Source organism: Pseudomonas benzopyrenica, assembly GCF_036884265.1.
GTDB lineage: Bacteria > Pseudomonadota > Gammaproteobacteria > Pseudomonadales > Pseudomonadaceae > Chryseomonas > Chryseomonas benzopyrenica.
Map to the genome: position 1 here is coordinate 1981606 of NZ_CP145723.1, position 56437 is coordinate 2038042.

The window sequence follows — 56437 nt, forward strand, 5'->3', positions numbered from 1 at the left end:
ATGTCGGCGCCAGCAACCTGCTCAATCGCTATTACTCCGGCGGCCGCGAGAACCTGCACGCCTATACCCTGGACAATCTGGTCCAGGCGGACTTCGACTGGGCCGGCAGTCGGCACACCCTGCTCGCCGGGCTGGACTACCAGCGTCGCTGGACCCATGTGGATTGGCCCAGTGGCACGGCGGATCCGCTGGACGCCTTCGAGCCCAGCTACGGCGGTCAGGTGACCCTCTCCCCCGGCAGCGAATACCGCCGCGAGCTGGCGCAGACCGGCGTCTACCTGCAGGATCTCATCGAGCTGGATCGCTGGCGCTTTTCCCTGGGTCTACGCCAGGACTGGGTGGAGATCGGCATCGAGGATCGTCTGGCGGGTTCGCGCAGCAGCGCGCGCCGCGGCCAGGCCAGCGGGCGGGCCGGGGCACTCTATCTGTTCGACAATGGCCTGGCGCCCTACCTGAGCTATTCCACCTCCTTCAATCCCAATGCCTACAACGATGCGGCGGGCAATCCGCTGGAGCCCACCGAGGGCAAGCAGTGGGAGCTGGGCCTGAAGTACCAGCCGCCGGGCAGCGCCAGCTTCTACACCGCCTCGCTGTTCCATATCACCCAGGAAAACGTGGCGACCAAGCTGCCGCAGGAAGACTTCTATTCCTCGGTAGGCGAGATCCGCTCCCGTGGCCTGGAGCTGGAAGGCCATCTGCAGCTGGCTGAGCGCCTCAAGCTGCTGGGCAGCTACACCTTCACCGACATCGAGTACACCCAGGCGCTGGACGGCACCCAGGGCAATACGCCGAACCAGGCGCCGCGGCACCAGGCCTCGCTGTGGGGGCAATACGAGCTGGCGGGGCCCCTGGCGGGCTTCAGCGTCGGCGCCGGCGCGCGCTACGTGGGCACCAGTTGGGCGGACAAGGCCAACACCCGCAAGGTACCGGCCTACACCCTGGTGGACGCCATGCTGGCCTATGACTTCACCCGGCTGGGGATGCCGGGGCTCACGGCGCGGGTCAATGCCAACAACCTGATGGGCAAGGACTATGTGGCGTCCTGCTACAGCCTGGACTTCTGCTATTTCGGGGAGGAGCGCAACGTGACCGCGACGGTCAGCTACAGCTTCTAGCGGGGCTGGGCGCCTGCCGCTGGCTGAGCGGCAGGCGCAAGCGGCTCAGCCTTCCAGCTGGCCGCCCGCGAGGGCGCAGAGGCGGGCGGAGTCGAGGATGCGTACTTCCTTGCCTTCAGCCGCCAGCACGCCGCTCTGCTGGAAGCGGGTGAAGACCCGCGACACGGTTTCTACCGCCAGGCCGAGGAAGTTGCCGATCTCGTTGCGCGACATGCTCAGGCGGAATTGCTGGGCGGAAAAGCCCCGAGCATGGAAGCGCGCCGAGAGATTGACCAGGAAGGTGGCAATGCGCTCGTCGGCGCTCTTCTTGGACAGCAGCACCATCATCTGCTGGTCGTCGCGGATCTCCCGGCTCATCACCCGCAACAGCTGGCGGCGCAGTTGCGGCAGCTGCTCGGAGAGTTCATCCAGGCGCTCGAAGGGGATCTCGCAGACGGTGGTGGTCTCCAACGCCCGGGCCGAGACCGGATAGCGCTCGGTGTCCATGCCCGACAGCCCGACCAGTTCGCTGGGCAGGTGGAAACCAGTGATCTGCTCCTCGCCGGCATCGCTCAGGCTGCTGGTGCGCAGGGCGCCGGAGCGCACCGCATAGACCGAGCCGAAGGTATCGCCCTGGCGGAACAGGTGGTCGCCCTTGGCCAGCGGCCGGCCGCGCTTGACGATCTGGTCGAGGGCGTCCAGGTCTTTCAGATCGAGCGACAGCGGCAGGCACAGCGAGGCGAGGCTGCAATCCTTGCAATGGGCCTGGGCGGTGCGCAGCTTGAGGGGCTCGGTCATGGGGGAAGATCGCTTCTCGTCTGGTTCCAAAAGTCTAACTTTAGCAGTCGTGGCAGGCATGGGTCATATCACCCGGGAAAAACGCTGATTGTCGTCGCCCGGTAGATAGCGGTCGAACAGCATGCACAGGGCGCGAATCAGCAGGCGGCCGGGCGCCAGCACCTGCAGGCCGCGCGCATCGAGGCGGATCAGGCCGTCGGCGGCCATGGCCTCGAGGTGCGGCCAGGCGTCGGCGAAGTACTGGCGGAAATCCAGCTCGCAGCTGCGCTCAATGGCGGCGAAATCCAGCTGGAAGTGGCAGATCAGCTGGGCGATCACCGCGCCGCGGATGCGGTCGTCCCGCGAACGGCGCAGGCCGCGGGCCACCGCCAGTTCGCTCTGGCCCAGGCGCTCCTGGTAGCGGGCGAGATCGGGGGTGTTCTGGCAGAGCACCTCGCCGACCTGGCTGATGGCGGAGACGCCCAGGCCGAGCAGGTCGCAGTGGCCGTGGGTGGTGTAGCCCTGGAAATTGCGCTGCAGGGTGCCGTCTTCCTGGGCGATGGCCAGGTCGTCGTCGGGCAGGGCGAAGTGGTCCATGCCGATGTAGCGATAACCCGCGGCCAGCAGCTGTTCCACGGTGCGCTGCAGCATCTCCAGCTTGGCCGCGGGGTCTGGCAGTTCGCTGGCTTCGATGCGCCGCTGCGGCGGAAAGCGCTGCGGCAGATGGGCGTAGTTGAACACCGACAGGCGATGGGGCTGCAACTCCAGCACCCGCTCCACGGTGTGGGCGAAGCTGGCCGGGGTCTGCCGCGGCAGGCCGTAGATGAGGTCCAGGTTGATGGAGCGATAGTCGAGGGCGCGGGCGGCCTCCACCAGGGTGCGGGTGTCGTCGAAGGGCTGCAGGCGATTGATCGCCAGTTGCACCTGCAAGTCCAGGTCCTGGACGCCAAAGCTGACGCGGTTGAAGCCCAGTTCGCGGAGCAGACCCATGGTGCTCCAATCGGCTTCGCGCGGATCGATCTCGATGGAGTAGTCGCCCCGGTCGCCGTCGGCCAGGGTGAAGTGCCGGCGCAGATCGGCCATCAGCTCGCGCAGCTGCATGGGATTGAGAAAGGTCGGGGTGCCACCACCGAGGTGCAGCTGTTCCACCCGCTGCCCGCCGTCCAGGTGCCGGCTGGTGAGGATCATCTCCTGGCGCAGGGCGTCGAGGTAGGCGGCGCTGCGGCTGCGGTCCTTGGTGATGACCTTGTTGCAGGCGCAGTAGTAGCAGATGTTGGCGCAGAAGGGCACGTGCAGGTAGAGCGACAGCGGGCGTCCGGCCTGGCGACTCAGGCGCAGGGCGCCGAGCAGGTCGAAGGGGCCGATGCCGTCGTGGAATTGCACGGCAGTGGGGTAGGAGGTGTAGCGGGGGCCGGCGCGATCGTAGCGGGCGATGAGGTCGGCGTCCCAGGCGAGGGCGGCTGTCATGCCGGGCTCCAATGGTTTCGAGGTGTCCAGTGTGAGGGGCACGGCCTGCGCTTTATTGATCCAGATCAATGGATAGCCGGTTAAGCTCTGGCGTTTTGACGAGGAGTAGGCCATGGCAGACGAGTTGTACCTCGACAGCTTTCGCGAATGCCGACCCGCGGGGCCGCCGCTGGCGACCCTGTTGCTGGCCCATGGGGCGGGGGCGGGGATAGACAGCCCCTTCATGGAGCAGCTGGCTGAAGCACTGGCGCGGCGCGATATCCGGACCCTGAGATTCGACTTTCCCTACATGGCGCGGGCCCGCGCCGAGGGCAAGCGACGTCCGCCCAATCCGGCGCCGGTGCTGCTGGAGCACTGGCGGGAGACGGTCGCCACCTGGCGCGCGGCAGAACGCGGGCCACTGTGGCTGGCGGGCAAGTCCATGGGCGGGCGGATGGCCAGTCTGCTGGCCGACGAACTGGGTGCGGCGGGCCTCATCTGCCTCGGCTATCCCTTCCACCCGGCGGGCAAGCCCGAGCGGCTGCGCACCGAGCACCTGGCGACCCTGGCCACGCCGACCCTGATCGTCCAGGGCGAGCGCGATGCCCTGGGCACGCGGGAGGAGGTGGCGGGCTATGCCCTGGCGCCAAGCATCGAGCTGCAGTGGATCGCCACTGCCGACCACGATCTCAAGCCGCTCAAGAGCAGCGGCCTGAGCCATTCCCAGGCGCTGGTGGAGACGGCGGCCTGGGTGGCGGCCTTCGTGCGGACCAGCGGCTAGATGACCCGGAAGCCGCTGGTGCCATCCCGCCGCAACTGCTCGACCAGGCCGAACTCCCAGTCCAAGTAGGCCTGCATGGCCTCGCGTGGGGCGTCGGTGCCCTCGTAGGGGCGCCGGTAACGGTCACGCCGAGTCGACAAGAGCTGTGTCTCGCCGGCTTCCACCGGCAGGCCGGCGGCCAGCCAGGCCGAGGTGCCACCCTCCAGCAGCAGGACCGGCCGGTCGGTAGTGGCCTGGACATCGACGGCGGCGAAGGCGGCCAGTTGGCCACTGCCACAGGTGAAGACATAGCGCTCGGCTGGTGGCAGCGCTGCGGGCAGATCGGCGCGCAGCACCCAGGCGGCGCCCGGGATATGCCTTTGCACATAGTTGGCACTGGCGGTGACGTCCACTACCAGGGTGCCCGGCTCGGCCAGCAATTCCTGCAACCGCGTCACCGAGATGCGCTCCACCGGCCCCGGCGTGGGCGCCGGTGCCTGCCAGGGGCCAGTGGCGCTCAGGGCGCCGGTCGGGATGTCGTCGACCACCGCAACCGCCCAGCCCATCTGCGCCAGCCAGGAGGCGCTCATGTTGGCGCGCACGCCGTCGTCGTCCACCAGGGCCAGGCGCGCGCCACGCACCGGGGCGCTGTGATCGGTCTCCTGCACCAACTGGCCCCCCGGCGTCGACCGGGCGCCGGGCAGGTGGCCGGCGGCGTATTCCTCGGGAGTGCGCACATCGATCAGGTAATTGGTCCGCTGGGCGTCGCTGCGCCAGGTCTCCAGTTCGCTGAAGGGCAGGCGGGCGACGCCGGCGCGATCGGCGACCTGGCGGGCGCGGGCGGCGGCGGTCGCCCGGGTCGCCGGACTCACCGCACCGAAGCGGCGTTGCTGGCCGTGTTCCAGAGTCTGGCCGGCCAGGGTCCAGCCGATGGTGCCATTGCGCAGGGCGGCCACCGGATTGGGAATGCCAGCGTTGATCAGTGACTGGGCGCCGATCAGGCTGCGGGTACGGCCGGCGCAATTGACGATGACCCGGGTCCGCGGATCGGGTGCCAGCTCGGCCACCCGCAGCACCAGTTCGGCACCCGGCACGCTGACCCCACCAGGAATACTCATGGTCTGGTATTCCTCGAAACGGCGGGCGTCGAGGATCACCAGATCGGCGTCCTGCTCCAGCAGCGCCTGGACTTCTTCGGCGGGCAGCGAGGGGGTATGGCGCCGGGCTTCCACCAGCTCGCCAAAGGCCTTGCTCGGCACGTTGACGTCGATGAAGAGTTCGCCGCCGCTGGCGCGCCAGCCCGCCAGGCCACCTTCGAGCAGGGCCACGTCGGTGTAGCCCAGGGCGTGCAGGCGTTCGGCCGCGCGTTCCGCCAGGCCCTCGCCATTGTCATAGAGGGTGATGGCCACGTCGCGGCGCGGCAGTCGCGACCAGGCCTCCAGTTCCAGGCGCGACAACGGCAGATTGGCGGCCCACAACGGATGGCCGGCGGCGAAGGGGTCTTCCTCGCGGACGTCGAGCAGGGCGACTTCGGTGCCGGCGAGCAGGGCCTGGCGAATGTCCTCGGCGGTGCGGATGGCGGTCATGGTGTGGCGGTCTCCTGGGACAGGTCCCACAGGTTGGGCAGCTGGCGATTGGTGTAGCCGGAGATGAAGGGCTTTTCCTGGCCATCCGCGGCATAGACGGCGCGGCGCACGGCGCCGATGTTGCCGCCATAGACGTGGATGCTGATGGAGGTGCGGTCGGCATAGGCGTTGCTGACCTGGTGGATGTCGCCCACCCGCGGCGAGACCGCTTCCACCTGGCCCGGCTCCAGGCGCACGGGCGCGCCTTCCGGCAGCAGGCGGCCGGCGGGGTCGCGGGCGAAGCTCTGGGCGGTCTCGGCGCCGCGCAGCATGCCGATCAGGCCCCAGGTGCGGTGGTCATGCACCGGGGTGGCCTGGCCCGGCCCCCAGACGAAACTCACCACCGAGAAGCGCTGGCGGGCATCGGCATGCAGCAGGTACTGGCTGTAGCGCTCGGGGCGGGGCAGGGCGCAGTCCTCGGGCAGCCAGTCGTCATGGCGGACCAGTTCGCCGAGCAGGGCGGCGCCGCGCTGCAGCAGCTGCGGTTCGGCAGGGTGTTCGTCGACCAGGGTGGCGAGGTCATGCAGGAACAGGCGCAGGCGGTCGAGCCTAAGGGTCATGGAGGGCTCCACGGATGAGACGGGTGGGCGATGACGGCCATTAAAGCAAGGCTGGCGCCCAGCACCTTAGATCGATTGGTTCTGTGCTGAAAACCATAATTCGCATAATTTTATGTTTTGGTTATCCATTTTGTGCATCTTAGGTTATGCGCATTCGATATTTCCGTCTCGGCGACTCACAACGTTAGGTTCTAAGCAGACCAGGGCAACGCCCGTCGCTCTGGCGCCTCTTCTGCTTCTGGAGCCGCTGCATGACCGCCTTCGTTAACGCCCTCGTCAGCGTCCGCGCCCAGGTGTCCGCCGCCGAATGGGAGGCGCGGGTCAAGCTCGCCGCCGCCTATCGCCTGGCCGCCCGCGAACGCTGGACCGACCATATCTACACCCATTTCTCGCTACGGGTGCCGGGGCCGGACGCGCACTTCCTCATCAATCCCTTCGGCCAGACCTTCGACGAGATCACCGCCTCCTCGCTGGTGAAGGTGGACATCGACGGCGAGATCGTCCTCGACCCCACCGGGCTGGGCATCAACCCGGCCGGCTACGTGATCCACAGCGCCATCCATCGCGCCCAGCCGGACCTCCATGCGGTGCTGCACACCCATACCGCGGCAGGCATCGGCGTGTCCGCCCAGCGCGGCGGATTGCTGATGATTTCCCAGCACGCCATGAGATTCTTTGGCCGCCTGGCCTATCACGGCTACGAGGGCGTGGCCCTGGATCTGGACGAGCAGAGTCGACTGGTGGCTGACCTCGGGGCGCACCCGGCGATGATCCTCTGCAACCATGGGCTGCTCACCGTGGGCGCAAGTCTGGAAGAGGCCTTCTGGCACCTCTATTACCTGGAGCGTTCATGCGCGGCGCAACTGGCGGCCCAGAGCGGCGGTGCCGAACTGGTGATCGCCGCGGACGCCGTCGCCCAGAAGGTCAGCGAGCTCATCCCCGGCAATCTGGCGCGCGGCGCCCATATTCGTCACTGGGACGCGGCGGTGCGCCAGCTGGAGCGCCACGAGGGCCGGGAGTACGCGCAATGAAGCGACTGCTCGCCACGCTGGGCCTGACGCTGTTGCTGGGACAGGCCCAGGCGGCTCCGGATCTTTCCGGGGTGACCCTGGTACTGGGCGACCAGGCCCGGGGGCTGCGCGCCATGATGGAAGCCGCCGGGACCCTCGAAGGCGCGCCCTATAGCTATCGCTGGGCCAACTTCCAGGGCGCCGCGCCGCTGTTCGAGGCCCAACGCGTTGGCGCGGTGGACACCTCCTACGCCGGTGACCTGCCGGTGCTGATGGCCGCGTCCGGCGGCGTGCCGCTCAAGCTCATCGCCACCAATGTCGGCTATCCCCAGGCCAATGGGCTGCTGGTGCAGGCTGATTCACCGATCCGTTCGGTCAGAGACCTCAAGGGGCGCACCGTGGTGGTGTCCTCGGCCAAGGGCAGCATCTCCCAGCACCTGCTCTATGCCGCCCTGGAGGAGGCCGGACTCAAGCGTGAGGACGTGACGGTCAAGTTCGTGCTACCCACCGATGCCAGTGCCGCCTTCAACGCCGGGCAGATCGAGGTCTGGGCGACCTTCGATCCCTATCTGGGCATCGCCGAGCAGCACGGCGCCCGGCTGCTGCGCGACGGCCAGGGGCTGACCACTGCCCTGGGCTTTCTCACTGCCACGCCAGCGTCGCTGGAGGATCCAGCCAAGCGCGCCGCCATCGCCGATTTCGCCGGGCGCCTGGCCCAGGCACGGGCCTGGGCAGTCGCTCATCCGCAGGACTATGCCCGGGTCTACGCCGAATTGACGCGCCTGCCGGAAGGCGCCGCGGTGGCCATCTCCACCCGCACCTCCCGTGGCCTGCGCCCGGTGCGGCCGGCGGACCTTGTCGCGGTGCAGCAGGTGGCCGATCTCTTCAGCGAACTCCAGGTGCTGCCCAAGCCGGTCGACGTCGCCGCCCTGGCCGATGCCAGTGTCTTTACCCAGGAAGCCAAACCATGACTCTCATCCGCCGTACCCTGCTGGCGCTACCGCTGCTACTCGCCGCCAGCGTGGCCCTGGCCGCCGAGCCCCTGACCCTGCGCATCGCCGACCAGAAGGGCAATATGCGCGCCCAGCTGGAGGCCGCCGACGGCCTGCGCGACCTGCCGGGTTATCGCATTCAGTGGGCGGAATTTCCCGCCGCCGCGCCCCTGGCCGAGGCGCTCAATGCCGGCGCGGTGGATGCCGGCATCATCGGCGATGGTCCGCTGCTGTTCGCCCTGGCTGCCGGCGCGCCGGTCAAGGCCATCGCCGTGGACAAGTCCGATCCCTATGGTACGGCGGTGATCGTGCCACGCGACTCGCCGCTGCGTGGCGCGGCTGATCTCAAGGGCAAGCGCATCGCCACCGGGCGTGGCTCCATTGGCCATTACATCGCGCTCAAAGCGCTGGACTCGGTGGGCCTGACGACCAAGGACGTGAGCTTTCGCTTCCTCGGCCCGGTGGACGCCAAGATGGCCCTGGCCAATGGCTCGGTGGATGCCTGGGCGACCTGGGAGCCCTATACCGCCCAGGCCGAACAGGTCGACGGCGCCCGGGTGCTGGTCAACGGCCGTGGGCTCTGGGCGGGCAACAGCTTCCTGGCTGCCACCGACACGGCTCTGGCCGATCCGGCTCGGCGCGCGGCATTGCAGGACTACCTCAATCGTCTGGCCTCTGCCCAGCGCTGGGGCTACGCCCACCTCGACAGCTATGCCAAGACCCTGGCGCAGATCATCGGCTTTCCCGAGGCGGTGGCCCGGCTGCAATTCGAGCGCCGCCAGCTGCACTGGGAACCTATCGACCGCCAGGTGGTGGCCGATCAGCAGGCGGCGGCGGATTTCTACCACCGCAGTGGCCTGATTCCGCAGCGGTTGGATGCGCAGGCGACCTTCGCCGAGGGGTTCCAGGTAGCCAAGCCGGACCAGCCGCGGCAGGCGGCGCGGGAGTAGGGCGGTGGTTCAGGTGTCCCTGGCCCGTTGGGCTTCGCTTTGCTCAGCGCCAACCTAAGGACCAGGCGCCAGGTAGTGGGAGTGGTTCCATCGGAGCTCAGCGCCAACCTACGTACGCTAGCGCCCCCTCTCCCTTTGGGAGAGGGCTGGGGTGAGGGAAAAGCCACACCGCCACTCGGCCTATACATATAACCCGTTCTTATTTCAAAGACGCTGAACAACTTTATTAGGCTATAAGCCAATTCCATGGATGAGCGTGCCACGATGCCTTTACGTCTTCCCTTCACCCGTCGTCCCCTGGCTTTGGGACTCGCCGTCAGCCTGCTCACCGGGCTGATCGCCGCACCCCAGGCGGCCCAGGCCGAGGGTACCCTGCGCATCTCCGAACAATTCGGCGTGTCCTATGTGATCCTCCATGTGCTGCGTGACCAGCAGCTGATCGAGAAGCACGGCAAGCAGGAGGGCGTCGACATCAAGGTCGACTGGATAAAGCTGTCCGGTGGCGCGGCCGTCAACGAGGCGGTTCTGTCGGGGGCGGTGGACGTAGGCTCCGCCGGGCTCGGACCGCTGTTCACGCTCTGGGACCGCACCCATGGTCGGCAGAACGTCAAGGCCGTGGCCAGCCTGGGGGCCTTTCCCAACTATCTGGTCACCAACAACCCGCAGGTGAAGACCCTGGCTGACTTCACCGCCAAGGACCGCATCGCCGTACCGGCGGTCAACGTCTCGGTGCAATCGCGCTTCCTGCAGTACGCCGCCGCCCAGGCCTTCGGCGAGAAGAACTGGAATCGCCTGGATCCCCTGACCGTGGCGGTGCCGCATCCGGATGCCACCGCCGCGGTGATCTCCGGCGGTACCGAGATCAACAGCCACTTCGCCAATCCGCCGTTCCAGGAGCAGGAACTGGCCAGCGGCAAGGTGCATAAGGTGCTCAGTTCCTATGACGTGCTCGGTGGGGCCGTCTCGCCCAACCTGGTGTTCGTCACCGAGAAATTCCGCCGGGACAATCCCAAGACCTACAAGGCCTTCCGCGAGGCGCTGATCGAGGCCGGGCAGATCATCGAGAAGGACAAGGCCGCCGCCGCCCGTACCTACGTGAAGGTCGAGAATTCCCGTCTCGATCCGGCACTGATCCAGCAGATCATCGAAAGCCCCGAGGTCAACTTCGACACGGCGCCGCAGAACACCCTGAAGCTGGCGGAGTTCATGTACCGCATCGGCGCCATCCGCAACCAGCCCAGCAGCTGGCAGGACTATTTCTTCGTCGACGCGCCCGACCAGAAGGGCAGCTGATCCCTTTTCCCTTACGGGTTCCACCGGACCACCGGACGAGCCCTCGACATCTCGAGGTCTCCCATGGCTATTCCCCCGATTTTCCAGCGCCTTGGGCTGCTCCTGGCGAGCACGACCCTGGCGCTGTCCGCCCAGGCGGCCGAGCTGCAGAAGATTCGCCTCGGCATCAACGACAGTCCGCAGAACGCCGCTCTGGAGCGCGCCGCCGAGGTGGCGCGGGACAGGGGCGTGGCGGTGGAGATCGTCGCCTTCAGCGACTGGAACACGCCGAATCTGGCGCTCGCCCATGGCGACATCGACGTCAACTACTTCCAGCATCAACCCTTCCTGGAAAATGCCAATGCCCAGAACGGCTACGGCCTGGTGCCCATCGCCTACGGGGTGGAAAACAAGGTCGGCCTCTATTCCAAACGTGTGAAAAGCTTTGCCGAGGTGCCGGACGGCGCCACCGTGGCGGTGGCCGACGATCCGGTCAACCAGGGGCGCGGGCTGCACCTCTATGCCCGCGCCGGCCTGATCCAGCTCCGGCCCGACGCCGGACCCAAGGCCAGCCTGCAGGACATCGTCGCCAATCCCAAGCAACTGAAGTTCATCGAGCTGCCCGGGCCACAACTGGCGCGGGTGCTGGACGACGTGATCCTGGCGCAGAGCTATCCCTCGCACATCCTCGCGGCCGGCACGACGGATCCCAACAGCGCGCTGCTGTTCAGCGACGACGAGGCCAGCGGCCACCTCTATGCCCTGAGATTCGTGACCAAGCCGGAAAAGGCGGATGACCCGGCGATCCGTACCTTCATCCAGGTGTTCCAGAACGATCCGCGGGTGCGCGAGGCCATCGCCCAGGCCTATGGCAATCCACAGCTCTACAGCCTGGCCTGGCTGAATCGGCAGGAGGCCGCCCGATGAACACTGCCCTGCGTAAACCCGCCGCGGCGGCGCAGCCGCCCCTCGAACCCCAAGCCGCCTCCGCGCGCGAGCATCTGCGTCTGAGCGGGGTGCAGAAGGTCTACACCGGCGGTGCGCTACCGGTGACCGCCCTGGCGGACATCGACCTCAGCATCGCCCGCGGCGAGATCTTCGGCATCATCGGTCGCAGTGGCGCCGGCAAGTCCAGCCTGATCCGCACCCTCAATCGCCTGGAAGACGTCAGTGCCGGCCAGGTGCTGGTCGACGGCGTCGACATCGGCACCCTCAAGGGGGATCGCCTGGTGGCGCTGCGGCGGCGCATCGGCATGATCTTCCAGCACTTCAATCTGCTGGCCTCGCAGACGGTGCTGGAGAACCTGGCGCTGCCGCTCAAGGCCGCTGGCTTTCGCCGCGACGAGATCGAAGCCCGGGCCCGGGAATTGCTGGAACTGGTGGGCCTGCAGGGCAAGGAGCAGGTCTATCCCTCCCGTCTGTCCGGCGGCCAGAAGCAGCGGGTGGGCATCGCCCGTGCCCTGATGCTCAAGCCCGAGCTGCTGCTCTGCGACGAGGCCACCTCGGCGCTGGACCCGGAGACCACCCAGTCGATCCTGGCGCTGTTGCAGGACATCAATCGCCGCCTGGGGCTGACCATCGTGCTCATCACCCACGAGATGGCGGTGATTCGCCAGATCTGCGACCGGGTGGTGGTGCTGGAGCACGGGCGCATCGTCGAACAGGGACCGGTGTGGCAGCTGTTCGGCGCACCCCAGGCGGAGGCCACCCGGGCGCTGCTGGCACCGTTGGCGGCCCAGCTGCCGGCGGATCTGGCCAGGCGGCTCGCTGCCACCCGGCAGTCTGGTGCCCGGGCCGTGTTGGAGCTCCACTACGACGGCCAGGGCGCGGAGCCTGACTTCCAGGCGCTGGGCCAGGCCCTCGGCGCACCGGTTGAACTGCTGCATGGCGGTATCGACCGCATCCAGGGCCATGCCCTGGGCCGCCTGCTGGTAGCGACCGCGGCGCCGGAGCGACGGTTGGCCAGCTTCCTGACCCAGACCGGGTTGTTCGCCCGGGCGGAGGTGCTGGGCTATGTCTGACTTCATGCTCAAGGCGCTGTGGAAGGCCTTTCTCGATACCCTGACCATGGTCAGCGTGTCCGCGGCCATCGTCTGGTTCGTCGGCATCGCTCTGGCGGTGGTGCTGGTCACCACCGGACGTGGCGCCATCTTCGCCGCGCCGACCCTCAACCGGGTGCTGGGTACGGTCATCAACGCCTTTCGCGCCACGCCCTTCATCATCCTGCTGGTGGCCCTGATCCCGCTGACGCGGCTGATCACCGGTACCACCATCGGCGTCTGGGCGGCGGTGGTGCCCATCACCCTCAGCGCCACGCCGTTCTTCGCCCGCATCGCCGAGGTCAGCCTGCGCGAGGTCGGCGGCGGGGTGATCGAAGCGGCCCAGGCGCTGGGCTGCGAGCGGCGCCACATCGTCTTCAACGTGCTGCTGCCGGAGGCACTGCCCGGCATCATCGGCGGCTTCACCGTGACCCTGGTGGCCATGATCGGCGCCTCGGCCATGGCCGGCGCCATAGGCGCGGGCGGTCTCGGCGACCTGGCGATCCGCTACGGTTACCAGCGCTACGACACCCAGGTGATGGCAGTGGTAATCGCCATCCTGGTGGTGCTGGTGTGCGGCATCCAGTTCATCGGCGATCGCTACGTGCGGCACCTGCGGGCGCGTTAACTCCTCGTTCTTTCCCCTGCGACGCCCGGCGCGGCCCTTGGTCCTCCGGGCGTCGTCGTTTTCGATATTGGACAGTCATCAGGCAAAAGCCCAGGCCAGAGCCTCTGCCTGCTGTTGCGGAGGAGACAGGGACCCAACAGCTGCCTGGGTCGAAACAGCCTGTCGATGCCAATATTTTCTTTTAAATGATTGATTTATAGAGATTATTTTTGTTGGTCCGGTTCTTGATTAGTCCAGGGTAGCCATCATCTCGACCGCCCTCGACGGCGGCGTCACCTGGAGGAAACAACCGTGTCCCACGTCCCCGTCAAATTCGCCTATTGGGTCCCCAACGTCAGCGGCGGCCTGGTGGTCAGCACCATCGAGCAGCGCACCCACTGGGGCATCGACTACAACCGCAAGCTGGCCCAGCTCGCCGAGCAGGCCGGTTTCGACTATGCCCTGACGCAGATCCGTTTCACCGCCGGTTATGGCGCCGAGTACCAGCATGAATCGGTGGCCTTCAGCCATGCGTTGCTGGCCGCCACCGAGCGGCTCAAGGTGATCGCCGCCATCCTGCCCGGCCCATGGAATCCGGCGCTGGCGGCCAAGCAGCTGGCGACCATCGACCAGCTCACCAATGGCCGGGTCGCCATCAACTTGGTGTCCGGCTGGTTCAAAGGCGAATTCCACGGCATCGGCGAGCCCTGGCTCGACCACGACGAGCGCTACCGGCGCTCCGAGGAATTCATCCGCGCCCTCAAGGGCATCTGGACCCAGGACAGCTTCAGCTTCGCCGGCGACTTCTATCGCTTCCGCAACTACACCCTCAAACCCAAGCCGCTGCAGCAGCCGCACCCGGAGATCTTCCAGGGTGGCAGCTCCCGCGCCGCACGGGATATGGCGGCGCGGGTCTCCGACTGGTACTTCACCAACGGCAACACCCCCGAGGGTATCCGCGCCCAGGTCGAGGACCTGCGCGCCAAGGCCGCGGCGAACGGTCATTCGATCAAGGTCGGCGTCAATGCCTTCGTCATCGCCCGGGACACCGAGGCCGAGGCCCGCGCGGTGCTCGACGAGATCATCGCCAAGGCCAACCCGGAGGCGGTCCAGGCTTTCGGTCATGAGGCGCGCAATGCCGGCGCGGCCAGTCCGGAAGGCGAGGGCAACTGGGCCAAGTCCAGCTTCGAAGACCTGGTGCAGTACAACGACGGCTTCAAGACCAACCTGATCGGCACCCCCGAGCAGATCGCCGAGCGCATCGTCGCCCTCAAGGCAGTGGGTGTTGACTTGGTGCTGGCGGGTTTCCTGCACTTCCAGGAAGAAGTGGAGTACTTCGGCCGGCGGGTACTGCCGCTGGTGCGCGAACTCGAAGCCCGGGCCGCGGCCCAGGCGGCGGCCTAGACCATGGGCGCGAGCCTGGCCACGCGCCCGGTCCTTCTGGAGGTCAGCGACCTGGCGCTGGCCTTCGGCGGGGTCACGGCCTTCGCCGAGGTCGGCTTCCAGGTTCGCGAAGGCGAGATCTGCGCCCTGATCGGGCCCAATGGCGCCGGCAAGAGTTCGTTGCTCAACGTGATCAACGGCCTCTACCGACCGCAGCGGGGTAGCGTGCGGCTGGCCGGATCAAGCCGCGCGCTGCGTCGCCCGCAGGCCGCGGCCCACGCCGGAGTGGCGCGCACCTTCCAGAATCTGGCGCTGTTCAAGGGCATGAGCGTGCTCGACAACGTGCTCACCGGGCGCGGCCGCCATCGGCGGGCCTCCTGGCTGGAGCAAGCCCTGCGCCTGGGCCGCGCCCCGGCCGAAGAGCGGGCGCAACGGGCAGTGGCCGAGCGGGCACTGGATTTCCTGCAACTGGGGGCCTGGCGCGACACTGCCGTGGGCAGCCTGCCCTATGGCCTGCAGAAGCGCGTGGAGCTGGCCCGGGCGCTGGCGGCCGAGCCGCGGCTGTTGCTGCTGGACGAACCCATGGCCGGGATGAACGCCAAGGAGAAGCGCGAGCTGAGCGGCTACATCCAGGCCATCAACCGCGAGCACGGGGTCACCGTGGTGCTGATCGAGCACGACATCCAGGTGGTGATGCAGCTGGCGGATCACGTGGTGGTGCTGGACTACGGTCGCCTCATCGCCGACGGCGCACCCGCCGTGGTGCGCCGGGATCCGGCGGTGATCGCCGCCTATCTCGGGACCCCTCACTAGGACACTGGACGCCTCAGGGAGAAAATCATGGCGTTTTTCTTGGAAGTCTTGCTCGGCGGCCTGCTCGCCGGGGTGATGTATGCCCTGGTGGCCCTGGGCTTCGTGCTCATCTACCGGGCCTCGGGCGTGTTCAACTTCGCCCAGGGCGCCATGCTGCTGTTCGCCGCCCTGACCTACGTCAGCTTGGTGGAGCGCGGGCTGCCCGGCTGGCTGGCGCTGCTCAGCACCCTGGGCGTCATGGTGCTGCTGGCGGTGGCGGTGGAGCGCACGGTGCTGCGGCCGCTGGTGAATCGCTCGCCGCTGGTGCTGTTCATGGCCACCCTGGGTCTGGCCTATTTCCTCGAGGGCGCCGCCCAGGCGTTGTGGGGCGCCCAGGTGCATGGTCTGGACCTGGGTATCGAGGATACCCCGCTGGAGGTGGGCGATCTCTTGCTGTCGACCTTCGACCTGTTCGCCGCGGCGGTGGCGGCGGTGCTGGTGATCGGACTGTCGCTGCTGTTCGAGCGCACCCGCTTGGGCATCTCCCTGCGCGCCGTGGCCGACGATCCCTTGGCGGCCCAGGCAGTGGGCATTCGTCTGCCGCGCATCTGGGTGCTGGTGTGGGCGGTGGCCGGTTGCGTCGGCCTGGTGGCGGGCCTGCTCTGGGGCGCGCGGCTGGGAGTGCAGTTCTCGCTGTCGCTGATCGTGCTTAAGGCGCTGCCGGTGCTGATCATCGGCGGCTTCTCCTCGATCACCGGGGCCATCGTCGGCGGCCTGCTGATCGGCGCCAGCGAAAAACTCGCCGAGGTTTATCTCGGCCCCCTCATCGGCGGTGGCCTGGAGAACTGGTTTCCCTATGCCTTCGCCCTGGTATTCCTGCTGATTCGACCGGTCGGCCTGTTCGGCGAGCCTACGGTCGAGCGCGTCTAGAGGACTTCCCATGACCACCTCCCTCGACGCCCTGACGGCGCGTCCGCTGTCCCCCCTTGCCCCTGAGCTGCGACCCGCCCGCCTGGCGCTGGTCGCGCTCCTGGCCTTGGCCTGCGGGGTGGTGCCGTGGGTCGGCACCGACTACCTGTTCAATGCCCTGCTGATTCCCTTCCTGGTGCTGGCCCTGGCCGGGCTGGGGCTCAATCTGCTCACCGGCTATGCCGGCCAGCTGTCGCTGGGCTCGGCCGCCTTCATGGCGGTGGGCGCCTTCGCCACCTACAACCTGCAGGTGCGCCTGGGCTGGCCCCTGCCGCTGTGCCTGTTCGCCGGTGGCTTGCTGGCGGCCCTGGTGTCGCTGCTGTTCGGCCTGCCCAGCCTGAGGATTCGCGGCTTCTACCTGATCGTCTCCAGCCTGGCCGCGCAGTTTTCTATCCTCTGGGCCCTGACCCGCTTCGACTGGTTTTCCCATGGCAGTGCCTCGGGGGTGATCAGCGCGCCGCCGCTGGTGTTGCTGGGCCAGGACTTCAGCGGGCCGCTAGGGCGCTATCTGGCCACCCTGGTGGTGGTGCTGGCACTGTTCGCCTTCGCGGCGCGACTGGTGCACGGCGAACTCGGCCGGACCTGGATGGCGGTCCGTGACCGCGAGACGGCCGCCGCGGTGATGGGCCTGTCAGTGGTCCGGGCCAAGCTGCTGGCCTTCGCCCTGAGTGGCTTCTACCTGGGCATCGCCGGTGCGCTCTGGGCCTTCACCTACCTGGGCACCGTCGAGCCCCACGGCTTCGACCTGAGTCGCTCTTTCCAGATCCTCTTCATCGTCATCCTCGGTGGACTCGGCAGCCTGGCCGGCAGCCTCTATGGGGCCGCCTTCATGGTGCTGTTTCCGCTGCTGCTCTCCAACCTGGCCGGCTGGCTACCCGCTGACCTCATCGCCGCCGGCCAGCTGGAGAACCTGCAGAAGATGGCCTTCGGCGCCCTGATCATCCTGGTGCTGATCAAGGAACCCGAGGGCCTGACCCGCCTGGCCACCCGCGGCTGGCAGCGCCTGTGCCGCCGCTGACATCCCGTTTGCCGGCGAGAAGGCTCGCCGGTCCCACACCTTCACAAGGCCCACACCCCAACAAGGAAAGTCCCCATGTGCAAACGTCATCTGCTCGGCAGCCTCGTCCTGGCCCTGGGCCTCACCACCCTCGGCCCGGTCCAGGCCGCCGGCGAGCAATACTTCCCGCTGCAGAGCTATCGCGTCGGCCCCTATGCCGCCGGCGGCACCGGCTTCTTCGGTGGCTTCATCGACTACCTGAAGTACGTCAACGCCAACGGCGGGGTGAATGGCGTCAAGCTGGTGTGGAGCGAATGCGAGACCGAATACATCGTCGAGAAGGGCGTGGAGTGCTATGAGCGCCTGAAGAATGGGCGGAACGGCGCGCCCGCGGCCGCCACCAATCCGCTGTCGGTGGGCATCGCCTACGCCACCCTGGAAAGGTCCACCGCCGACCGGCTGCCGCTGATCACCATCAACCATGGCCGTACCGATTCCACGGACGGCAGCGTCTTTCCCTATGTCTTCCCGCTGCAGCTCAATCCCTATTCGGAGGTCTCGGCCATCCTCAACTGGATCGCCCTGCAGGGTGGCGGGGTCGATAGCCTCAAGGGCAAGAAGATCGTCACCCTCTACCACGGCTCGCCCTACGGCAAGGAAACCAACGAGGTGCTGCAGCAGCTGGCGGATCATTACGGCTTCGCGCTGACCCTGCTGGAGGTACCGCATCCGGGCAACGAGCAGCAATCCCAGTGGCTCAACATCCGCCGCATCAAGCCCGATTGGGTGATCCTGCGCGGCTGGGGGGTGATGAATCCGGTGGCGATCAAGACCGCGCAGAAAGTTGGTTATCCGGTCGACCACATCATCGGCAACATCTGGAGCAATTCCGAGGAAGACGTGCGGCCAGCTGGGGCGGCGGCCAAGGGCTTCCTGGCCATCACCACCCACCCCTCGGGCACCGACTTCCCGGTGCTGCAGGGCATCGCGCGCGACGTGGTGGCCAAGGGGCAGAGTGACCTCGCCGATCCCAAGCGCTTCGGCACCGTCTACTACAACCTCGGCGTGGTCAACGGCATCCTCAACGTCGAGGCGCTGCGCCTGGCCCAGGCCAAGTACGGTGACAAACCCCTCAGCGGCGAGCAGGTGCGCTGGGGTTTCGAGCACTTGAACCTGGACGATGCCCGCCTGCAGGCCCTGGGCGCCAAGGGCTTGGTGCAGCCGCTCAAGCTCTCCTGCGCCGACCACGAAGGCGGCGGCGCCATCCGCATCCAGCAGTGGGATGGCGAGAAATGGCAGCTGGTGAGCGACTGGGTGCAGGCCGATCGCGCCTTCCTGCGACCGATCATCGAGGCCTCGGCCAGGCAGTACGCCAAGGAAAAGGGCATCACGCCGCGTGACTGCAGCAAGGAGGGCTGAGACATGACGACCACCCCCTTGCTGGCGGTCGAGGCCATCGAAGTCCGTTACGACGGCGCCATCCTGGCCGTCGATGGCGTCAGTCTGCAGGTCGGCCAGGGCCAGGTCGTGGCCTTGCTCGGCGCGAATGGCGCCGGCAAGAGCACCACGCTCAAGGCCATCTCGGGGCTGCTCGGCGCCGCCCGCGGTAGCCTGGTCCGCGGTGCCATCCGCTATGCGGGGCAGGACCTCGCGGGCCAGTCGGCCGATGCCCGGGTCCGCGCCGGACTGGTCCAGGTGCTGGAGGGGCGCCACTGTTTCGGGCGACTCAGCGTGGAGGAAAATCTGCTCAGCGGCGGTTTCGTCCGCCGCCTAGGGCGCGCCGCGCAGCGGGAGGAGCTGGAGCGTATCTATGCCTGGTTTCCGCGCCTGGCTGGCAAGCGCCGACAGCTGGCGGGCCTGACCTCCGGTGGCGAGCAGCAGATGATCGCCCTGAGTCGCGCCCTCATGGCGCGGCCTCGCCTGCTGCTGCTGGACGAACCCTCCATGGGTCTGGCGCCGCTACTGGTGGAGGAGATCTTCGCCAGCGTCGCCCGGCTCAACCGGGAGGAGGGCCTGAGTGTGCTGATGGCCGAGCAGAACAGTGCCATCGCCCTGGACTATGCCCATCAGGCCTTCGTGCTGGAAAGCGGGCGGGTGGTGCAGTCCGGCGTGCCCGGTACGGGCCTGACGCGCGAGGCGGTGCAGGCGGCCTACCTGGGGGTGGGCTAAGCTCCCGTGACGACCAGGGAGCCCACGCCATGAACAAGACCTCCTACAACGCCATCGCCGATACCTTTCGCCAGGCCCGCGTCAGCCTCAGGGACGACGAGCGTCGCTACCTGGAGGTGCTCCTGGAAAAGCTCGAGCCCGGCGCCACCCTGCTCGATCTGGGCTGCGGCACCGGCACCCCGGTCGCCGCCGCCATCCTCGCCCAGGGGCATCGCGTGCTCGGGGTCGACCAGGCGGCCGCCATGCTGGCCCATGCGCGGCGGGAATTTCCCAAGCAGCGCTGGATCGAGGCGCGGTTGGAAACCTACGCCTGCGCCGAACCCTACCAGGGCGCACTGCTGTGGGATTCGCTGTTTCATCTGGAGCGCCGCTGGCACGCGACGCTCCTGGCGCGGGTGATCGCCAGGCTTCCGCAAGGGGGACGGCTGATGCTGACGGCGGGCGGCTCGGCGGCGGATGCCTTCGTCGATACCATGTTCGACCAGCCGTTCTTCTATGACTCCCACCCACCGGAAGAGCTGCGTGCCCTGCTCGTGGCGCAGGGCGTGCGCATCCTCATCGACGAATTCATGGACCTGCCCGATGGGGGGCGGAACCGGGGGCGCTGCGCCTTCGTCGTGGAAAAATTCTGAAGCGCCCCGGTGCTGTTCTCGCTAGGTGACCCAGGCGCGATCAGTCCTTCCAGCCTGGCTGGTAGAGGGTGCCATGGGCCTGGTCCAGGGCAGCGCGGACCTTGGGCGAGTGCTGGTAGACATCGATCAGCTTGGCCAGGCGTGGATCGTCCTTGTTGTCCGGGCGAGCGACGAACTGGATGACGTACTCGGGGTGGTCGAGGCCATCGAACAGCAGGGCCTGGTTGGGATCGATGGTCTTGGCCAGGCGCAGATAGTGGGGATAGCCCTGGGCCACGTCGACGTCGTCCAGGGAGCGGGCCAGCTGCACGGCTTCCAGCTCGACGATCTGGATATCGCGGGGATTGCCGGTGATGTCCGCCAGGGTGGCGTGGTAGCCGACGCCGGGCTTCAAGGTGATGAAGCCGGCCTTCTCCAGCAGCAACAGGCCACGGCCGCCATTGATGGCATCGTTGGCGATGGCCACCCGCGCCCCCTTGGGCACCTCGGCCAGGGTCCGGTACTTCTTCGAATAGAGCCCGACGTTGTTGATGATCCCCGGCGCCACCGCCACCAGGTCATAGCCGGCGGTGCGCTTGGCGTTCTCCAGAAAGGGGATGTGCTGGTAGTAGTTGGCGTCGATGTCGTGGTTGGCGAGACTGGTGTTGGGGGCGATCCAGTCGCTGAATTCGACGATCTCCACGTCCACGCCGGCAGCCTTGGCCTCCTGCACCGCCACTTCCAGGGGCGGGGCGAAGGCGGCGGTGGTACCGATCTTGAGGGGGGCAGCCAGGGCTGCGGTGCTGAAGAGGCCGAGGGCGAACAGCAGAGGTTTGAGGCGGGTCATGGGGCGTCCTTGAAGGGTCAGTCCTGTCGGAAACGACTGCCGAAGTGGCGGCTGTCGAGGTGGTCACCGCGGCCGAACAGCTTGTGTCTGAAGCTGCCCTCGGCGTAGGCGGTCTTGTAGCGTCCCCGGCTCTGCAACTCCGGGATCACCAGATCGATGAAGTCGCCGTAGCACTCCGGGGTGACGGTGCGGGCGAGGTTGAAGCCGTCCAGCCCGGTTTCGTCGATCCAGCCGAGCAGGGCATCGGCCACCTGCCCGGGATCGCCGACCAGGGCGGTGTAGCGGCCACCCAGGGCGTGCTGCTCCAGCAGCTTGCGGCGGGTCCAGCCGGTGTCCTTGGCCACCAGGCGCTGGAGCGCCGATTCGATGGCCTCGGTCCGTTGCGGGCGGATGGGTTCGTCGAGGCCATAGGCGGCCAGGTCGATGCCCACCGAGGCTGAGTGGTGGGCCACGCCGGCCTCGGCGCTGGCATAGCTCAGGTATTCGGCGTGCTTGTCGCGGGCCTCGGCGGCGGTGGGGGCGACGATCACCGTGAGGCCCATGAACAGCTTGACGTCATCCGCGCGCCGGCCGGCGGCCACTGCCGCGCCACGGACGCGCTCGACCTGGGCGCGGGTGGCGGCCTGGTCCTGCCCGGAGAGGAACACGCACTCGGCGTGGCGCCCGGCAAAGGCCAGGCCGCGATCCGAGGAGCCGGCCTGGAACAGCACCGGGGTGCGCTGCCGCGAGGGCTCGCAGAGGTGATAGCCCTCGACGTCGAAGAATTCGCCATGGTGTTCGACCTTGCGCACCCGCTCTGGACGCGCGTAGATCCGCTGGGCACGGTCACGGACCACCGCATCGTCTGCCCAGCTGCCTTCGAGCAGCTTGTAGAGCACTTCCAGGTATTCATCGGCCTGGTCGTAGCGGCGGTCGTGGGCGATCTGCCGGTCCAGGCCCATGGCGCGGGCGGCGCTGTCCAGGTAGCCGGTGACGATGTTCCAGCCGACGCGGCCTTCGCTCAGGTGATCCAGGGTCGAAAGACGGCGGGCGAAGGGGTAGGGCGGCTCATAGGTGAGGTTGGCGGTCAGGCCAAAGCTCAGGTGCCGGGTGCTGGCGGCCATGGCCGAGACCAGTAGGAGGGGGTCATTGACCGGCAACTGGATGGACTCGCGCAGGGTCAGGTCGACGTTGCCGCCATAGACGTCGTAGACACCGAGGATGTCGGCGATGAACAGGCCGTCGAACAACCCGCGCTCCAGCAGCTGGGCCAACTCGGTCCAGTAGCCCAGGGTGTGGTAGCGACTGGAGGTGTCCCGTGGATGGGTCCAGAGGCCATGATTGATGTGGCCCACGGTGTTCATATTGAAGGCGTTGAGCAGCACCTGCTTGGCGGGGGTGGTCATGGGGCGGGCGCCCCTGCGGGGAGAAAGGTCCGGAGCACAGCCATGGGATCCTCGGGGTAAAGGCGAAAGGAGAGATCCGGTGGTCCGGTGGTTATACGTTAGCTTCAAGATATGCCGAGCTTTAAATAGCCTTTCGGAATAACGTTAGGGCGGTCGCGGCAGGGCGCTCGCCTCTAACCAAATTCCAAATCGGTATTAATCTGACCTGTGCTTATTCCTTATCGTGGCGGCCATTCTTCCGCTGCTCGCTGAGGCATTCATGGCCGCTATCCGCTGTTCGTTTCGCGCAGGTCTCCGCCGGGGGATGCTCGCCCTGGGTCTGCTGGGCCTCGCCTGCGCCGCCCAGGCCGATACCAGTCTGCGTATCGGCTACCAGAAATCCTCCACCCTGCTGGTGCTGCTCAAGGAGCAGGGCACCCTGGAGCGGGATCTGGCGGCCAGGGGCATCACCGTCAGCTGGCATGAGTTCTCCAGCGGCCTGCCGCTGCTGGAATCCCTCAACGTGGGCAATGTGGATCTCTCCGCCGACGTCGCCGACACCGTGCCGGTGTTTGCCCAGGCGGCGGGTGCCAAGCTCACCTATTTCGCTCGGGAGACGCCATCGCCCCAGGCCCAGGCCATCCTGGTCCCGGAGGGCTCGCCGCTGCAGAGCCTCGCCGATCTCAAAGGCAAGCGCGTCGCCGTGACCAAGGCCGCCGGTAGCCACTATCTGCTGATCGCCGCTTTGCAGAAGGCCGGCCTGACCTTTGCCGACATCCAGCCCGCCTATCTCACCCCCGCCGACGGTCGCGCCGCCCTGGAGAACGGCAAGGTGGATGCCTGGGTGACCTGGGAGCCCTTCGTCGCCAGCGCCCAGCGTCAGCAGCAGGTACGCATCCTCGCCTCGGGCGAGGGCCTGGCCAGCTACCAGCGCTATTACCTGGCCGCCAGCCCCTATGCCCAGGCCCATCCCGAGGTGCTGGCCCTGGTGTTCGGCCAATTGCAGCGCACCGGCCAGTGGGTGAAGCAACACCCCGCCGAGGCGGCACGCCTCCTCGGTCCGCAGTGGGGCCGCCTGGACGAGGCCACCGTGCAGCTGGCCAACAGCCGCCGCACCTATGACGTCCAGCCGGTCAGTCACGCCGCCCTCGGCGAGCAGCAGCGCATCGCCGATGCCTTCCACGCCGCCAGGTTGCTGCCCACCGCGGTGGACGCCAGCGCCGTGGCGCTCTGGACCCCGACGTCACCGTGAACCCTCCGAGCTGATCAGGCTTTCACTCAGGACAAGGCCCAGCAACGCCGGGCCTTGTGCCTTGCCCCGCTAAGCCAAGCTGCTCCGGTCGGAATCGCCTATTTGAACCACGCCTCCTGGCGCCCACCACCGGGTGCCGGACGCGAGCGCTCGCGCGTCTGGCAGGGCTTCATCGACGCCGTACCTATTTGGTCAGGGCCTACGAGGTCGAGTACCTCTTGCTCGCTTTATCCTGTTGGTATAACGTAATTACAAAGTACCAGTGATGGTTTGACAGCTGTGTGTTCTCTGGTTGGGTTTCATGGGGGCCATGGCTGCGCTGTTCAAAGTCGTCGCCACTATTGTCTTTCGTTATAATAAAAAACACATGGAGTTCGTTCATGATCGAAGTCATCAACCCCGCCACCGGGGCCGCCATCGCGACCTACTACACCCACACGCCGGCCCAGGTCGAAGCGCGCCTGGCCCAGGCCGCCGCGGCGCAGCGGTCATGGGCGGAGCGTCCTCTCACCGAGCGCTGCGCGGCTCTGGTACGCCTGGCCGCCATCTTGCGCGCCGGTCGCGATACCTATGCGCGGCTCATCGTCAACGAGATGGGCAAGCCGCTGGTGGAAGCCGAGGCGGAGATCGAGAAATCCGCGCTGACCTGCGAGTTCTACGCCGAGCGGGCGCCTGGCTTTCTCGCCGATACCCCGGTGGTCAGCGCCGCCGCCGACAGCCGGGTGGTCTACGATCCGTTGGGTGTGGTGCTCGCGGTGATGCCCTGGAACTATCCGTTCTGGCAGTTCGTCCGCTTCGCCGCACCGGCGCTGGCCGCCGGCAATGGCGCCGTTCTCAAGCACGCCAGCAACGTGCCGGGCTGCGCCCTGGCGCTGGAGCAGGCGTTCGCCGAGGCTGGCCTGCCCACCGGCCTGGTGGCGACCCTGCTGATCGGCGCGCGTGACGTGGCCGGCGTGCTGGCCGATCCGCGTATCGCCGCTGTCACCCTGACCGGCTCCACCGCGGTCGGCCAGCAGGTGGCCAGCCAGGCCGGCGCGCTGATGAAGAAGCAGGTGCTGGAACTGGGCGGCTCGGACCCCTTCATCGTACTGGCCGATGCCGACGTGGCCCTGGCGGCGCAGACGGCGGTCAAGGCGCGCTTCGGCAACGCTGGTCAGAGCTGCATTTCCGCCAAGCGCTTCATCGTCGCCGAGGCAGTGGCCGATGCCTTCACCGAGGCCTTCGCCACCGCTGCCGCCAGCCTGCGGCTGGGCGATCCGCTGGACCGTGCCACCCAGATCGGTCCGCTGGCCCGCGCCGGTCTGCGCGAGGATCTGCAGCGCCAGGTGACGCTCAGTCTCGCCGAAGGCGCGCGCCTGGTACTGGGCGGTACGCCCCTTCCAGGGCCGGGCTTCTTCTATCCGGCCACCGTGCTCGACCAGGTGACCCCGGAGATGACCGTGGCCCGCGAGGAGACCTTCGGGCCGGTGGCCGCGATCATCCGGGTCGCCGACGAAGACGAGGCGATCCGCGTCGCCAACGCCAGCGAATTCGGCCTGGGCGCCGCCCTCTGGACCCGTGACCTGGCGAAAGCCCAGCGTCTCGCCCGGCGCCTCGAGGCCGGCGCGGTATTCATCAACGCCCTGGTGGCCTCGGATCCACGGGTGCCCTTCGGCGGCATCAAGCAGTCCGGCTATGGCCGGGAGCTGGGCGAGTGGGGCATCCGCGAATTCACCAACGTCAAGACCGTCTGGCAAGGCGCCCAGTCCTGACCCAAGGAGGCTTTAATGATCAAGACCGATTCCGCTGCCTGGCTGCTCAAACCCGAGGCCATCGCCAAGCACGACCGCGGCGGTGGCGCTGCTACCACGCCGCTGGTGACTGCCGGTCTGGGGGCGCGCACCTTCATCAACGGCTACACCGAATTCCAAGGTGGGGCGCAGATTCCCTTCCATTTCCACAATTGCGAAGAGAGCGTGATGCTGGTGGAGGGGCGGGCGATCTTCGACATCGACGGCCAGGAATTCGCCCTCGCACCCCAGGACGTCACCTATATCCCCGCCGGGGTGCCCCATCGCTTTCGCAATGCCTCGGCGACCGAGCCCATGAAGATCCTCTGGATCTACGGCTCGGCTGACGCCACCCGCACCCTGTTGGAAACGGGCGAGACGCGCCCGATCGCCGCCGAACACCGTACCCAGTCCTAGGAGATAGTCATGCCGGAAATCATCGTTCACGCCGTCAAGGGTCGTAGCGCCGAACAGAAGAAGTTGCTGATGAAGCGCATCACCGAGGCGGTGGTGGATAGCTTCGGGGTGGCTGCCGACCGTGTCATCGTGCAGATCGTCGAGGCCGAGCCGGAAGACAAGGCGCGCGGCGGCGTGCCCTACAGCGAACGCTGAAACGGGCGCTGGCAAGCGTTCGCCGGGCGCGAACGCTGCGTTGGCCAAAGGTCAATTTTCGCCGGGCAGCGGGTTGCCTAAGGTGGCGCAAGCGGGTCGGACGGTCGCCTTGGCGCGGACGTCGGCCCCTTCCATTCGGTGCCAGGAGAGCCCTATGTACGCCTATGTCGGCAGCCGAACCACCCGCGCCCGCCAGGCCCGCGGGGAGGGGATCAGTGTTTACCGGGTCACGCCCCAGGGCGCGCTGGATCTCGTCCAGGTGGTCGGCGACCTGATCAATCCGTCCTACCTGACCCTCAATCGGGCGGGTGACCGTCTCTATACGGTGCATGGCGACGAGCAGGCCGTCAGCGCCTTCGCGGTCGACCGCCAGAGCGGTTGCCTGACCCTGCTCAACCAGCAAGCCAGTGGCGGTCGCAATCCCGTGCACCTGGCGCTGGCGCCGGACGATCGCCACCTGGTGGTGAGCAATCATCTCGGTCGCAGTCTCGCTGTCCTGCCAGTGGCGGCGGATGGGCGGCTGGAGCCACTGGTTCAGCTGCTGGAGCTGCAGGGCGAGCCCGGGCCGCATCGCCAGGAACAACCCCATGCCAAGCCCCACTGCAATCCCTTCGACCCCAGTGGCCGCTTCGTGCTGGTGCCGGACAAGGGACTGGACCGGATCTTCAGCTTCGCCTTTCACGACGGACGCCTGGTGCCGGTGGCCGAGGTGGCGACCCGCGAAGGCGCGGGACCACGGCATCTGGTCTGCCATCCGCACCTGCCGCGGACCTATGTGGTCAACGAGCTGGATTCGACCCTCACCAGCTATGCCTTCGATGCCCGCTCCGGTGTTCTCGAGCCCCTGGCCATCCACTCGACGCTGCCAGCCAGTTTCACCGGCAACAGCCGGGCGGCGGCCATCGAACTGGATCGCAGCGGGCGTCTGCTCTACACCTCCAATCGCGGCCACGACAGCCTGATGGTCTTCGCGCTGGATCCCCAGAGCGGGCTGCCGACGCCGCTCGGCAGCCTGGCGAGCGGTGGCCGCACGCCCCGCGCCTTCGCTCTGGCGCCGGATGGCCGCCAGTTGTTCGCCCTCAACGAAGACAGCGACAGCATCGTCACCTTTCTGGTCGACGAGACCCGGGGAATCCTCGAACCCACCGGCACGGCGGTGCGCTGCGGCAGCCCGGTGTGCCTGGTCTTCAGCCGCTGAAGATCGTCGCCGCATCCTACAACAACAAGATCGGCCGCCTCGTCGCGGCCCTGTGAGGCCATCATGAACACCACCCCCGTGAGCCGGGAGCAGGCCATCATCCGCAAGGTGACCTGGCGCATCATCCCCTTCGTCTTCCTGCTCTACATCGTCTCCTACCTGGATCGGGCCAACATCGGCTACGCGGCGTTGCAGATGAACGCCGAGCTGGCGCTGTCCAGCGAAGTCTTCGGCTTCGTCTCGGGTATCTTCTTCATCGGCTACTTCCTGTTCGAGGTGCCGAGCAACCTCTTGCTCGAACGCTTTGGCGCGCGGGTATGGATCGCGCGCATCCTGGTCACCTGGGGGGTGATCGCCGCGGCCACGGCCTTCGCCCAGACCGCCATGCACCTCTATGTCCTGCGCTTCCTGCTAGGTGTCGCGGAGGCGGGTTTCTTTCCCGGCATCATCGTCTACCTGACCTACTGGTTTCGCTCCCGCGAACTGGCTACCACGGTGGCACTCTTCACCGCGGCGATCCCGGTGTCCTACATCATCGGTGCGCCGCTCTCGACCTGGATCATGGACAACGTGCACTGGCTGGGCTGGAGTGGCTGGCGCTGGATGCTGTTCCTGGAAGGTATCCCGGCGGTGTTCCTCGGCGTGCTGTGCTATTTCTACCTCACCGATCGGCCCGAACAGGCGCGCTGGCTGACGACCGAGGAAAAGGCCTGGCTGCTGGCCGAGCTGGAGCGTGATCGCCAGACGCGCAAGGACGTCAAGCATTTCGGCGCGCTCAAGGCCATGAGCAATCCCAAGGTGCTCTATCTGGCCTTCATCTACTTCGTCTACCAGTGCGGCAGCCTGGGCGTGGGTTATTGGATGCCGCAGATCATCAAGGGCTTCTCCTCCGCGCTGAGCCACACCCAGATCGGCTTGATCGCCACCATCCCCTACATCGTCGCCACCCTGGTGATGATCGCCTGGTCGCGGCGTTCGGATCGCCATGGCGAACGGCGTCTGCATTCGGCCATTCCGCTGGCGGTCGCGGCGGTGGCGCTGGTGAGTGCCGGCCTGGTGCGCGATCCTTACCTGGCGATCGGCTTGATCAGCCTGGCGTTGGCCGGCCTGTACAGCTTCAAGTCGCCGTTCTGGGCGCTGCCGACACTGTTTCTCAGTCGTTCCACGGCCGCGGTATCCATCGCCGTGATCAATTCCATTGGCAACCTGGGCGGCTTTGTCGGACCCTTCATGATCGGCATGGTGAAGGGCAATACCCAGAACGCCTCGGCGGGCCTGCTGTTTCTCAGTGCGTTGCTGGCGATCGCCTTCATCATGACCCTGCTGATCCGTCTCGATCGTGGCGACGACACTCGCGCCGCCGCGGTCACCACCTGACCTCCAAGGAGTTCTCCCATGACCCCCAGCTCAGCGGTACTCGCGGACCTCGCCCCCCAGGGCGCATTGCGGACGGCGATCAACTACGGCAATCCGGTGCTGGCGCAGCGCGGCGCCGATGGCCAGCCGGCCGGGGTCTCCGCGGCCCTGGCCCACGCCCTGGCCGAGCGCCTGGGCGTGCCCGTGCAGTTCAGCACCTACGACGCCGCCGGCAAGGTCTTCGCCGCCCTCGAAGACGACGCCTGGGACCTGGCCTTTCTGGCCATCGAGCCGGTGCGGGCGGCGCAGATCGACTTCAGCCATCCCTACGTCATCATCGAGGGCACCTATCTGCTGCGGGACGCCGATCCCGCCCAGGGCGTGGCCGAGCTGGATCGGGCCGGCCGCCGTATCGCCGTAGGGCAGGGGGCCGCCTACGACCTCTATCTGAGCCGTACTCTGACCCAGGCCGAGCTGGTGCGGGCGCCGACCTCGGCGGCGGCGGTGGACTGGTTCGTCGACCAGGGCCTGGACGCCGCTGCCGGCGTGCGCCAACCGCTGGAGGCCTATGCCCGGGCTCACACCGGCTACCGGGTGCTGGCCGACAGCTTCACCGAAATCCGTCAGGCCATGGCCGTGCCCAAGGGGCGCAGCGCCGGCGCGGCCTTCGTCCGGGATTTTCTCGACGAGCAGATCCGCAATGGCTTCGTCGCCCGCGAACTGGCCGCCAGCGGTCAGTCCGAGGCACGCGTCGGGCCCGCATTGAACGCCTGACATCGGCTGGACCTGGCTGCGGGCACGTACCCGTAGCCAGGTCCAGCGGTCGCCGCACCGTCTCAGCCGGCGCTAGGGCGATTCCCTGGTCACCGGCTCGACCGAGCGTGCGCACCAGCGCCGATAGAGCGGTTCGGCCACCGCCATCACCACCACCAGCCGCAGGATCTGCATGGCGGTGACGGTGCCCACGCCCAGTCCCAGGGCCTCGGCCGTCAGGTACATCTCGGTGGTGCTACCCGGCGTCATGCCCAGGCCCAGGGTGGTGAAGGGCATGGCGAACACCTGGGCCAGCAACCAGGCGATCAGGAAGGTGGCGACCAGACAGAGCAGGGTGTAGAGGGTTGCCAGCAGCAGAAAGCGCGGCGAGCGGCGAAAGAAGGCGCGGTCGAAGTGGCACCCCAGGGTGACGCCGATAAGCACCTGGGCCAGGTGGCTCAGCGTCGGCGGCAGGCTGGTGACCAGGCCGCTGGAGGCGGTGACCAGGCAGCACAGCGCCAGGGGGCCGAACATCCAGGGGTTGGGCCAGCCGCGACGCTTCCAGGCCAGGGCCGCCACCAGGCCGGCCGCCAGCAGCGGGGCCAGCCAGCGCCAGTCCGGCGGCGGTGGGACATGGGCGGCCTGGGCGATACCCGGCACGCCCCAGAGCATGGCGGGCGGCACCACCAGCACGATGATCACCAGCCGCAGGGTATGGGCGGCGGCGACCTTGGGTGCATCGGCGCCGTGGCGTTCGGCCAGATTGATCATCTCGGCGAAGTTGGCTGGCATGAAGGCGAAGAAGGCGGTCTTGGGTTCCGTGCCCAGGCGTTGCACGACGGTGATGCCGACAAGTGCGAGTACCAGGGTGGCGATGGCCGCCAAGGCCATCAGCGGCAGGTGCCTGACGACCTCGGTCAGTATCGCCGGGGTGAAGTGCAGGCCGATGGCCGTGGCGATCAGCCATTGCCCGGCGGGGCGACCGTGGGGAATGGCGGTGATGCGCCAGCCGAGGCAGCGACAGAGAGTCACGGCGATCAGGGCGCCGGTGATCCAGGGCAACGGCCAGTGCACCAGGCTGGCGAGCCAGCCGCCGAGCAGGCTGACGAAGGGGGTGGGCCACCAGGGGCGAGGGGCGAAGCGGGAGGTCGACATGGCGTGGTACAGGATCCGGTTGCAGGGTTCAGGGACGCAGATGACCGACAAAAGCCTTGGCCACCGGTGACAGCGCACTATAGCGTCGCACCACCACGACGATGGCGCGGCTGGCCCAGGCTTCGTCCAGCTCCAGGGCTACCAGTTTCATCGGCTTGAGATAGGGCCGCACGATGGACTCGGGCAGCACGCACAGGCCCAGGCGAATCGCCGCCAGCCGGCACATGGCCTCGAAGCTGCTGATGCGCACGCGTTGACGGATGCCGCGCTGGAGCAGCGCCGCCTGGCGCGAGAGCAGGGCGTTCATCGAGCTTTCCACGTGGGGGCCGATGAATTCGTGATCCAGGGTCTCGGCGAAGCTGACCCGGTCACGTCCGGCCAGGAGGTGATCCGCGGCGGCGATCACCACCAGTCGCTCGCGGCGATAGGCGAAGGTCTCCAGGTCCAGGGCGGCGGTATCGGCCGCGACGATGCCCACATCCGCCCGGCCTTCGGCCACCGCCTGGACGATGCTTCTGCCCACGCGCTCCTCGATGTCGAAATCCACCCGCGGATAGAGGCTCATGAAGCTGGCGAGATCGGGGGTCAGGTGATTGGTCAGCGCCGAGGTGATGGCTTGCAGGCGGATATGGCCGGTGGCGCCGCTGCCGTGCTCGTTGAGTTCCAATTGCATGAGGCGCAGATCGCCATGCACCCGCTCCACATAGTGCAGCATGGTCTCGCCGGCCGGGGTGAGTCCCATGCCACGGGCGTGCCGGATGAACAGTGGCACCCCGACCTGGTCTTCCAGTTCGCTGATTCTCTTGCTCACGGCGGAGACGGCCAGATGGCAGAGCCGCGCGGCACGGGTGACGTTGCGCTCCTGGGCCACCACCCGGAAGACGTTCAGGCTGACCAGATCGTAGCGTGGCGCAGAGCCGCTCATGGGCGATCCTCGCAAGGGGTCAGGGGGCGACGGCCAGGGCCCGTTCGAAGAAGTCCGGCGTGCCGAAGTTGCCGGATTTGAGCGCCAGGGCGATGTCCCCCCGGGCGCCGCTGCCCAGGGTCCAGGGTACGCCCGGGGCGATGGGCGCCCCGATGCGCAGACTGACGATCGCCAGGGCCTTGACCACCGCCCCCGAGGTTTCGCCGCCAGCCACCACCAGCCGCGTCACGCCACGCGTGTGCAGGCCCTGGGCGATGCGGGCCAGGGCGTCTTCCACCAACTGGCCGGCGCGCTCCACGCCCAGCTGTGCCTGGGCCTTACGCACCTCTTCGGGGTCGGCACTGCCATAGATGAGCACCGGCTCGGTAGCCAGGCGCGCTTCGGCCCAGGCGAGCGCGGCACCGACCTGATCGTCGCCCGTGGCCAGGGCCAGCGGATCGAGGCGGAAGCCAGGGCGGTGCTCTAGCCAGAGGGCCACCTGGCCGCGGGTCGCGGTGGAACAGCTGCCCGACAGCACGGCAGCCAGACCGGGTGCAGCGGGCAGGGCTGATGCTTCGGCATGGGCGGCCAGCAGGCCGCGGCGGCGGAAGTTGGCCGGCAGCCCCAGGGCCACGCCGGAACCCCCGGTGACCAGTGGATGATCCGCCACGGCTGCACCTATGGCGTGCAGGTCGGCGTTGTCGATGGCGTCGACGATGGCATGGCGAACGCCCTGCGCCTGGAGGTCGGCCAGGGCCGTGGCCAGGGCTGCGCTGCCCTGACGCACCTGGGGCAGGCGTACCAGGCCGACGGGATGGGGTGTTTGTGCCTGTAGTGCCCGCACCAGGTTGCTGTCGGTCATGGGGGTCAGCGGGTGGTGGCGCATGCCCGACTCGGCCAGGGGCTGGTCGCCGACGAACAGCTGGCCGAGGTAGAGCGTCCGGCCGTTTTCGGGAAAAGCGGGGCAGGCGATACTCAACGTGGCGCCCAGGGCACCGGCCAGGGCATCGGCGACCGGTCCGATGTTGCCGGCCGCGGTGGAATCGAAGGTTGAGCAATACTTGAAGAAGAATTGCCGGCACCCCAGCGCGCGCAGATAGGCCAGGGCCGCCAGGGACTGGGCGACCGCTTCGGCGGTAGGCAGGGTACGGGTCTTGAGGGCGACCACCACGGCGTCGACGTCGCTGGGCAGGGGACCGTCCGGCACGCCCAGTACCTGAACGGTGCGCATGCCCTGGGCCACCAGGGTGCTGGCGAGGTCGGTACCGCCGGTGAAGTCGTCGGCGATGCAGCCCAGGAGCGGCGTGGCCATGGAGATTCTCCTTGTTCTTGTCAGGGGTCTCCGGGGCGCGCACGCCCCGGAGAGGCGGGTATGACCTCAGCCGCGCAGGACCTGGGCCACTGCCTGGCCGAAGGCGGCGCAGCCCAGGCTGCCACCCAGGTCGGCGGTGCGCTTGGCCGGATCCTCCAGCACCTTGTCCACCGCCTGGTCGATCGCCGCGGCCGCTTCCTGCAGCTTGGCATTGCCACGGTGCTCGCCCATCCAGTGCAGCATCATGCCGATGGACAGGATCATCGACACCGGGTTGGCCTTGTCCTGACCTTCGATATCCGGCGCCGAGCCATGCTGGGCCTGGGCGCAGCAGTGGATGTTGCTCGCCATGATGGAGCCGGCGAGGCCCAGGCTGCCGGAGAGTTCGCTGGCCAGGTCGCTGATGATGTCGCCATAGAAGTTGGTGGCCACCAGCACGTCGAAGCGCTCGGGGTTGCGCACCAGGTGCGCGGTGGAGGCGTCCACCAGCAGATCGTCGAGCTGCACCTCGGGGAATTCCTTGGCCACGTTGCGCACGCATTCCAGGAACAGGCCGTCGGTCATGTGGAAGCTGTTGGCCTTGTGAATGGCGGTGACCTTGCGCCGGCGCTTCATCGCCAGCTCGAAGGCCTGGCGCGCGATACGCTCGCTGCAGTGACGGGTGATCTTGCGGGTGGACAGCGCCATGTCCGGGGAGGGCATCACCTCGCCCCAGCCGCGGCTCATGTTGCGATCCGGATAGAAGCCTTCGGTGGCCTCGCGCATGATCACCAGGTCCATGCTCTTGCCTTCCCTCATGTTGGAGGCGAGGAACGGCCGGGTGCGCGCCGGGCGCACGTTGGCATAGAGATCGAGGCCGATGCGAAAGCCGGCAGAGACGTTGCGACCGCCTTTTTCGGGCGCCGGGTAGTCGGCGTGGGATTGGGTGCCAAGGATCACGCCATCGTAGGTCTTGGCCTTTTCCAGGGTCTCGTCACGTAGGGTAATGCCGTGCTTCTCCAGGCTGGTGAAGCCGACGTCGTCGTAATCGAAGGTCAATCCCAGGCCGAACTTTTCGTTGGCGACATCCAGCACGGACATGGATGCCTGGATGATTTCGGGACCGATACCGTCGCAGGGCAGGACCAGAATACGCATTGTTTTCTCCTTGTAGATTCTGTGGGGACGTCGGCCTGATGGCTGAGCCTGAGGAGGTCACAACTTGGGCAGGACGATTTGTACTTTATGTCATCTAAAAACAATTCACGCAACGGTGCAGGACAAAAAAAGCGACATCGATTCGTGCCTGGCGAACGTGTGGGCTCAGCGCCCGTATGGGTGACGGGCGTGCAGGGGCATTGAGGGTCAGGCGCGCGGGCGAATCAGGCTGGCTGCTTTGCCGCGTCTTCTTCGGCGGCTTCCAGCTGGCGGTCTTGGGCGGCCTTGAGCCGGCTGACCACGTCGAGATGCTGGTGCAGGAAGAGCGCCGCTTCTTCGCGACTGCCGCCTTCGAGCAGGTCGAGGATATGCAGGTGTTCCTGACTCTGGCCGATCTGCCGCGAGCGTTCGACGTTGGAGCGGTAGGCCATGAAGCGACGCAGCTGATTCTGCCGGCGGATGGCTTCGAGTAGAAAGACATTGCCCGAGCAGCGCACCAGCAATTCGTGGAAGCTGGAGCCGATCTCGAACAGCTGGGCGCGGGACAGGGTGAACAGCTCCCCGTCCAGCAATCGTTGCTGCCGCTGGCGGGCCTGGGCGAAGGCGCGTTTGTCGATGCGATAGCCTGGCTCGCGCAGGGCGAAGGGCTCGATGGCCATGCGGAAGCGATAGCTCTGGATATGGGCTTCGCTGTCATGCAGGAAAGTATTGATCTCCCACCCCTGGCCGGGGCGGCGTTCGATCATGGCCTCGCTGGCCAGGCGGTTGAGCACCTTGAGCAACTGGCCGCGAGGGATCTGGTAGCGCCGCAGCAACTCGGCCTCGAAGAAGCTGCTGCGGATGTCGCCACGCAGCATGTCGTCCACCACCCGCAGGTAGAGCTCCTCATAGGGATCGTCCTCGCTGGGCAGGGCGGCCTGCTCGATGGTGGTGGCGTTGCGGGTGAGGAAGAAGCCGCGATTGGGCTCCTTGCGCGCCAGGCCCAATTGTTCCAGCAAGGCGAAGCCCCGTCGTACCGGCGAGCGGGAAACGCCCAGTTCCTTGGCGAAGGCCTCCTCGCGCAACGGATCACCGGCTTTCATCGAGCGGGCACGGGCAAGGTCGATGATGCGCGGGGCGAGTTGTTCGGCGAGGTCTTTTTTCATCGGGAATCTTCTGGACGACGGGTACCGGAGCGCAGGTACGGAAGAGGTTGGCCAGCCGGGTCTGGCGGAGCGCCCTGACGTTACCATAACCACGGCCATCCGGAGCGGTCGACCGCGCCGGACGCACCGTCGCCGAGACCGTCAGCGGGCCGAGTAGAGCGGGAACAGCCCCAGCGCCATGGAGACCGCCATGAGCAGAAAGCTCAGGGCGAACGCCCATTTCATGGTGTATCTCTGGTGATCGCTGAACTCGACCCCGGCCAGGCCCACCAGCAGATAGGTGGACGCCACCAGCGGACTGAGCAGGTGTACCGGCTGCCCGATCAGCGAAGCGCGGCCGATCTCCGCCGCGCCTATGCCATAGGCTTCGGCCGCATGGGCCAGCACCGGCAGTACGCCATAGTAGAAGGCGTCGTTGGACATGAAGAAGGTGCCGGGAATGCTCAGCAGCGCGGTGATGGGCGCCAGGTAGTTGCCCCAGCTCTCCGGCAGGGCCCAGAGCAGCGAGCCGGACATGGCCTTGACCATGCCGGTCCCGGAGAGGATGCCGGCGAAGATGCCAGCGGCGATGAAGATCGAGATCTGCGTCAGGGCCGCGGGGGCATGGGCCGAGATGCGCCGACGCTGGTCGTCCATCTGCCGGTAGTTGATGGTCAGGGCGATGCAGAAGGCGACCATGAATAGGATCGGCAGTGGCAGCAGTTCGATCACCAGGCAGGTCATCAGCGCCAAGGTGAGCAGGGCATTGAACCAGAACAGCTTGGGCCGGCGCAGTTCGGCGTTCTCGTCGCTCAGCGTGAGCAGATCGCCCATGTCTTCGTCCATGCCCGTCGCGCGCAGCGGATTGCCACCCGGTGCCACCAGCAGGCCCAGACGGCGCCGCTCCTGCAGCCCCAACCAGAAGGCCAGCGCCAGGACCCCGATGAAGCTGACGATCATCGGCGGGATCAGCGGGATGAACAGCTGGCTGGTTTCCACCTGCAGTGCCGCGGCGACCCGGGCCATGGGTCCGCTCCAGGGCAGCAGGTTGGTGACGCTGGCAGCGAGGATGACCACGCAAGGCAGGATCAGCGGATTCAGCCGCAGGCGGCGGAACAGCGGCAGCATGGCGGTCAGGGTGATCATGTAGGTGGTGGAACCGTCGCCGTCCAGGGACACCATGCCGGCCAGCAGGGTAGCGAAGAGCACGGCCTTCGCGGGATCGCCTTTGATCAGCTTGATGAAGGTGCGGATGATGGGATCGAACAGCCCGGTATCGAACATCAGGCCGAAATAGAGGATGGCGAACATCACCATGATGGCGGTGGGTGCGACCTTGCGCAGGCCATCGATCATCATCGGCCCCATCTCCGGTGCAAAGCCGCCGATGATGGCGAAGATGATGGGGATGATGGTCAAGGCCACCAAGGGCGGCAGCCGCTTGCTCATGATCAGCACCATGAAGGTCACGATCATTCCATAGCCGAGCAGAGAGAGCATCTGTATCTCCTGGTTCCAAAATACAACTTTTGTTGTGGTTGTCGTTGTGTTCGGTGGCGGAGTGGCGATCAGCTCATGTGGAGACCGCCATTGAGGGAGAAGTCCGCGCCGGTGGCGAAGGCCGATTCGTCCGACGCCAGCCAGGAGCACATGGAGGCGATCTCTTCCGGCGTGCCCAGGCGGCGCATGGGGATCTCGTGGACGATGCGATCCATGAGTTCGGTGCGGGTCAGGGCCTTGAGCCGTGGCGTGGCGATGTAGCCGGGCGAGACGGTGTTGACCGTGACCCCGCGGGCCGCCAGCTCGCGGGCCAGGGCGCGGGTGAAGCCGCGGATCGCCGACTTGGCGGTGGAATAGTTGACCTGGCCGACCTGACCGAGCTGGGCGTTGACCGAGGAGATGTTGATGATCCGTCCCCAGCCGCGGGAGGTCATGCCATCGATCACCTGGCGGGTGACGTTGAACAGGGAGTTGAGGTTGGTATCGATCACCGTCTGCCAGTCACCCGGTTGCATGTCGCGGAACACCACGTTGCAGGCGGTACCGGCGTTGTTGACCAGGACATCGACGGGGCCGACCTCGTCGCGAATCTTGGCAAAGGCAGCGCGGGTGGATTCCCAGTCAGCGACGTTCCCTTCGGCCGCGATGAAGTCGAAGCCCAGCTTGCGTTGCTGTTCCAGCCAGTCGGCCTTGAGCGGTGAGTCCGGACCGCAGCCGGCGATGACGGTGAAGCCGTCCCGAGCCAGGCGTTGGCAGACGGCGGTTCCCAATCCGCCCATACCGGCGGTGACGAAAGCGATGCGCTTGCTCATGTGTAGCTCTCCTGTTGTCGTTCTTGTCGGGCGTGAGCCGTGTAAGGCACGGTAAGATGAATCGAATTGTCTTGTAAATACACAAGATACAATTATGAGGATGGGCGGTAGCTTTCGGTGGGTTTGGGCGTTTCGGCCTCGAGCTAGCGAGGCCCTGGATTCACATCCGTCCTTCGCTCAGGGTCTTGCGGATCACGTAGGGCAGGATGCCGCCCTGGCGCAGGTAGAGGATCTCCTGGTTGGAATCCAGCGGCAGTTCCAGGGTGACGCTGTCACTCTGGCCATCCGGGCGGGTGATCTGCAGCCTGATGAGGTTGATGCCTACCCGCAGTTCATCCAGCCCGGCGAAGTCCAAGCGCTCGTCACCGCTCAGGCGCAGGCTTTCGGCGCCCTGCCCGGCGGGGAAGCGCACCGGGAAGATGCCCATGCCGATCAGGTTGCTGCGGTGGATGCGCTCGAAGCTCTGCGCCACCACCAGCCGAACCCCCAGGGTAGCCTGCGCCTTGGCCGCCCAGTCGCGACTGGAGCCGGCGCCGTAGTTGAGGCCGGCGAACACAACCAGTGGCCTGCCCTGGCGAACCCAGCTGAGGGCGGCGTCGTACACCGGCAATACCTCGCCGTCCGCCGCCCGCGCCCAGCCGCCCTGGCCCGGATGCGCCGGCAGCAGGCGATTCTTCACCGCGCGGTTGACGAAGGCACCGCGCATCATCACCTCGTGATTGCTGCGCCGGGTCGAATACTGGTTGAGGTCTTCCGGCGCCTCGCCATGGGCGACCAACCAACGGCCCGCCGGGCTGTCCAGGGGGATGGCACTGGCGGGCGAGATGTGGTCGGTAGTGATGTTGTCGCCCAGCACCATCAGCGTGCGGGCGTCGCGCACGGCCAACGACGTGGGCGGCTCTGGGGTGATCCCCTGCAGATAGATCGGCCGGCGCAGATAGGTCGAGCTGGGCGACCAGGGAAAGCGCACGCTGCCCTCGGCGGACAACGCCTGCCAGTGGTGGGTCCCATCCCAGAGAGTGGCGTTGCGCTGGCGGAACAACTCCGGGCGCACTGTCTCGCGGACCAGCGCCTGGACCTCGTCATCGCCCGGCAGCAGATCGCGTAGGTAGACGGGCTGACCGGCTTGATCCAGCCCCAGCACGGCCTGTTCGAGATCGACGTCGATGCTGCCCGCCAGGGCATAGGCGACCACCAGGGCCGGCGAGGCGAGGTAACCGAACTGCGCCTTGGGATTGACCCGACCTTCGAAATTGCGATTGCCCGAGAGCACCACCACTGTCTTCAGGCCCTGGTCGGCGAAGGCTTCCATGTGGGCTTCGAAGGTGCCCGAGTTGCCGATGCAGGTCATGCAGCCGAAGCCGGCCAGGTCGAAACCGAGGGCGGCGAAGTCGCTCAGCAGATCGGCCTCGCGCAGGTAGTCCGCCACCACGCGAGAGCCAGGGGAGAGCGAGGTCTTTACCCAGGGCTTGCGGGTGAGGCCACGTTCGCGCGCCCTTCGCGCCAGGAGACCGGCCTGGATCATCTGGCTGGGGTTGGCGGTGTTGGTGCAGCTGGTGATGGCGGCGATGGAGATGGCACCATGGGTCAGCGGCTGGCCGAAGCTCGGCTCGAAGTAGTCCGCCGTAGCTCCGGTGGAACGCGCGATCAGACCGGCGTCCGGGTTGGTCGGCACCTCGGCTCGAAAGGAGTCGCGGGCTTTGGCCAGCGGTTGCCATTGGTGCGGCTGGTGCGGACCGGCCACGCTGGGCTCGATGCTGGCGAGGTCCAGCGGAATGACCTCGGTGAAGACCGGCTCGGGATCGCTGTCGTGGCGCCACAGGGTCTGGGCTTCCAGGTAGGCCGCGACCCGCTCGCGCAGCTCTGGGGTGCGGCCAGTGAGCTCGAGGTACTCCATGGTCACCGTATCGAAGGGGAAGAACACCACGGTCGCGCCGTATTCCGGTGCCATGTTGGAGAGGGTGCCGCGGGCGGCCCAGCTCAGGCCCGACAGGCCCGGTCCGCAGAACTCGACGAACTTGCCCACCACGCCGCGCTGGCGCAGCAACTGGGTGACTTTCAAGGAAAGGTCAGTGGCGGTCACCCCCGGACGTAGCGCATTGGTCACACGGATACCGATGACCTCGGGAAAACTGATCGGTACCGGCTCGCCCAGCATGGCCGCCTGGCCTTCCAGACCGCCCACGCCCCAACCGAGGATGCCGATGGCGTTGATCATCGGCGTATGGCTGTCGGTGGCGACCATGTCGTCCGGGTGCAGCAGCGGTTGGCCGTCGCTGGTCTCGCTTTCCCAGACCACGGTGCCCAGGGACTCCATGTTGACCTGGTGGATGATGCCGGTGCCCGGTGGAACCACCTTGAAGTTGTCCAGGCTCTTCTGCGCCCACTTGATGAACTGGTAGCGCTCGGTGTTGCGGCGGTAGTCGATGTCCAGATTGGCTTCCACCGCGTCCGGCTCGGCGAAGCGTTCGACGATCACCGAGTGGTCGATGGTCAGCACCGCCGGGATGCGTGGATTCATCCGGCTCGGATCGCCGCCCAGTTCGGCCACCATGTCGCGCATGCCGGCGAAGTCGGCCAGGGCGGGCAGGCAGGTGGTGTCGTGGAACATCAGGCGGTTGGGCAGGAAGGGCGCCTCGCATGGCGGGCCTTCGCCACGGGCACGGGCCAGCACCGGCGGTAGCGCCTCGGGAAAGCAGCGGGCGACGTTTTCCACCAGCAGACGCAGGGAGTAGGGCAGGCGCGCCAGGGTGTCGGCGTCGAACAGACGCTTGAGGTCGACATAGGCGTAATGCCGGTCGCCGAGGGTGAGCTGGCCGGTGTAGGTGGAATCCAGGGCAAACTTCATGGGCTGTCCGGTCTGGTTGTCGTGATCGTGGGCGGTGTGAGCGCCATGCTAGGAAAGCAGGCCGTCACTCGAAATTGGTATCTGGCTAACGCAGCGTTCTCGGTCGGCGAACGCTGGAATTCAGGCATGGCCAATATTGTTCGTTATTGATATAAAAGACAATAATAGTGACCTGAAATCATTACGGGCTGTTGCTGCCCAAGGGACGTCAGCTCCTAAATAGACGAGGTCCACCTTGCTTACCGCCCTGTCCGATCCGGTCTTCCTGACCAGTCTGCTCCAGATCGTCATCATCGATATCCTGCTCGGCGGCGACAACGCCGTGGTGATCGCCCTGGCCTGTCGGCGTCTGCCGGAAGCGCAACGCCGCAAGGCCATCCTGGGCGGGGTGGCGGGTGCCGTGATCCTGCGCATCCTGCTGCTGTTCGTCGCCAGCTACGTGCTGGGCTGGCCACTGCTCAAGGTGGTGGGCGGCGTGCTGCTGCTGTGGATCGGCATCAAGTTGCTGGTGCCCGAGAATGACGAGGCCGACGTCAAGGCCGGTACCACCCTGGGCCAGGCCATCTGGATCATCATGGTGGCCGATGTGGTGATGAGTCTGGACAACGTCATCGCCGTGGCCGGCGCAGCCCAGGGCCATCTAGGCCTGGCCGTCACCGGGGTGCTCATCAGCATCCCCATCATCATCTTCGGCAGCCAGCTCATCCTGCGCCTGATGGAACGCTTCCGCTGGCTGGTCATGGCCGGGGCGGCCCTGCTCGGCTGGATCGCCGGCAAGCTGATCGCCAGCGACGAACTCCTGCAGGCTTGGCTCGGTACCGGAGACCTGCACTGGGTTCCCTATGCGGCCGGCGTCGCCGGCGTCCTCATCGTGCTCGTGACCGGCCAGCTACTGGCACGGCGAACGGTTACGGCCTGACCGATCTTTCGACCACCAAGGAGCATCACCATGACCTTCAAGACCACCGACCTGTGCGACGAGCATGGCGACCAGGCGCGAGTCCTGCAGCCGATCTTCCAGGACCTGGGCGGTCGCACCGATTTCGCCGGACCGGCGCTGACGGTCAGGTGCTTCGAGGACAACTCGCGGATCAAGGAATTGAGCCAGCAGCCGGGCGAGGGACGCGTGCTGGTGGTCGATGGTGGTGGCAGCGACCGTTGCGCGCTGCTCGGCGACATCATCGCCGAGGACTTGATGAAGAACGGCTGGGCCGGTGCGCTCATCTATGGCCAGGTCCGCGACAAGGCGGTGCTGGCGGGACTACCGCTGGCGGTCAAGGCACTGGGCGTCTCGCCGCGCAAATCGGTCAAGCGCAACGAAGGCCAGATCGGCGAGGCGGTGACCTTCGCCGGGCAGACGATCCGCAGTGGTGATCAACTCTATGCCGATGCCGACGGCGTGATCATCCTCGACGTCCGCTAGGCGCTTCTGCCAGCTACCAGCCGCCGTTCTGGCGGCCCTTCACGAGTGCTTTCGCCATGACCGCCGCCAAACGGATCTTTCTGATCCACGCCACCCGCATCGCCATCGAGCCCATCAACGCGGCCTTCGCCCAGGGTTGGCCCGAGGCGCTGCGCTTCGATCTCTGGGACGACTCGCTGTCGAAAGACGCCAGCACCGCTGGCGGCAGTACGACAGCGCTGGACCAGCGCATCCAAGACCTGGCCGAGCATGCCTTTCGCGCCCAGGCCGATGCCGTGCTCTTTACCTGCTCGGCCTTTTCCAGCGCTATCGAAGCCTGCCAGCGCCGCTATCATCGACCGGTCCTCAAGCCCAACGAGGCCATGGTGCAGGAGGCCCTGGCCAAAGGCGGGCGCATCGCCGCCCTGACCACCTTCGGTCCGGCGGGCGCGGTCATCGTCAACGACTTCGAACTCGAGGCAAGCGGCCGTGGTCAGGCAGCGGACATCACACCGATCCTCTGCGAAGGCGCGCTGGAAGCCCTGCATGCGGGTGACCAGGCCCGCCACGACGCCCTTATCGCCGCGGCTGCCGAGCGGCTACGCGGCGACTATGACGTGCTCTGCTTCGCGCAGTTTTCCATGACCGCCGCGCAATCGGCCAGCGAAGCCGCCTGGGGCGGCTCGGTGCTTACCACACCGGCCAGCGCCGTGCGGCGGCTGCGACAGCTGCTTGAAGGCTAGGACCTTTCCAGCGATCGAATTCACCCGGTCCCGCATCTCCGTGCATATGGTTAGTCAAATTCCGTCTTTACCAAAAGTTATAACAGCTCATTAGCCTATAACGCTTTCGGATGGCCAGTCGGCACGGAGCGTAAGGATGAGCAGGGTAGGGAAGGGCTTGGCGGTGATCGCCGCCGTGGTAGGTGCCCTGGGCTTCGCGGGCAGTGCCGCCGCCGAGGGCAGGATCAGCATCGCCCAGCAATTCGGTATCGGCTATCTGATCCTCGACGTGGTGCGCGATCAGCAGTTGATCGAGAAGCACGGCAAGGCCGCCGGCCTGGATATCCAGGTGGACTGGAACAGCATCTCCGGCGCCACTGCCATGAACGAGGCGCTGCTGGCCGGCTCGCTCGACGTGGTCTCCGCCGGGGTACCGCCGATGCTGACGGTCTGGGATCGCACCCGCGGACGACAGAACGTCAAGGCCATCGCCGCCCTGGGCGCCATGCCCAACTTCCTGCTGAGCAATCGCGCCGAGGTCAGGTCGATAAAGGATTTGACCGACCAGGATCGCATCGCCGTGCCGGCGGCGGGCGTGGGCTTCCAGTCGCGCACCCTGCAGATCGAGACTGCCAAGGTCTTCGGCGACGCCCAGTTCAAGAAATTCGATGCCATCAGCGTGAGTCTGCCGCACCCGGATGCTAGCGCTGCCCTGATGGCGGGTGGTGCGGAGATCACTACCCATTTCTCCAGCCCGCCGTTCCAGTACCAGGCGCTGGAGAATCCGCGGGTCCATCGCATCCTCAGCAGCTACGACGTCCTCGGCGGTCCGGGCACCTTCAACGTGCTCTACACCACCGAGAAATTCCACGACGAGAACCCCAAGACCTACCGCGCCTTCTACGGCGCCTTGGTAGAGGCTGCCGCCTTCATCCGCGCCAACAAGGCCGCGGCCGCCGAGGCCTATATCCGCGTCGAGCATTCCAAGCTGCCGCTGGCCCTGGTGCAGCGCATCGTCGAGGACCCGGAGATCGAGTTCACCGTCGAGCCCCAGCGGACCTTCGTCTACGCCCAGAAGCTGCATGAGCTGGGCGTGCTGAAACACCAGGCTGCCGCCTGGCAGGACTACTTCTTCCCCGAAGCCCACGAGCGTCCCGGCAGCTGAGCTGGACCACCAAGGAGAACACTCCAATGACTCTCGCATCCCCCCGTCCGGCCGCCGGCCAGACTTTCGAGATCCGGCCCTTCGGCAACCTGGGCGCCGAGATCCTCGGCATCGATCTGGCCCAGCCGCTCAATGCCGAAGACTTCGCCCGCGTTCATCGCGCCCACCTGGACCACCATGTGGTGGTGTTCCGCGACCAGCGCATCACCCCCGAAGAGCAAATCGCCTTCAGTCGCCGCTTCGGTGAGTTGCAGATCCATGTGCTCAAGCAATTCCACCTGGCCGGCCACCCGGAGATCCTCATCGTCTCCAACATCGTCGAAGGCGGTCAGCCGATCGGCCTGGGCGATGCTGGTAAGTTCTGGCACTCGGATCTCTCCTACAAGGAGCTGCCGAGCCTGGGTTCCATGCTGCATGCCCAGGAATTGCCGGAAGAGGGCGGCGATACCCTCTTCGCCAACATGCACCTGGCCTACGACACCCTGCCAGCGGCGCTCAAGCGCCAGGTCGAGGGTCTCCAGGCCGAGCATTCCTATACCGCCACCTACGCCAAGCCCAAGTTCGAGGGCAACTGGCGGCCGACCCTGACCGCCGCGCAGCTGGCCGAGGTCAAGGCGGTGGTGCATCCGGTGGTACGTACTCATCCGGAAAATGGCCGCAAGGCGCTGTTCGTCAGCGAGGGCTTCACCACCCACATCGTCGGCCTGCCGGAAGACGAGAGTCGCGAGCTGCTGGCCGAGCTGCATGCCCACAGCGTCAAGCCCGAGCACCTCTATCGCCACCAATGGCAACCCCACGACCTGGTGTTCTGGGACAACCGCTCGCTGCTGCACCTGGCGGCCGGCTGCCCCAATCATCTGCGGCGCAAGCTGTATCGCACGACCATCCAGGGCGATGCGCCGTTTTAAGGGAGGAGACGACCATGAATGCCCCTCTAGCTTCCCGTCCGCACCTGACCCTGGCGCAGACCCAGCCGCTGCTGCAGGTGCAGGATCTCGACCTCGAATACCGCACCCGCGAACGCCGGGTGCGGGCTACCCACCAGGTATCTTTCGAGGTGCATGGCGCCGACCGTTTCGTGCTGCTCGGGCCGTCCGGCTGCGGCAAGTCCAGTCTGCTCAAGTCGGTGGCGGGCTTTCTGCCGCCGCTGCACGGCGAGATCCGTCTGGACGGCCAGCCGGTCAAGGGACCGGGGCCGGATCGCATCGTGGTGTTCCAGGAATTCGACCAGCTGCCGCCGTGGAAGACGGTGCTGGAGAACACCATGTTCCCGCTGCTCGCCAGTCGCCAGGCCAGTCGTGGCGAGGCGCGCGAGCGGGCGCTGCACTACCTGGACAAGGTCGGCCTGGCGCGCTTCGTCGACGCCTATCCGCATCATCTTTCCGGCGGCATGAAGCAGCGGGTGGCCATCGCCCGCGCCCTCGCCATGCAGCCCAAGATCCTGCTGATGGACGAACCGTTCGCTGCGCTGGATGCCCTAACCCGGCGCAAGATGCAGGAAGAACTCCTGGCGCTTTGGGACGAGGTGCGCTTCACCCTGCTGTTCGTCACCCACTCCATCGAAGAGGCGCTGGTGGTGGGCAATCGCATCCTGCTGCTGTCGCCCCATCCGGGCCGGGTCCGCGCGGAACTCAACTGCCACCAGTTCGGCCTTGAGGACTTCGGCGGCGCCGAATTCCAGAGCACCGCGCTGCGCATCCACAACCTGCTGTTCCCCGACGACGTTCAGACCCTGCCGCCGGAGGTCGCCGACGAGCGCCTGCGCCTGCAGCAGGCCATCGTCCAGGGCCGCATTTCCTACTAGTTTCGAGGTAGACCCATGACTCGACAGCCCCCGGTGCGGGCCGAATACCAACGGGACCTCGCGCCCCTCAACGACTTGCCGCTGGCGGTGGAGCTCCCTCTGACCACGCGCCTGTGGAGCCAGGCCTGGCTGCGCAAGCTGGTGATCCTGGCGATCCTCATGCTGGCCTGGGAAGTGGCCGCCCGCTGGCAGGGCAACGACCTGCTGCTGCCCAGCTTCCTGCAGACCGCCGCGGCCTTCTGGGATGGGCTGGTCACTGGTGAGTTACCAGCCAAGGTCGCCATCTCTCTGGGTACCTTGCTCAAGGGCTATCTGCTGGGCGTGGTGCTGGCCCTGGCGCTGAGCGCCCTGGCCGTCTCCACCCAGTTCGGTCGCGACCTGCTCGGCACCCTGACCTCGATGTTCAATCCGCTGCCGGCCATCGCCTTGTTGCCGCTTGCGCTGCTCTGGTTCGGCCTGGGCGAAAACAGCCTGGTGTTCGTGCTGGTGCATTCGGTGCTCTGGCCCATGGCGCTGAACACCTACTCGGGCTTTCTCGGCGTCTCCGACACCCTGCGCATGGCCGGGCGCAACTATGGCCTCAAGGGGCTGAGGTACGTCGGGCTGATCCTCATCCCGGCGGCGTTGCCGGCCATCGTCTCGGGCCTCAAGATCGGCTGGGCCTTCGCCTGGCGCACCCTGATCGCCGCCGAGCTGGTGTTCGGCGCCTCCAGCGGCAAGGGCGGCCTGGGCTGGTACATCTTCCAGAATCGCAACGAGCTCTACACCGACCGCGTCTTCGCTGGCCTCGCCGCGGTGATCATCATTGGCCTGCTGGTGGAAGGCCTGGTGTTCGCCACCTTGGAGCGGCTGACGGTGAAGAAGTGGGGGATGCAGCGGTAGGGCTGGGTATCTTCTTGTTGGGCTTCGCTGCGCTCAACCCAACCTACGGCATAGCCCCGTAGGTTGGGTCGAGACGGCTTTATCGTCGAAGCTCAACAGATCGCGGGTTGCTGTTCGCCAGTAGTACATGGCGGCTTGCACTCCTGGCGGTCCGCAGGGCTATCGCTCCTATGAAGAATTTCTGTTCAAAAGCCAACATCCTCCAACACCGATAACCCGCCGCTGTTCTACCGCTTTACCCTGATCTAGCCTTAATAGAGCCACTCCCTCACAGAGGTTTCGCTCATGTATGCCTTCCGTATCGAGCCCCTGACGTCACTGACTGCATCGACCTCAGTACCCCATCTGAGCGCGGTGTGCATCACGACACAGCGTCAGTCCGCTCGGTCCAAAAGGAAGGTCTTTCATGTCCAAAGAAGTGCTTGGAATCTTCGCCATCGCCCTGATGATCATCGGCGAAGGCTGCATCATCTACGCCGAATTGGCAGCGGCGCGGTTGGCGGCTGCGGTCGGTTTCGATTGGCATGATGCGCTGCTATTGGCGGGGCTCGCTTGCTTTTCCGGTTTCTGCCTGTTGCTGGCCTACGGCCTGGGCTATCGGGCTACCGGTGATATCTGGGTGGTCGCGGTCGTTTCCGTACTGGTGTTATTGGTCTGCGAGCCATTGCTGATCTGGCTGCTATTCCAGGAGGTACCGGGTCGGGGCGCTCTGGTAGGTTTCATCCTCGGCGCCCTGGGGTTGGCGGCTACGGCCTGGCTTTGAAGATCGTCAGCGTAGTATGAGTGATTGGCCAATCGCGGCCATGGGCCGCTCCTACGGGCAGGTGGCTGCGGTCGACGAGGTCTTCTCGGATCGACTGAGACCGGTATTCGCTCGATTTAACCCTTCAGGAGAATGTGGAGGCGAGGGCGCCCTTGTGGCTGAATTACCTGGTGGAAAAAAGCTACGCCGTTTCCACGCTACGGCGCTTGGTCGTTGGGCTTCGCTGCGCTCAACCCAACCTACGACATAGCCCCGTGGGTTGGGTTGAGACGGCTTTATCGTCGAAGCCCAACAGGCCACGGATTTGGTCCAGGAACAACGACTTTCAAGCCTCACTCGGATAACCCCTCTCCCTTGGGGAGAGGGCTGGGGTGAGGGCGCCCCTCGCACCGAAGGCCCTGGTGGAAAAGGCTAACGCCTTTTTCCACGCCGAGGCGCCCTGGGATCGTTTGGGCGATCGCGGCCATGGGCCGCTCCTACGGAACGAGGAAGTACTGCTGCTTCTACCCTTGAAGAGCGTCGCTTCATGAGGCAAGCCACCATCTTTAAATGCATGTTTCAAATAAAACAATAATTAGGATATGCGCATAAGGAATTTCCTTCTTATGCCCTGGTTGCCTAAGGTGGAACCCAGCCAACGCCTTCCTGAAGGCGTCCCCTTACCTCGGCACGGGATTCACTACCATGAGCGTCCAATTCCTCGGCATGATCGGCCACCGCCTCACCTCGGAGATCATCGCCCCCTCCGGTCCCATCTTCGACAAGGGCTATATCACCCGCTTCGCCCAGGCCCACGAGCAGGCCGGCTTCGATCGCATCCTGGTCGGCTACTGGTCCGATCAGCCCGACGGCTTCCTGGTCACTGCCCTGGCGGGGCAGGCCACCCGGACGCTCAAGTTCCTGCTGGCCCACCGTCCCGGTTTCGTCGCCCCGACCCTGGCGGCGCGCAAGCTGGCGACCCTCGATCATCTGCTCGACGGTCGCCTGGCGGTGCACATCATCAGTGGTGGCAGCGATGGGGAGCAGCGCAAGGACGGCGACTGGCTCGACCACGACCAGCGCTATGCCCGCACCGAGGAATTCCTCGACGTGGTCCGCCAGGAGTGGACCAGCACCCAGCCCTTCGATCACGAGGGCGAGCACTACCGGGTGGCGAAGGGCTTCTCCGCCATCAAGCCGCTGCAGCAGCCGAGCCTGCCGGTCTATTTCGGCGGCTCCTCGCCAGCCGCATTGCGGGTGGCCGGCAAGCACGCCGACGTCTTCGCGCTGTGGGGCGAATCCCTGGCCCAGACCCGCGAGACCATCGCTGCGGTCCGCGCCGAGGCGGCGCGCCATGGCCGTACCCCAAAATTCAACGTGTCCTTCCGGGTGATCCTTGGCGACACCGAGGATGATGCCTGGGCCAAGGCCGAGGCCATTCGCCAGCAGGCCAAGGCGCGCCTCGCCGCCGACGGCGCCGTGCATACCGCCAAACCCGAAGCGGTCGGGGCACAACGTCTGCGCGATACCGTGGCCCTGGGCGACCGTGTGGATCGCCGGCTCTGGACCGGCATCGCCGCCCTGGTCGGCGGCGGGCACAACTCCACCGCCCTGGTGGGCACCGCCGAGCAGGTGGCCGATGCCCTGCTGGACTACTACGACCTGGGCGTCGACAGCTTCCTGATCCGCGGCTTCGATCCGCTCAACGACGCCGTCGAGTACGGCCGCGAACTGATTCCCCTGACCCGGCAGAAGGTCGCCGCGCGCCTGGCCGGTGCCCGCCGCACCGGCTGAACCCCGACATCTGACACCTGCGCGACCGTACCCACGGAGCGCTCCCGATACCTTCGAGGAGACGCCTTCGTGATCAAGGGATTGCTACTCGCCGCCGGCCTGCTGGCTGGCACCTCCGCCAACCTGGCCCAGGCGGTCACCCTCACCATCGGTGACCAGTTCTACTACAGCAGCACCCTGCTGGAGCAGGCAGGTGAACTCAAGGACCTGCCGTACGAGATCCAGTGGAAGAGGTTCAACGCCGGTGGCCCGGTGGTGGAGGCGCTCAATGTCGGCTCCATCGACCTGGGCATCGTCGGCGACACCCCGGTGATCGCCCTCGCCGCCCGGGGTGGGCCGATCAAGGTGGTGGCGGTGACCCGCAACCGTCCGGACGGCACTGCCATCGTGGTCGGCAAGGACTCACCCATCAAGACGGTGGCGGACTTGGCCGGCAAGCGCGTGGCCATCTGGAAGGGCTCCTGGAGCCAGCAACTGGTCTACTCGGCGTTGGAACAGGCCGGGCTGCCCAGCGATGCCCCGCGCTACAGCTACCTGATGCCCACCGAGGCGGTCGCCGCCTTGAGCCAGGGCACCCTCGATGCCACCGCCACCTGGGAGCCCTACGTGAGCATGGTGGAGCGCCAGGGCGGACGGGTGCTGGTCACCGCCAAGGACCTGATGCCGGCACCGGTCTATGTGGTGGCCAACACCCGGCGCCTGGACGAGAACCGCGCCGCCATCGGCGATTTCATCGCCCGCTTGCAACGCGCTCGCAGCTGGGCGCGCGACCACGTCGACGTCTATGCCCAGGCCTGGGCCAGGCGCAACAACTCCGATCCGGCCATCGCCGAACGGTGGTTCCGCCGCGACGCCACCTGGGTCGAGCCGATCAGCGCCCAGACCTTGAGCGACGGCCAGAAGACCGCCGATTTCCTGGTCAAGGCCGGGGTGCTGCAACAGCCGTACGACGTCAAGCCGCTCTATGACCAGAGCTTCAACCGCTACCTGCAAGCGCCCCGGGAGGCCAGCCGATGAGTCGCCAATTGCACCTCGCCGGCTTCCTGCTGGCTGGTCCGGTCGTCCATAGCCACGCCGTCTGGCGCCACCCCGAAACCCAGGGCGACTTCCTCGACCCGGCCTATTACGTCCGCGCGGCCAAGGCGCTGGAGGAGGGGCTGTTCGACTTCCTGTTCTTCGCCGACCGCCTGGCCGTGGGCGATCAGCTCGGCGGCTCGCGGGAGACCGCCCTGCGCCTAGGGGCCCAGGACGCCACCCGACTCGATCCGCTGCCGCTGTTGTCCTATCTGGTGGCTCACACCCGCCACCTCGGGCTGGGTTGCACCCGCTCCACCACCTACTACGAACCCGCCCATGTCGCCCGGGCCTTCGCTACCCTCGATCACCTGTCCTGTGGGCGCGCCGCCTGGAACATCGTCACCTCCATGAACGACAGCGAGGGCCGGCTGTTCGGCAGGGAGCGCCACCTGGAGCACGACCTGCGCTACGACCGTGCCGACGAATTCGTCGAGGTGGCCGTCAAGTTGTGGCGCAGTTGGGGACCCGCGGCGCTGCGCCTGGATCGCGAAGGCGGTGTGCTGGCCGACCCTGCGCAGGTGCGCGCCCTCGATCACCAGGGCGACTGGTTCCGGGTGGAGGGCCCGCTCAACATCCCGCGCAGTCCGCAAGGGCGGCCGGTACTGATCCAGGCCGGCTCCAGTGGTCGTGGCCGGCGCTTCGGCGCACGTTGGGCCGAGGCCATCTTCACCATCCAGCCAGACCTCGCCGCCATGCGCGCCTTTCGCGACGACGTCCGCCGCCAGGTGCTGGAGCAGGGGCGCTCCCCCGACGGCTGCAAGATCCTCACCTCGGTCATGCCCTTCATCGGCGGCAGCGAAGCCGAAGCACGGGCCAAGCAGGAAAGGCACAACGCCCTGGCGCAACCCGAGGTGGGGCTGATCACCCTCTGCTCCCAGCTCAATATCGACCTGTCGCGCTTCACCCTCGATACCGCCCTGGGTGAGGTGGCCGAGGTCGGTGGCCTGCCACCGGCCGCTGCCGAAAAACTCCTGGCGCTGGGGTCGCGGACCACCCTGGCCGAATTGGGTCGCAGCTATGCCGCCAGCGTGCGGGTGCCGCAACTGGTGGGCACCGGCGCCCAGATCGCCGAACAGCTGGCCGAGTGGTTCGAAGCCGGCGGCTGCGACGGCTTCGTGATTTCCCCCGGCTACCTGCCGGGGTCCTTCGTCGAGTTCAGCGAAAGCGTGGTGCCGCACCTGCAGCGCCGCGGCCTGTTCCGACGCCAGTACCAGGGCACGACCCTGAGAGACCACCTGGGCCTCGGCCCCCTGGAGGACTAGATGAGCACCATCAAGGATACCGAGGCTTGGCTGACGCTGGCCCGCGAGATCGGCGCGGAATTCGCTGCCCGGGTGGTGGCCGACGAACGCGACCGCATTCGTCCCGATGCCCAGCTGCAAAGACTCAAGGACAGCGGCCTGACCAACCTGGTCATACCCGTGCATCTTGGTGGCGCCGGCCAGCCCTGGTCGCTGGCCATGCGTGTGCTGCGCGAGATCGCTGCCGGTGACGGCTCGGTCGGCCTGCTCTTTGGCTATCACCTGCTCAATACGGTGAACCTGCGCCGCGAGCCCCAGCCACGGCGCGACCGCCTGCTGGCGGAAATCGCCGAGGGCCGGCTGTGGCTGGCCGGAGTGGTCAATCCACGGGATGACGACATCCTCGCCACGCCCGTTGCCGGCGGTGGCTATCGCCTGACCGGGCGCAAGGGCTTCTGCAGCGGCGCCGCCTTCGCCGATCGCCTCACCATCAGTGCCCGCGACCGGCAGAGCGGGGCGCGGCTGATGGTCACCCTGCCAGGGGATCGCGGGGGGCTGGCCTATGCCGAGGACTGGGACCACTTCGGCGTGGCGCGCAGCGACAGTGGCAGCTTTACCCTGACCGACGTCTGGGCCAGTGCCGAGGAGGCCCAGGTCTGCGACCTGGAAGATGCCGGTGACTTTGCCGCGGTGATCCGCACCCCGGTCAACCAGTCGGCCTTCACCCAGTACTACCTGGGCGCCGCCCAGGGCGCGCTGCGCGAGGCGCGGCGCTATCTGCACGAAGAGGCGCGGCCCTGGATGCATTCCCAGGCCGCCAGCGCCAGCGAAGATCAACTGGTGCTGAGCCAGGTGGGCAAACTGTGGATCGCCCTGCAGGGCGCCGTGGCCCTGGCCGAGGTGGCGGCGGGGCGGGTGGATGACCTGCTCGCGGCGGATGACACCTTTACCGCTGAGCTACGCGGCGAGACAGCCATTGCCGTGGCCGGTGCCAAGGTGCTGGCCGCCCGTACCGCCCTCGACGTGACCACCCGGGTGTTCGACGCCCTGGGTGCCCGCGCCACCCACAACCGCCTGGGCCTGGATCGCTTCTGGCGCGATGTACGCACCCACAGCCTGCACGACCCCCTGGCCTACAAGGTGCTGGAGGTCGGCCGTTATGCGGTCAATGGCCAGTACCCCGATATCCGTGCCTATACCTGACGAGAGGCTTCCCATGCTACGCAAGACCCTTGTTGGCCTCACCCTCGGCCTGCTCGCCGCTACCCAGACGTTGGCTACCACGCTGGTGGTGGGCGATCAGAGCTATAACACCCGTACCGTGATGGAAGCCGCCGGTGTCCTCGACGACCTGCCGTACCAGCTGGACTGGAAGCAATTCACCGCCGGTTCGCCGGTGGCCGAGGCGCTCAACGTCGGCAGCCTCGACCTGGGCCTGCTGGGCGATGCGCCGCCGCTGTTCCTTGGCGCCCTCGGCGCGCCGATCAAGGTGGTCGGCATCAGTCGTCAGAGCCTCGACGGGGTGGCAGTGCTGGTGCTCGGCGATTCCAGCATCCGTAGCCTGGCGGATCTGCAGGGCAAGACGGTGGCCATCTGGAAGGGCTCCTGGAGCCAGCAATTGGCCTTGTCCGCCCTGGATCGCGCGGGCGTACCGCGCGACCGGGTGAGCTTCCGCTACCTCAACGCCCTGGATGCCTCCCATGCGCTGGAGGGCGGCTCGGTGGACGCCATCGCCACCTGGGAGCCCTATGTCACCCAGGCCCAGCGCCATGGCGCCCGGGTGCTCACCACCGCCGAAGATCTGATCCCGGCACAGAGTTTCGTGGTGGCCAGCCAGCGCGCCCTGGACGATGCCGCCAAGCACCGTGCCATCGGCGACTTCCTGCAGCGGCTGCAACGGGCACGGACCTGGGCCAATGCCGATCCGGCGCATACGGCGCGTTATGCCCGCGCCTGGGCCGAGCGCACCCGCGCTGACGCGGCCATCGCCCAGGCCTGGTTCGCCCGTGCCCGCACCAGCATCGGGCCAGTCACTCCTGCCGCCATTGCCCAGGCGCAGCGCACCGTCGACTTCTTCGCGGGCGAAGGGCTGGTCAAGGGCTATGACGCCAGCCGTCTGTTCTACGATGGCTTCGGCACGAGCCTGGCCCCGCTCGCGCAGACGGCGCAACGCTGAGCACCGGGGGAGGTGTTGCGTTATGCTTGAGGCGCATATTCACCAGCAGGAAGTCAGACGCCTCCTCATGAAGACGGACGATATCGAAGCCTTCGTCGCGGTGCTCCGCAGCGGCTCCCTCAACGCCGCCGCGCAAACGCTGGGCCTGACCCAGCCGGCCATCACCCGGCGCCTGCAGAGCCTGGAGCAGGATCTCGGGGTCGAGTTGCTCGACCGCCACACCAAGCCGCTCAAGCCAACGCGCCTGGGTCAGGAGGTCTACGGTCATTGCCGTGCCATTCTGCGCGAGATGGATGCCCTGCGCGAGCGGGTGGCGGGTGATACCCCGCCGTCTGGACTGCTGCGCCTGGGCGTACCCCAGACCCTGGGCGATGCGCTGTTGCTGGAGGCCGTGAAAGACATCCGCACCCGCTACCCGGAGCTGCGCACCCAGGTGGCGACCGGCTGGGGCAGCGTACTGGTGAGCCGGATCGAGCACGGCGAACTGGACGGCGCCCTGGTGCTGTTTCCGGCCAACAAGGTCTTTCCCGACGGTATCGAGGCCCAGGCCCTGGGCGCCATGCCCTTGCAGGTGGTCTGCGCCCGCGCGCAGGCGCCGGCCAAACCCAAGCGCCTGGCCGACCTCCAAACGCAGGGCTGGGTGCTCAATCCCGATGGCTGCGGCTTTCGCGCCAGTCTGCAGCGCACCCTGGCCGAGCAGGGCCAGGCGCTGCGCATCAACCTGGAAACCTATGGCACCGAACTCCAGCTCGGTCTGGTGGCGGATGGCCAGGGCCTCGGCCTGGTCCCGGCACCGCTGCTGGCCTTGAGCGCCCATCGCGAACGGCTGGCGGTGATTCCCTTGAAGGACTTCAAGCCGGAGATCCAGCTGTGGCTGGTCCACCCACGCTTTCTCGGGCCGCTGCAGGAGGTGGTCGAGGGCTTCGGGCGGGCGGCGAGTCAGCTATTGGCAGCCTCCTGACAGCAGAACGCCCGGCAGCCAGGCTGCCGGGCGTCCGCTAACGCCTGCTTAGGCCGCAGGTTTCGCTAAGAACTCCCGCAGCACGTAGTGCAGGATGCCGCCGGCCTTGAAGTAGCTCACTTCATTGAGCGTGTCGATGCGGCAGAGCACCTCGACGCTTTCCAGGCTGCCATCCTCACGGGTGACTTCCAGGGTCAGCGGCATGCGCGGGCGCAACTCGACGCCGTCGATGCCCAGCACGGCGATCTTTTCCTTGCCGGTCAGCCCCAGGGACTTGCGATCGACGCCGTCCTTGAACTGCAGCGGCAGCACGCCCATGCCCACCAGGTTGGATCTGTGGATGCGCTCGAAGCTCTCGGCGACCACGGCCTTCACGCCCAGCAGGTTGGTGCCCTTGGCCGCCCAGTCACGGGAGGAACCCGTGCCGTATTCCTTGCCGGCGATGATCATCAGCGGGGTGTTCTCCAGCTCGTACTTCATGGCCGCGTCGTAGATCGACAGCTTTTCGCCAGTGGGGACGTGGAAGGTGTTGCCGCCTTCCTCGCCGCCCAACATCTCGTTCTTGATGCGGATGTTGGCGAAGGTGCCACGCATCATGACTTCGTGGTTGCCACGACGGGAGCCGTAGGAGTTGAAGTCGGCATAGTCCACGCCGTGCTCGGCGAGGTAGCGACCGGCGGGGCTGTCCTTCTTGATGTTGCCGGCAGGGGAGATGTGGTCGGTGGTGACCGAATCGCCCAGCAACGCCAGGATGCGAGCATCGTGGATGTCGGCGATACGCGGCGGATCGCCGGCAATCGTCTCGAAGAAGGGCGGATTCTGGATGTAGGTGGAGTCGGCATCCCAGACATAGGTCTCGGCGTCCGGCACCTGGATCGCCTGCCACTTCTCGTCACCGTCGAAGACGGCGCCGTATTGTTTGTGGAACATGGCGGTGTCGAGCTTCTGCACGGCGTCGGCCACTTCCTGCTGGCTGGGCCAGACGTCTTTCAGATAGACCGGCTGACCATCGTTGCCCGTGCCCAGCGGCTCCTGGGTCAGATCGACCTTGACGCTGCCGGCGAGGGCATAGGCCACCACCAGCGGCGGCGAGGCCAGCCAGTTGGTCTTGACCAACGGATGCACCCGGCCTTCGAAGTTACGGTTGCCGGAGAGCACCGAGGCCACGGTGAGGTCGGCGTCCTGGATCGCCTTTTCGATGGGATCGAGCAGCGGACCGGAGTTGCCGATGCAAGTGGTGCAGCCATAGCCGACCAGATCGAAACCGAGGTCGTTGAGATAGGGGGTGAGGCCGGCGGCGTTGTAGTAGTCGGTCACCACCTTGGAGCCGGGGGCGAGGGACGACTTCACCCAGGGCTTGCGCATCAGGCCCTTCTCGGCGGCCTTCTTCGCCAGCAGACCGGCGGCCATCATCACGCTGGGATTGGAGGTGTTGGTGCAGGAGGTGATGGCGGCGATCACCACGGCACCGTCCTCCAGCTGGAAGGTCTGGCCATCGAGCTGGACTTCCACGCCACTGCCCGCCTTGGGGGCCTCGGCTTTTTTCGGTGCCAGGGCAGTGAAATCGCCAAAGGTCTTGGCGACTTCGCCGAGCAGCACACGATCCTGCGGTCGCTTGGGGCCGGCCAGGCTGGATTGGACTTCGCCCATGTCCAGCTCCAGCACGTCGGTGAACACCGGCTCGTCGCCGGGATTGCGCCACAGGCCCTGGGCCTGGGTGTAGGCCTCCACCAGTTGCACGGTCTCCTCGGGGCGGCCGGACAGGCGCAGGTAGTCCAGGGTGATCTGGTCCACGGGGAAGAAACCGCAGGTGGCGCCGTACTCCGGTGCCATGTTGCCGATGGTGGCGCGGTCGGCCAGGGGCAGGGTGGCCAGACCATCACCGAAGAATTCGACGAACTTGCCCACCACGCCCTTCTTGCGCAGCATCTGGGTCACGGTCAGCACCAGGTCGGTGGCAGTGATGCCCTCGCGCAGCTTGCCGGTGAGCTTGAAGCCCACCACCTCGGGGATCAGCATGGACACCGGCTGGCCGAGCATGGCCGCCTCGGCCTCGATACCGCCCACGCCCCAGCCCAGCACGCCCAGGCCATTGATCATGGTGGTGTGGGAGTCGGTGCCGACCAGGGTGTCGGGGAAGGCATAGGTGCGGCCGTCCTCGTCCTTGGTCCAGACGGTGCGGCCCAGGTACTCCAGGTTGACCTGATGGCAGATGCCGGTGCCCGGCGGGACCACGCGGAAGTTGTCGAAGGCGTTCTGGCCCCAGCGCAGGAAGGCATAGCGCTCGCCGTTACGCTCCATCTCGATCTCGACGTTCTCGTGGTAGGCGTTTTCGCTGGCGTAGCGATCCACCATCACGGAGTGGTCGATCACCAGATCGACGGGGGAAAGCGGATTGATCCGCTGCGGATCGCCACCGGCCTTGGCCACGGCTTCGCGCATGGCGGCCAGGTCGACCACCGCCGGTACGCCGGT

At 66.8% G+C, this 56437-nt stretch carries 52 protein-coding genes (2 of these 52 running past the window's edge); 37 read left to right on the forward strand and 15 right to left on the reverse strand.

Going from position 1 to position 56437, the window contains the following annotated elements:
• Window positions 1-1115 carry the end of a TonB-dependent siderophore receptor gene (locus tag V6W80_RS09245; protein WP_338546705.1) on the forward strand. Its footprint begins 1303 nt before the window's first position, so only the last 1115 of its 2418 coding nucleotides appear in the window; its start codon lies off the left edge, out of view; it ends in the stop codon at window positions 1113-1115.
• A 45-nt stretch (window positions 1116-1160) separates the two neighbouring features.
• Here V6W80_RS09245 and fnr read toward each other — a convergent pair whose 3' ends face one another.
• A complete protein-coding gene (gene fnr / locus V6W80_RS09250) occupies window positions 1161-1892 on the reverse strand; it encodes a fumarate/nitrate reduction transcriptional regulator Fnr (RefSeq protein WP_017639628.1) in 732 nt (243 codons plus the stop codon).
• A gap of 63 nt (window positions 1893-1955) precedes the next feature.
• Window positions 1956-3338 (reverse strand): oxygen-independent coproporphyrinogen III oxidase, encoded by a 1383-nt coding sequence (gene hemN / locus V6W80_RS09255; protein ID WP_338546706.1) that lies wholly within the window; start codon window positions 3336-3338, stop codon window positions 1956-1958.
• Between the two features lie 112 nt (window positions 3339-3450).
• Here hemN and V6W80_RS09260 point away from each other — a divergent pair, with 112 nt between their 5' ends.
• Entirely contained in the window at window positions 3451-4098 is a 648-nt protein-coding gene (locus V6W80_RS09260; RefSeq protein WP_338546708.1) for an alpha/beta family hydrolase, read from the forward strand.
• Here the strand turns inward: V6W80_RS09260 and V6W80_RS09265 are convergent.
• Both V6W80_RS09265 and V6W80_RS09270 read right to left on the reverse strand, forming a co-directional pair.
• Window positions 4095-5663, reverse strand: a complete 1569-nt coding sequence (locus V6W80_RS09265) for a rhodanese-related sulfurtransferase (protein ID WP_338546709.1) — start codon at window positions 5661-5663, stop codon at window positions 4095-4097. The two genes, V6W80_RS09260 and V6W80_RS09265, sit on opposite strands and share 4 nt — an antisense overlap.
• Window positions 5660-6262: a cysteine dioxygenase gene (locus V6W80_RS09270; protein WP_093249057.1), complete on the reverse strand. Its 603-nt coding sequence runs from the start codon at window positions 6260-6262 to the stop codon at window positions 5660-5662. The genes V6W80_RS09265 and V6W80_RS09270 overlap by 4 nt, the downstream gene beginning before the upstream one ends.
• A 251-nt stretch (window positions 6263-6513) precedes the next feature.
• Here V6W80_RS09270 and V6W80_RS09275 point away from each other — a divergent pair, with 251 nt between their 5' ends.
• From V6W80_RS09275 to V6W80_RS09340, 14 genes are all read left to right on the forward strand, one after another.
• The gene (locus V6W80_RS09275; RefSeq protein WP_338546712.1) at window positions 6514-7293 is read left to right on the forward strand and encodes a class II aldolase/adducin family protein; all 780 of its coding nucleotides are present in this window, start codon (window positions 6514-6516) and stop codon (window positions 7291-7293) included.
• Window positions 7290-8243, forward strand: a complete 954-nt coding sequence (locus tag V6W80_RS09280) for an ABC transporter substrate-binding protein (RefSeq protein ID WP_160923144.1) — start codon at window positions 7290-7292, stop codon at window positions 8241-8243. Before V6W80_RS09275 ends, V6W80_RS09280 begins: the two co-directional genes overlap by 4 nt.
• 5 nt (window positions 8244-8248) lie before the next feature.
• On the forward strand, window positions 8249-9214 hold the full coding sequence (locus V6W80_RS09285) for an ABC transporter substrate-binding protein (protein ID WP_338547395.1): 966 nt from the start codon (window positions 8249-8251) through the stop codon (window positions 9212-9214).
• 264 nt (window positions 9215-9478) lie between these two features.
• Window positions 9479-10507: an ABC transporter substrate-binding protein gene (locus tag V6W80_RS09290; protein ID WP_338546715.1), complete on the forward strand. Its 1029-nt coding sequence runs from the start codon at window positions 9479-9481 to the stop codon at window positions 10505-10507.
• Window positions 10508-10570: 63 nt separating this feature from the next.
• Window positions 10571-11413 (forward strand): MetQ/NlpA family ABC transporter substrate-binding protein, encoded by an 843-nt coding sequence (locus tag V6W80_RS09295; RefSeq protein WP_338546716.1) that lies wholly within the window; start codon window positions 10571-10573, stop codon window positions 11411-11413.
• Window positions 11410-12507 carry a methionine ABC transporter ATP-binding protein gene (locus V6W80_RS09300; RefSeq protein WP_338546717.1) on the forward strand — a complete coding sequence of 366 codons (1098 nt, stop codon included), beginning with the start codon at window positions 11410-11412 and terminating at the stop codon, window positions 12505-12507. The genes V6W80_RS09295 and V6W80_RS09300 overlap by 4 nt, the downstream gene beginning before the upstream one ends.
• Complete coding sequence (locus tag V6W80_RS09305; RefSeq protein WP_338546718.1) at window positions 12500-13153, forward strand: methionine ABC transporter permease; 654 nt, start codon at window positions 12500-12502, stop codon at window positions 13151-13153. Before V6W80_RS09300 ends, V6W80_RS09305 begins: the two co-directional genes overlap by 8 nt.
• Before the next feature lie 291 nt (window positions 13154-13444).
• Window positions 13445-14536: a dimethylsulfone monooxygenase SfnG gene (gene sfnG / locus V6W80_RS09310; RefSeq protein ID WP_017639641.1), complete on the forward strand. Its 1092-nt coding sequence runs from the start codon at window positions 13445-13447 to the stop codon at window positions 14534-14536.
• Window positions 14537-14539: 3 nt separating this feature from the next.
• The gene (locus V6W80_RS09315; protein ID WP_338546720.1) at window positions 14540-15328 is read left to right on the forward strand and encodes an ABC transporter ATP-binding protein; all 789 of its coding nucleotides are present in this window, start codon (window positions 14540-14542) and stop codon (window positions 15326-15328) included.
• 27 nt (window positions 15329-15355) lie between these two features.
• Window positions 15356-16237 (forward strand): branched-chain amino acid ABC transporter permease, encoded by an 882-nt coding sequence (locus tag V6W80_RS09320; protein ID WP_338546722.1) that lies wholly within the window; start codon window positions 15356-15358, stop codon window positions 16235-16237.
• Between the two features lie 10 nt (window positions 16238-16247).
• Entirely contained in the window at window positions 16248-17294 is a 1047-nt protein-coding gene (locus tag V6W80_RS09325; RefSeq protein ID WP_338546723.1) for a branched-chain amino acid ABC transporter permease, read from the forward strand.
• Between the two features lie 75 nt (window positions 17295-17369).
• On the forward strand, window positions 17370-18692 hold the full coding sequence (locus tag V6W80_RS09330) for an ABC transporter substrate-binding protein (protein ID WP_338546725.1): 1323 nt from the start codon (window positions 17370-17372) through the stop codon (window positions 18690-18692).
• A gap of 3 nt (window positions 18693-18695) precedes the next feature.
• The gene (locus V6W80_RS09335; protein ID WP_338546726.1) at window positions 18696-19442 is read left to right on the forward strand and encodes an ABC transporter ATP-binding protein; all 747 of its coding nucleotides are present in this window, start codon (window positions 18696-18698) and stop codon (window positions 19440-19442) included.
• Window positions 19443-19471: 29 nt separating this feature from the next.
• Complete coding sequence (locus V6W80_RS09340) at window positions 19472-20074, forward strand: class I SAM-dependent methyltransferase (RefSeq protein ID WP_338546728.1); 603 nt, start codon at window positions 19472-19474, stop codon at window positions 20072-20074.
• Between the two features lie 40 nt (window positions 20075-20114).
• On the opposite strand, the gene V6W80_RS09345 is transcribed toward V6W80_RS09340, so the two are convergent.
• Together V6W80_RS09345 and V6W80_RS09350 are read right to left on the reverse strand one after the other, a co-directional pair.
• Window positions 20115-20900: a MetQ/NlpA family ABC transporter substrate-binding protein gene (locus V6W80_RS09345; RefSeq protein WP_064309053.1), complete on the reverse strand. Its 786-nt coding sequence runs from the start codon at window positions 20898-20900 to the stop codon at window positions 20115-20117.
• Between the two features lie 17 nt (window positions 20901-20917).
• Window positions 20918-22285, reverse strand: a complete 1368-nt coding sequence (locus V6W80_RS09350; protein WP_338546730.1) for an LLM class flavin-dependent oxidoreductase — start codon at window positions 22283-22285, stop codon at window positions 20918-20920.
• 304 nt (window positions 22286-22589) lie between these two features.
• Here V6W80_RS09350 and V6W80_RS09355 point away from each other — a divergent pair, with 304 nt between their 5' ends.
• From V6W80_RS09355 to V6W80_RS09385, 7 genes are all read left to right on the forward strand, one after another.
• The gene (locus tag V6W80_RS09355) at window positions 22590-23516 is read left to right on the forward strand and encodes an aliphatic sulfonate ABC transporter substrate-binding protein (protein WP_338546731.1); all 927 of its coding nucleotides are present in this window, start codon (window positions 22590-22592) and stop codon (window positions 23514-23516) included.
• A gap of 380 nt (window positions 23517-23896) precedes the next feature.
• Window positions 23897-25267, forward strand: coding sequence for an NAD-dependent succinate-semialdehyde dehydrogenase (locus V6W80_RS09360; RefSeq protein WP_338546732.1), 1371 nt, complete (start codon window positions 23897-23899; stop codon window positions 25265-25267).
• A gap of 15 nt (window positions 25268-25282) precedes the next feature.
• Window positions 25283-25702, forward strand: coding sequence for a cupin domain-containing protein (locus V6W80_RS09365; protein WP_338546734.1), 420 nt, complete (start codon window positions 25283-25285; stop codon window positions 25700-25702).
• Between the two features lie 9 nt (window positions 25703-25711).
• Window positions 25712-25897 carry a tautomerase family protein gene (locus V6W80_RS09370; RefSeq protein WP_064309049.1) on the forward strand — a complete coding sequence of 62 codons (186 nt, stop codon included), beginning with the start codon at window positions 25712-25714 and terminating at the stop codon, window positions 25895-25897.
• A 154-nt stretch (window positions 25898-26051) separates the two neighbouring features.
• Complete coding sequence (locus V6W80_RS09375; RefSeq protein ID WP_338546736.1) at window positions 26052-27095, forward strand: lactonase family protein; 1044 nt, start codon at window positions 26052-26054, stop codon at window positions 27093-27095.
• Window positions 27096-27158: 63 nt separating this feature from the next.
• On the forward strand, window positions 27159-28472 hold the full coding sequence (locus V6W80_RS09380) for an MFS transporter (RefSeq protein ID WP_338546738.1): 1314 nt from the start codon (window positions 27159-27161) through the stop codon (window positions 28470-28472).
• Between the two features lie 18 nt (window positions 28473-28490).
• Window positions 28491-29225, forward strand: a complete 735-nt coding sequence (locus V6W80_RS09385; RefSeq protein WP_338546739.1) for an ABC transporter substrate-binding protein — start codon at window positions 28491-28493, stop codon at window positions 29223-29225.
• A 72-nt stretch (window positions 29226-29297) separates the two neighbouring features.
• Here the strand turns inward: V6W80_RS09385 and V6W80_RS09390 are convergent, their stop codons facing one another.
• The 8 genes from V6W80_RS09390 to acnA (V6W80_RS09425) all read right to left on the reverse strand — a co-directional run bounded on the left by V6W80_RS09390 (window position 29298) and on the right by acnA (V6W80_RS09425) (window position 39996).
• On the reverse strand, window positions 29298-30359 hold the full coding sequence (locus V6W80_RS09390) for an AbrB family transcriptional regulator (RefSeq protein ID WP_338546740.1): 1062 nt from the start codon (window positions 30357-30359) through the stop codon (window positions 29298-29300).
• A gap of 28 nt (window positions 30360-30387) precedes the next feature.
• Complete coding sequence (locus tag V6W80_RS09395) at window positions 30388-31284, reverse strand: LysR family transcriptional regulator (RefSeq protein ID WP_338546742.1); 897 nt, start codon at window positions 31282-31284, stop codon at window positions 30388-30390.
• 19 nt (window positions 31285-31303) lie between these two features.
• The gene (gene otnK / locus V6W80_RS09400; RefSeq protein ID WP_338546744.1) at window positions 31304-32575 is read right to left on the reverse strand and encodes a 3-oxo-tetronate kinase; all 1272 of its coding nucleotides are present in this window, start codon (window positions 32573-32575) and stop codon (window positions 31304-31306) included.
• A gap of 66 nt (window positions 32576-32641) precedes the next feature.
• Entirely contained in the window at window positions 32642-33712 is a 1071-nt protein-coding gene (locus tag V6W80_RS09405) for an isocitrate/isopropylmalate dehydrogenase family protein (RefSeq protein ID WP_068383946.1), read from the reverse strand.
• Between the two features lie 224 nt (window positions 33713-33936).
• Window positions 33937-34857, reverse strand: coding sequence for a GntR family transcriptional regulator (locus V6W80_RS09410; protein ID WP_017639661.1), 921 nt, complete (start codon window positions 34855-34857; stop codon window positions 33937-33939).
• A gap of 141 nt (window positions 34858-34998) precedes the next feature.
• Window positions 34999-36336: a CitMHS family transporter gene (locus tag V6W80_RS09415; protein WP_338546747.1), complete on the reverse strand. Its 1338-nt coding sequence runs from the start codon at window positions 36334-36336 to the stop codon at window positions 34999-35001.
• A gap of 68 nt (window positions 36337-36404) precedes the next feature.
• The gene (gene phbB, locus V6W80_RS09420; RefSeq protein ID WP_017639663.1) at window positions 36405-37148 is read right to left on the reverse strand and encodes an acetoacetyl-CoA reductase; all 744 of its coding nucleotides are present in this window, start codon (window positions 37146-37148) and stop codon (window positions 36405-36407) included.
• Between the two features lie 160 nt (window positions 37149-37308).
• A complete protein-coding gene (gene acnA, locus V6W80_RS09425) occupies window positions 37309-39996 on the reverse strand; it encodes an aconitate hydratase AcnA (RefSeq protein WP_338546748.1) in 2688 nt (895 codons plus the stop codon).
• 235 nt (window positions 39997-40231) lie between these two features.
• Between acnA (V6W80_RS09425) and V6W80_RS09430 the strand changes: the two genes are divergently transcribed.
• The 14 genes from V6W80_RS09430 (at window position 40232) to V6W80_RS09495 (ending at window position 53962) form a co-directional block, all read left to right on the forward strand.
• Window positions 40232-40915 (forward strand): TerC family protein, encoded by a 684-nt coding sequence (locus V6W80_RS09430; RefSeq protein ID WP_017639665.1) that lies wholly within the window; start codon window positions 40232-40234, stop codon window positions 40913-40915.
• A 30-nt stretch (window positions 40916-40945) separates the two neighbouring features.
• Window positions 40946-41419 (forward strand): ribonuclease E activity regulator RraA, encoded by a 474-nt coding sequence (gene rraA, locus V6W80_RS09435; RefSeq protein WP_257706207.1) that lies wholly within the window; start codon window positions 40946-40948, stop codon window positions 41417-41419.
• A 56-nt stretch (window positions 41420-41475) separates the two neighbouring features.
• Window positions 41476-42141, forward strand: coding sequence for an aspartate/glutamate racemase family protein (locus tag V6W80_RS09440; protein ID WP_338546750.1), 666 nt, complete (start codon window positions 41476-41478; stop codon window positions 42139-42141).
• Window positions 42142-42277: 136 nt separating this feature from the next.
• Window positions 42278-43285, forward strand: coding sequence for an ABC transporter substrate-binding protein (locus V6W80_RS09445; protein WP_338546751.1), 1008 nt, complete (start codon window positions 42278-42280; stop codon window positions 43283-43285).
• Between the two features lie 26 nt (window positions 43286-43311).
• Window positions 43312-44193: a TauD/TfdA family dioxygenase gene (locus V6W80_RS09450; RefSeq protein WP_184290749.1), complete on the forward strand. Its 882-nt coding sequence runs from the start codon at window positions 43312-43314 to the stop codon at window positions 44191-44193.
• Window positions 44194-44207: 14 nt separating this feature from the next.
• Window positions 44208-45089, forward strand: a complete 882-nt coding sequence (locus tag V6W80_RS09455) for an ABC transporter ATP-binding protein (protein WP_017639670.1) — start codon at window positions 44208-44210, stop codon at window positions 45087-45089.
• Window positions 45090-45104: 15 nt separating this feature from the next.
• Window positions 45105-45971: an ABC transporter permease gene (locus tag V6W80_RS09460; RefSeq protein WP_338546754.1), complete on the forward strand. Its 867-nt coding sequence runs from the start codon at window positions 45105-45107 to the stop codon at window positions 45969-45971.
• A gap of 406 nt (window positions 45972-46377) precedes the next feature.
• The gene (locus V6W80_RS09465) at window positions 46378-46734 is read left to right on the forward strand and encodes a hypothetical protein (protein WP_338546756.1); all 357 of its coding nucleotides are present in this window, start codon (window positions 46378-46380) and stop codon (window positions 46732-46734) included.
• A gap of 684 nt (window positions 46735-47418) precedes the next feature.
• Window positions 47419-48507, forward strand: a complete 1089-nt coding sequence (locus V6W80_RS09470; RefSeq protein ID WP_338546758.1) for an LLM class flavin-dependent oxidoreductase — start codon at window positions 47419-47421, stop codon at window positions 48505-48507.
• A 69-nt stretch (window positions 48508-48576) separates the two neighbouring features.
• Window positions 48577-49524, forward strand: a complete 948-nt coding sequence (locus V6W80_RS09475) for an ABC transporter substrate-binding protein (RefSeq protein ID WP_338546759.1) — start codon at window positions 48577-48579, stop codon at window positions 49522-49524.
• Window positions 49521-50846 carry an LLM class flavin-dependent oxidoreductase gene (locus V6W80_RS09480; protein WP_338546761.1) on the forward strand — a complete coding sequence of 442 codons (1326 nt, stop codon included), beginning with the start codon at window positions 49521-49523 and terminating at the stop codon, window positions 50844-50846. The genes V6W80_RS09475 and V6W80_RS09480 overlap by 4 nt, the downstream gene beginning before the upstream one ends.
• Window positions 50847-52028, forward strand: coding sequence for an acyl-CoA dehydrogenase family protein (locus V6W80_RS09485; RefSeq protein ID WP_338546763.1), 1182 nt, complete (start codon window positions 50847-50849; stop codon window positions 52026-52028).
• A 13-nt stretch (window positions 52029-52041) separates the two neighbouring features.
• Window positions 52042-53001, forward strand: a complete 960-nt coding sequence (locus V6W80_RS09490; protein ID WP_338546765.1) for an ABC transporter substrate-binding protein — start codon at window positions 52042-52044, stop codon at window positions 52999-53001.
• A 67-nt stretch (window positions 53002-53068) separates the two neighbouring features.
• Window positions 53069-53962 carry a LysR family transcriptional regulator gene (locus tag V6W80_RS09495; RefSeq protein WP_338546767.1) on the forward strand — a complete coding sequence of 298 codons (894 nt, stop codon included), beginning with the start codon at window positions 53069-53071 and terminating at the stop codon, window positions 53960-53962.
• Window positions 53963-54010: 48 nt separating this feature from the next.
• Here the strand turns inward: V6W80_RS09495 and acnA (V6W80_RS09500) are convergent, their stop codons facing one another.
• A protein-coding gene (acnA, locus tag V6W80_RS09500) for an aconitate hydratase AcnA (protein ID WP_338546768.1) crosses the window boundary here: on the reverse strand, window positions 54011-56437 show its 3' portion. The gene runs 273 nt beyond the window's last position; the window shows 2427 of its 2700 coding nt (coding positions 274-2700); the start codon falls outside the window, past its right edge; it ends in the stop codon at window positions 54011-54013.

Excerpts from the sequence above, each read along its gene's own strand:
- V6W80_RS09410 (WP_017639661.1), bottom strand. The coding sequence starts at position 34,857 with ATGAAAAAAGACCTCGCCGAACAACTCGCCCCGCGCATCATCGACCTT.
- V6W80_RS09390 (WP_338546740.1), bottom strand. The coding sequence starts at position 30,359 with ATGTCGACCTCCCGCTTCGCCCCTCGCCCCTGGTGGCCCACCCCCTTC.
- V6W80_RS09395 (WP_338546742.1), bottom strand. The coding sequence starts at position 31,284 with ATGAGCGGCTCTGCGCCACGCTACGATCTGGTCAGCCTGAACGTCTTC.
- V6W80_RS09305 (WP_338546718.1), top strand. The coding sequence starts at position 12,500 with ATGTCTGACTTCATGCTCAAGGCGCTGTGGAAGGCCTTTCTCGATACC.
- V6W80_RS09325 (WP_338546723.1), top strand. The coding sequence starts at position 16,248 with ATGACCACCTCCCTCGACGCCCTGACGGCGCGTCCGCTGTCCCCCCTT.
- V6W80_RS09345 (WP_064309053.1), bottom strand. The coding sequence starts at position 20,900 with ATGACCCGCCTCAAACCTCTGCTGTTCGCCCTCGGCCTCTTCAGCACC.
- V6W80_RS09300 (WP_338546717.1), top strand. The coding sequence starts at position 11,410 with ATGAACACTGCCCTGCGTAAACCCGCCGCGGCGGCGCAGCCGCCCCTC.
- otnK (WP_338546744.1), bottom strand. The coding sequence starts at position 32,575 with ATGGCCACGCCGCTCCTGGGCTGCATCGCCGACGACTTCACCGGCGGT.
- rraA (WP_257706207.1), top strand. The coding sequence starts at position 40,946 with ATGACCTTCAAGACCACCGACCTGTGCGACGAGCATGGCGACCAGGCG.
- V6W80_RS09450 (WP_184290749.1), top strand. The coding sequence starts at position 43,312 with ATGACTCTCGCATCCCCCCGTCCGGCCGCCGGCCAGACTTTCGAGATC.
- V6W80_RS09275 (WP_338546712.1), top strand. The coding sequence starts at position 6,514 with ATGACCGCCTTCGTTAACGCCCTCGTCAGCGTCCGCGCCCAGGTGTCC.
- V6W80_RS09295 (WP_338546716.1), top strand. The coding sequence starts at position 10,571 with ATGGCTATTCCCCCGATTTTCCAGCGCCTTGGGCTGCTCCTGGCGAGC.
- V6W80_RS09335 (WP_338546726.1), top strand. The coding sequence starts at position 18,696 with ATGACGACCACCCCCTTGCTGGCGGTCGAGGCCATCGAAGTCCGTTAC.
- V6W80_RS09415 (WP_338546747.1), bottom strand. The coding sequence starts at position 36,336 with ATGCTCTCTCTGCTCGGCTATGGAATGATCGTGACCTTCATGGTGCTG.
- V6W80_RS09380 (WP_338546738.1), top strand. The coding sequence starts at position 27,159 with ATGAACACCACCCCCGTGAGCCGGGAGCAGGCCATCATCCGCAAGGTG.
- V6W80_RS09495 (WP_338546767.1), top strand. The coding sequence starts at position 53,069 with ATGAAGACGGACGATATCGAAGCCTTCGTCGCGGTGCTCCGCAGCGGC.
- V6W80_RS09265 (WP_338546709.1), bottom strand. The coding sequence starts at position 5,663 with ATGACCGCCATCCGCACCGCCGAGGACATTCGCCAGGCCCTGCTCGCC.
- V6W80_RS09470 (WP_338546758.1), top strand. The coding sequence starts at position 47,419 with ATGAGCGTCCAATTCCTCGGCATGATCGGCCACCGCCTCACCTCGGAG.
- V6W80_RS09290 (WP_338546715.1), top strand. The coding sequence starts at position 9,479 with ATGCCTTTACGTCTTCCCTTCACCCGTCGTCCCCTGGCTTTGGGACTC.
- acnA (WP_338546748.1), bottom strand. The coding sequence starts at position 39,996 with ATGAAGTTTGCCCTGGATTCCACCTACACCGGCCAGCTCACCCTCGGC.
- V6W80_RS09365 (WP_338546734.1), top strand. The coding sequence starts at position 25,283 with ATGATCAAGACCGATTCCGCTGCCTGGCTGCTCAAACCCGAGGCCATC.
- V6W80_RS09315 (WP_338546720.1), top strand. The coding sequence starts at position 14,540 with ATGGGCGCGAGCCTGGCCACGCGCCCGGTCCTTCTGGAGGTCAGCGAC.
- fnr (WP_017639628.1), bottom strand. The coding sequence starts at position 1,892 with ATGACCGAGCCCCTCAAGCTGCGCACCGCCCAGGCCCATTGCAAGGAT.
- V6W80_RS09355 (WP_338546731.1), top strand. The coding sequence starts at position 22,590 with ATGCTCGCCCTGGGTCTGCTGGGCCTCGCCTGCGCCGCCCAGGCCGAT.
- phbB (WP_017639663.1), bottom strand. The coding sequence starts at position 37,148 with ATGAGCAAGCGCATCGCTTTCGTCACCGCCGGTATGGGCGGATTGGGA.
- V6W80_RS09330 (WP_338546725.1), top strand. The coding sequence starts at position 17,370 with ATGTGCAAACGTCATCTGCTCGGCAGCCTCGTCCTGGCCCTGGGCCTC.
- V6W80_RS09350 (WP_338546730.1), bottom strand. The coding sequence starts at position 22,285 with ATGACCACCCCCGCCAAGCAGGTGCTGCTCAACGCCTTCAATATGAAC.
- V6W80_RS09485 (WP_338546763.1), top strand. The coding sequence starts at position 50,847 with ATGAGCACCATCAAGGATACCGAGGCTTGGCTGACGCTGGCCCGCGAG.
- hemN (WP_338546706.1), bottom strand. The coding sequence starts at position 3,338 with ATGACAGCCGCCCTCGCCTGGGACGCCGACCTCATCGCCCGCTACGAT.
- V6W80_RS09490 (WP_338546765.1), top strand. The coding sequence starts at position 52,042 with ATGCTACGCAAGACCCTTGTTGGCCTCACCCTCGGCCTGCTCGCCGCT.
- V6W80_RS09465 (WP_338546756.1), top strand. The coding sequence starts at position 46,378 with ATGTCCAAAGAAGTGCTTGGAATCTTCGCCATCGCCCTGATGATCATC.
- V6W80_RS09375 (WP_338546736.1), top strand. The coding sequence starts at position 26,052 with ATGTACGCCTATGTCGGCAGCCGAACCACCCGCGCCCGCCAGGCCCGC.
- V6W80_RS09370 (WP_064309049.1), top strand. The coding sequence starts at position 25,712 with ATGCCGGAAATCATCGTTCACGCCGTCAAGGGTCGTAGCGCCGAACAG.
- V6W80_RS09455 (WP_017639670.1), top strand. The coding sequence starts at position 44,208 with ATGAATGCCCCTCTAGCTTCCCGTCCGCACCTGACCCTGGCGCAGACC.
- V6W80_RS09340 (WP_338546728.1), top strand. The coding sequence starts at position 19,472 with ATGAACAAGACCTCCTACAACGCCATCGCCGATACCTTTCGCCAGGCC.
- V6W80_RS09460 (WP_338546754.1), top strand. The coding sequence starts at position 45,105 with ATGACTCGACAGCCCCCGGTGCGGGCCGAATACCAACGGGACCTCGCG.
- V6W80_RS09445 (WP_338546751.1), top strand. The coding sequence starts at position 42,278 with ATGAGCAGGGTAGGGAAGGGCTTGGCGGTGATCGCCGCCGTGGTAGGT.
- V6W80_RS09270 (WP_093249057.1), bottom strand. The coding sequence starts at position 6,262 with ATGACCCTTAGGCTCGACCGCCTGCGCCTGTTCCTGCATGACCTCGCC.
- V6W80_RS09385 (WP_338546739.1), top strand. The coding sequence starts at position 28,491 with ATGACCCCCAGCTCAGCGGTACTCGCGGACCTCGCCCCCCAGGGCGCA.
- V6W80_RS09480 (WP_338546761.1), top strand. The coding sequence starts at position 49,521 with ATGAGTCGCCAATTGCACCTCGCCGGCTTCCTGCTGGCTGGTCCGGTC.
- V6W80_RS09320 (WP_338546722.1), top strand. The coding sequence starts at position 15,356 with ATGGCGTTTTTCTTGGAAGTCTTGCTCGGCGGCCTGCTCGCCGGGGTG.
- V6W80_RS09260 (WP_338546708.1), top strand. The coding sequence starts at position 3,451 with ATGGCAGACGAGTTGTACCTCGACAGCTTTCGCGAATGCCGACCCGCG.
- V6W80_RS09360 (WP_338546732.1), top strand. The coding sequence starts at position 23,897 with ATGATCGAAGTCATCAACCCCGCCACCGGGGCCGCCATCGCGACCTAC.
- V6W80_RS09405 (WP_068383946.1), bottom strand. The coding sequence starts at position 33,712 with ATGCGTATTCTGGTCCTGCCCTGCGACGGTATCGGTCCCGAAATCATC.
- V6W80_RS09280 (WP_160923144.1), top strand. The coding sequence starts at position 7,290 with ATGAAGCGACTGCTCGCCACGCTGGGCCTGACGCTGTTGCTGGGACAG.
- V6W80_RS09440 (WP_338546750.1), top strand. The coding sequence starts at position 41,476 with ATGACCGCCGCCAAACGGATCTTTCTGATCCACGCCACCCGCATCGCC.